Origin of the sequence: Paraburkholderia aromaticivorans, from assembly GCF_012689525.1 — a bacterium.
In the GTDB taxonomy this organism is placed as follows: domain Bacteria; phylum Pseudomonadota; class Gammaproteobacteria; order Burkholderiales; family Burkholderiaceae; genus Paraburkholderia; species Paraburkholderia aromaticivorans_A.
The window spans coordinates 1,210,352-1,267,273 of record NZ_CP051514.1 but is presented as its reverse complement, the minus strand read 5'-3'; the positions used below and the strand labels follow the sequence as shown (position 1 = coordinate 1,267,273).

The 56,922-nt window shown below is 60.3% G+C and carries 50 protein-coding genes and 9 pseudogenes; 40 read left to right on the top strand and 19 right to left on the bottom strand.

What is annotated here, in order from left to right; translation table 11 throughout:
• Positions 1 to 718 precede the first annotated feature (718 nt).
• The 3 genes from HF916_RS05920 to HF916_RS05910 form a co-directional block, all read right to left on the bottom strand.
• Positions 719 to 1,075 (bottom strand): STAS/SEC14 domain-containing protein, encoded by a 357-nt coding sequence (locus tag HF916_RS05920; RefSeq protein WP_168788144.1) that lies wholly within the window; start codon positions 1,073 to 1,075, stop codon positions 719 to 721.
• 423 nt (positions 1,076 to 1,498) lie between these two features.
• Positions 1,499 to 2,083: a hemerythrin domain-containing protein gene (locus HF916_RS05915; RefSeq protein ID WP_168788143.1), complete on the bottom strand. Its 585-nt coding sequence runs from the start codon at positions 2,081 to 2,083 to the stop codon at positions 1,499 to 1,501.
• Positions 2,084 to 2,594: 511 nt separating this feature from the next.
• Entirely contained in the window at positions 2,595 to 2,858 is a 264-nt protein-coding gene (locus HF916_RS05910; protein ID WP_168788142.1) for a hypothetical protein, read from the bottom strand.
• A gap of 1 nt (position 2,859) precedes the next feature.
• Between HF916_RS05910 and HF916_RS05905 the strand changes: the two genes are divergently transcribed.
• The 7 genes from HF916_RS05905 (at position 2,860) to HF916_RS05875 (ending at position 7,121) form a co-directional block, all read left to right on the top strand.
• On the top strand, positions 2,860 to 3,171 hold the full coding sequence (locus HF916_RS05905) for a high-potential iron-sulfur protein (RefSeq protein ID WP_168788141.1): 312 nt from the start codon (positions 2,860 to 2,862) through the stop codon (positions 3,169 to 3,171).
• A gap of 301 nt (positions 3,172 to 3,472) precedes the next feature.
• Positions 3,473 to 4,681 carry a cytochrome C gene (locus tag HF916_RS05900; RefSeq protein WP_168789028.1) on the top strand — a complete coding sequence of 403 codons (1,209 nt, stop codon included), beginning with the start codon at positions 3,473 to 3,475 and terminating at the stop codon, positions 4,679 to 4,681.
• 77 nt (positions 4,682 to 4,758) lie between these two features.
• Positions 4,759 to 5,355, top strand: coding sequence for a c-type cytochrome (locus tag HF916_RS05895; protein WP_240975412.1), 597 nt, complete (start codon positions 4,759 to 4,761; stop codon positions 5,353 to 5,355).
• Between the two features lie 48 nt (positions 5,356 to 5,403).
• The gene (locus HF916_RS05890) at positions 5,404 to 5,571 is read left to right on the top strand and encodes a hypothetical protein (protein ID WP_168788139.1); all 168 of its coding nucleotides are present in this window, start codon (positions 5,404 to 5,406) and stop codon (positions 5,569 to 5,571) included.
• A gap of 1 nt (position 5,572) precedes the next feature.
• Positions 5,573 to 6,154, top strand: a complete 582-nt coding sequence (locus HF916_RS05885) for a hemerythrin domain-containing protein (protein WP_168788138.1) — start codon at positions 5,573 to 5,575, stop codon at positions 6,152 to 6,154.
• Between the two features lie 122 nt (positions 6,155 to 6,276).
• Positions 6,277 to 6,624 (top strand): hypothetical protein, encoded by a 348-nt coding sequence (locus HF916_RS05880; protein WP_168788137.1) that lies wholly within the window; start codon positions 6,277 to 6,279, stop codon positions 6,622 to 6,624.
• A gap of 236 nt (positions 6,625 to 6,860) precedes the next feature.
• Positions 6,861 to 7,121 (top strand): hypothetical protein, encoded by a 261-nt coding sequence (locus HF916_RS05875; protein WP_168788136.1) that lies wholly within the window; start codon positions 6,861 to 6,863, stop codon positions 7,119 to 7,121.
• A 60-nt stretch (positions 7,122 to 7,181) separates the two neighbouring features.
• Here the strand turns inward: HF916_RS05875 and HF916_RS51945 are convergent, their stop codons facing one another.
• Positions 7,182 to 7,484 (bottom strand): transposase, encoded by a 303-nt coding sequence (locus HF916_RS51945; protein ID WP_168788135.1) that lies wholly within the window; start codon positions 7,482 to 7,484, stop codon positions 7,182 to 7,184.
• 178 nt (positions 7,485 to 7,662) lie between these two features.
• On the opposite strand from HF916_RS51945, the gene HF916_RS05865 reads away from it, so the two are divergent.
• From HF916_RS05865 to HF916_RS05840, 6 genes and pseudogenes are all read left to right on the top strand, one after another.
• Entirely contained in the window at positions 7,663 to 8,238 is a 576-nt protein-coding gene (locus tag HF916_RS05865) for a hemerythrin domain-containing protein (protein WP_168788134.1), read from the top strand.
• A gap of 432 nt (positions 8,239 to 8,670) precedes the next feature.
• Positions 8,671 to 9,228: pseudogene (locus HF916_RS05860) on the top strand (IS21 family transposase); the annotation flags it as partial.
• Positions 9,229 to 9,378: 150 nt separating this feature from the next.
• On the top strand, positions 9,379 to 10,398 hold the full coding sequence (locus HF916_RS05855; protein ID WP_168787472.1) for an IS110 family transposase: 1,020 nt from the start codon (positions 9,379 to 9,381) through the stop codon (positions 10,396 to 10,398).
• Between the two features lie 296 nt (positions 10,399 to 10,694).
• Positions 10,695 to 11,648 (top strand): annotated as a pseudogene (locus HF916_RS05850) (Mu transposase domain-containing protein); the annotation flags it as partial.
• Entirely contained in the window at positions 11,645 to 12,475 is an 831-nt protein-coding gene (istB, locus tag HF916_RS05845; protein WP_168787766.1) for an IS21-like element helper ATPase IstB, read from the top strand. The pseudogene HF916_RS05850 and the gene istB, both read left to right, overlap by 4 nt.
• Positions 12,475 to 12,777: a hypothetical protein gene (locus HF916_RS05840; protein WP_168787765.1), complete on the top strand. Its 303-nt coding sequence runs from the start codon at positions 12,475 to 12,477 to the stop codon at positions 12,775 to 12,777. Before istB ends, HF916_RS05840 begins: the two co-directional genes overlap by 1 nt.
• A gap of 643 nt (positions 12,778 to 13,420) precedes the next feature.
• Here HF916_RS05840 and HF916_RS05835 read toward each other — a convergent pair.
• A protein-coding gene (locus HF916_RS05835; protein ID WP_168787406.1) for an IS3 family transposase occupies positions 13,421 to 14,982 on the bottom strand; the annotation gives its coding sequence in 2 pieces (ribosomal slippage) (positions 13,421 to 14,544 and positions 14,544 to 14,982; 1,563 coding nt in all).
• A 137-nt stretch (positions 14,983 to 15,119) separates the two neighbouring features.
• Between HF916_RS05835 and HF916_RS05830 the strand changes: the two genes are divergently transcribed.
• Positions 15,120 to 16,007: an IS5 family transposase gene (locus HF916_RS05830; RefSeq protein WP_206001694.1), complete on the top strand. Its 888-nt coding sequence runs from the start codon at positions 15,120 to 15,122 to the stop codon at positions 16,005 to 16,007.
• 189 nt (positions 16,008 to 16,196) lie between these two features.
• Positions 16,197 to 16,836: pseudogene (locus tag HF916_RS05825) on the top strand (ISKra4-like element ISBte1 family transposase); the annotation flags it as partial.
• A gap of 44 nt (positions 16,837 to 16,880) precedes the next feature.
• Here the strand turns inward: HF916_RS05825 and HF916_RS05820 are convergent.
• From HF916_RS05820 to HF916_RS05810, 3 genes are all read right to left on the bottom strand, one after another.
• Positions 16,881 to 17,198 carry a CcdB family protein gene (locus tag HF916_RS05820; RefSeq protein WP_168788083.1) on the bottom strand — a complete coding sequence of 106 codons (318 nt, stop codon included), beginning with the start codon at positions 17,196 to 17,198 and terminating at the stop codon, positions 16,881 to 16,883.
• Positions 17,198 to 17,437 carry a type II toxin-antitoxin system CcdA family antitoxin gene (locus HF916_RS05815; protein WP_168788131.1) on the bottom strand — a complete coding sequence of 80 codons (240 nt, stop codon included), beginning with the start codon at positions 17,435 to 17,437 and terminating at the stop codon, positions 17,198 to 17,200. Before HF916_RS05815 ends, HF916_RS05820 begins: the two co-directional genes overlap by 1 nt.
• Before the next feature lie 461 nt (positions 17,438 to 17,898).
• Entirely contained in the window at positions 17,899 to 19,245 is a 1,347-nt protein-coding gene (locus HF916_RS05810; protein WP_168788130.1) for a PQQ-dependent sugar dehydrogenase, read from the bottom strand.
• A 339-nt stretch (positions 19,246 to 19,584) separates the two neighbouring features.
• Between HF916_RS05810 and HF916_RS05805 the strand changes: the two genes are divergently transcribed.
• Together HF916_RS05805 and HF916_RS05800 are read left to right on the top strand one after the other, a co-directional pair.
• Complete coding sequence (locus tag HF916_RS05805; RefSeq protein WP_168788129.1) at positions 19,585 to 20,160, top strand: cytochrome b; 576 nt, start codon at positions 19,585 to 19,587, stop codon at positions 20,158 to 20,160.
• 9 nt (positions 20,161 to 20,169) lie between these two features.
• Positions 20,170 to 20,862: a VIT1/CCC1 transporter family protein gene (locus tag HF916_RS05800; protein ID WP_168788128.1), complete on the top strand. Its 693-nt coding sequence runs from the start codon at positions 20,170 to 20,172 to the stop codon at positions 20,860 to 20,862.
• A 313-nt stretch (positions 20,863 to 21,175) separates the two neighbouring features.
• Here HF916_RS05800 and HF916_RS05795 read toward each other — a convergent pair whose 3' ends face one another.
• Entirely contained in the window at positions 21,176 to 21,499 is a 324-nt protein-coding gene (locus HF916_RS05795) for a hypothetical protein (protein ID WP_168788127.1), read from the bottom strand.
• A gap of 269 nt (positions 21,500 to 21,768) precedes the next feature.
• The gene (locus tag HF916_RS05790; protein ID WP_168788126.1) at positions 21,769 to 22,896 is read right to left on the bottom strand and encodes a formylglycine-generating enzyme family protein; all 1,128 of its coding nucleotides are present in this window, start codon (positions 22,894 to 22,896) and stop codon (positions 21,769 to 21,771) included.
• Between the two features lie 994 nt (positions 22,897 to 23,890).
• Here HF916_RS05790 and HF916_RS05785 point away from each other — a divergent pair.
• From HF916_RS05785 to HF916_RS05770, 4 genes are all read left to right on the top strand, one after another.
• The gene (locus HF916_RS05785) at positions 23,891 to 24,664 is read left to right on the top strand and encodes an ABC transporter substrate-binding protein (protein WP_168788125.1); all 774 of its coding nucleotides are present in this window, start codon (positions 23,891 to 23,893) and stop codon (positions 24,662 to 24,664) included.
• 121 nt (positions 24,665 to 24,785) lie between these two features.
• Positions 24,786 to 25,475, top strand: a complete 690-nt coding sequence (locus HF916_RS05780) for an ABC transporter permease (RefSeq protein ID WP_168788124.1) — start codon at positions 24,786 to 24,788, stop codon at positions 25,473 to 25,475.
• Positions 25,472 to 26,185, top strand: a complete 714-nt coding sequence (locus HF916_RS05775; protein ID WP_168788123.1) for an ABC transporter permease — start codon at positions 25,472 to 25,474, stop codon at positions 26,183 to 26,185. Before HF916_RS05780 ends, HF916_RS05775 begins: the two co-directional genes overlap by 4 nt.
• 38 nt (positions 26,186 to 26,223) lie before the next feature.
• Positions 26,224 to 26,991 carry an ABC transporter ATP-binding protein gene (locus HF916_RS05770; protein ID WP_168788122.1) on the top strand — a complete coding sequence of 256 codons (768 nt, stop codon included), beginning with the start codon at positions 26,224 to 26,226 and terminating at the stop codon, positions 26,989 to 26,991.
• Between the two features lie 1,430 nt (positions 26,992 to 28,421).
• Here the strand turns inward: HF916_RS05770 and HF916_RS05760 are convergent.
• A pseudogene (locus HF916_RS05760) lies at positions 28,422 to 29,155 on the bottom strand (IS6 family transposase).
• A gap of 271 nt (positions 29,156 to 29,426) precedes the next feature.
• Between HF916_RS05760 and HF916_RS50515 the strand changes: the two are divergent.
• The 13 genes from HF916_RS50515 (at position 29,427) to HF916_RS05695 (ending at position 44,782) form a co-directional block, all read left to right on the top strand.
• Positions 29,427 to 29,666: a hypothetical protein gene (locus HF916_RS50515; protein ID WP_240975389.1), complete on the top strand. Its 240-nt coding sequence runs from the start codon at positions 29,427 to 29,429 to the stop codon at positions 29,664 to 29,666.
• 433 nt (positions 29,667 to 30,099) lie between these two features.
• Positions 30,100 to 31,947, top strand: coding sequence for a thiamine pyrophosphate-requiring protein (locus tag HF916_RS05750; RefSeq protein WP_168788121.1), 1,848 nt, complete (start codon positions 30,100 to 30,102; stop codon positions 31,945 to 31,947).
• Positions 31,948 to 31,951: 4 nt separating this feature from the next.
• Positions 31,952 to 33,058: an enolase C-terminal domain-like protein gene (locus HF916_RS05745; protein WP_168788120.1), complete on the top strand. Its 1,107-nt coding sequence runs from the start codon at positions 31,952 to 31,954 to the stop codon at positions 33,056 to 33,058.
• Between the two features lie 22 nt (positions 33,059 to 33,080).
• Positions 33,081 to 34,031 (top strand): hypothetical protein, encoded by a 951-nt coding sequence (locus HF916_RS05740; protein ID WP_240975388.1) that lies wholly within the window; start codon positions 33,081 to 33,083, stop codon positions 34,029 to 34,031.
• A complete protein-coding gene (locus HF916_RS05735; RefSeq protein WP_168788118.1) occupies positions 34,024 to 34,689 on the top strand; it encodes a gluconate 2-dehydrogenase subunit 3 family protein in 666 nt (221 codons plus the stop codon). Before HF916_RS05740 ends, HF916_RS05735 begins: the two co-directional genes overlap by 8 nt.
• Positions 34,679 to 36,337 (top strand): GMC family oxidoreductase, encoded by a 1,659-nt coding sequence (locus tag HF916_RS05730; RefSeq protein WP_168788117.1) that lies wholly within the window; start codon positions 34,679 to 34,681, stop codon positions 36,335 to 36,337. Before HF916_RS05735 ends, HF916_RS05730 begins: the two co-directional genes overlap by 11 nt.
• Positions 36,322 to 37,347: a cytochrome c oxidase subunit II gene (coxB, locus tag HF916_RS05725; RefSeq protein WP_431311382.1), complete on the top strand. Its 1,026-nt coding sequence runs from the start codon at positions 36,322 to 36,324 to the stop codon at positions 37,345 to 37,347. The genes HF916_RS05730 and coxB overlap by 16 nt, the downstream gene beginning before the upstream one ends.
• Before the next feature lie 26 nt (positions 37,348 to 37,373).
• The gene (ctaD, locus tag HF916_RS05720; protein ID WP_168788116.1) at positions 37,374 to 39,365 is read left to right on the top strand and encodes a cytochrome c oxidase subunit I; all 1,992 of its coding nucleotides are present in this window, start codon (positions 37,374 to 37,376) and stop codon (positions 39,363 to 39,365) included.
• Entirely contained in the window at positions 39,358 to 39,957 is a 600-nt protein-coding gene (locus HF916_RS05715) for a cytochrome c oxidase subunit 3 (protein ID WP_206001795.1), read from the top strand. Before ctaD ends, HF916_RS05715 begins: the two co-directional genes overlap by 8 nt.
• Before the next feature lie 10 nt (positions 39,958 to 39,967).
• Positions 39,968 to 40,468 (top strand): hypothetical protein, encoded by a 501-nt coding sequence (locus tag HF916_RS05710; RefSeq protein WP_206001794.1) that lies wholly within the window; start codon positions 39,968 to 39,970, stop codon positions 40,466 to 40,468.
• Positions 40,465 to 41,811: a c-type cytochrome gene (locus tag HF916_RS05705; RefSeq protein ID WP_240975387.1), complete on the top strand. Its 1,347-nt coding sequence runs from the start codon at positions 40,465 to 40,467 to the stop codon at positions 41,809 to 41,811. The genes HF916_RS05710 and HF916_RS05705 overlap by 4 nt, the downstream gene beginning before the upstream one ends.
• A 57-nt stretch (positions 41,812 to 41,868) precedes the next feature.
• Positions 41,869 to 42,867, top strand: coding sequence for an SDR family oxidoreductase (locus tag HF916_RS05700; RefSeq protein WP_168788114.1), 999 nt, complete (start codon positions 41,869 to 41,871; stop codon positions 42,865 to 42,867).
• A gap of 97 nt (positions 42,868 to 42,964) precedes the next feature.
• Positions 42,965 to 44,782 (top strand): glycoside hydrolase family 15 protein, encoded by a 1,818-nt coding sequence (locus HF916_RS05695; protein WP_168788113.1) that lies wholly within the window; start codon positions 42,965 to 42,967, stop codon positions 44,780 to 44,782.
• Positions 44,783 to 44,827: 45 nt separating this feature from the next.
• Here HF916_RS05695 and HF916_RS05690 read toward each other — a convergent pair whose 3' ends face one another.
• Positions 44,828 to 45,010 carry a DUF2934 domain-containing protein gene (locus tag HF916_RS05690; RefSeq protein WP_168788112.1) on the bottom strand — a complete coding sequence of 61 codons (183 nt, stop codon included), beginning with the start codon at positions 45,008 to 45,010 and terminating at the stop codon, positions 44,828 to 44,830.
• Positions 45,011 to 45,367: 357 nt separating this feature from the next.
• On the opposite strand from HF916_RS05690, the gene HF916_RS05685 reads away from it, so the two are divergent.
• The gene (locus HF916_RS05685) at positions 45,368 to 45,685 is read left to right on the top strand and encodes a DUF1840 domain-containing protein (protein ID WP_168788111.1); all 318 of its coding nucleotides are present in this window, start codon (positions 45,368 to 45,370) and stop codon (positions 45,683 to 45,685) included.
• Positions 45,686 to 46,317: 632 nt separating this feature from the next.
• On the opposite strand, the gene HF916_RS05680 is transcribed toward HF916_RS05685, so the two are convergent.
• Entirely contained in the window at positions 46,318 to 46,503 is a 186-nt protein-coding gene (locus tag HF916_RS05680) for a hypothetical protein (RefSeq protein WP_168788110.1), read from the bottom strand.
• 529 nt (positions 46,504 to 47,032) lie between these two features.
• Between HF916_RS05680 and HF916_RS05675 the strand changes: the two genes are divergently transcribed.
• From HF916_RS05675 to HF916_RS05660, 4 genes and pseudogenes are all read left to right on the top strand, one after another.
• The gene (locus tag HF916_RS05675) at positions 47,033 to 47,533 is read left to right on the top strand and encodes a universal stress protein (protein WP_168788109.1); all 501 of its coding nucleotides are present in this window, start codon (positions 47,033 to 47,035) and stop codon (positions 47,531 to 47,533) included.
• A gap of 705 nt (positions 47,534 to 48,238) precedes the next feature.
• A pseudogene (locus HF916_RS05670) lies at positions 48,239 to 48,796 on the top strand (pyridoxal-phosphate dependent enzyme); the annotation flags it as partial.
• A 59-nt stretch (positions 48,797 to 48,855) separates the two neighbouring features.
• A pseudogene (locus HF916_RS05665) lies at positions 48,856 to 48,996 on the top strand (IS6 family transposase); the annotation flags it as partial.
• Between the two features lie 124 nt (positions 48,997 to 49,120).
• Positions 49,121 to 50,140 (top strand): IS110 family transposase, encoded by a 1,020-nt coding sequence (locus HF916_RS05660; RefSeq protein WP_168788343.1) that lies wholly within the window; start codon positions 49,121 to 49,123, stop codon positions 50,138 to 50,140.
• A gap of 477 nt (positions 50,141 to 50,617) precedes the next feature.
• On the opposite strand, the gene HF916_RS05655 is transcribed toward HF916_RS05660, so the two are convergent.
• A complete protein-coding gene (locus tag HF916_RS05655) occupies positions 50,618 to 51,631 on the bottom strand; it encodes an IS110 family transposase (RefSeq protein WP_206001709.1) in 1,014 nt (337 codons plus the stop codon).
• A gap of 286 nt (positions 51,632 to 51,917) precedes the next feature.
• Between HF916_RS05655 and HF916_RS05650 the strand changes: the two are divergent.
• Positions 51,918 to 52,496, top strand: a pseudogene (locus tag HF916_RS05650) (IS6 family transposase); the annotation flags it as partial.
• Between the two features lie 320 nt (positions 52,497 to 52,816).
• On the opposite strand, the gene HF916_RS05645 reads toward HF916_RS05650, so the two are convergent.
• From HF916_RS05645 to HF916_RS05625, 5 genes and pseudogenes are all read right to left on the bottom strand, one after another.
• Positions 52,817 to 52,999 carry a DUF2934 domain-containing protein gene (locus HF916_RS05645; protein ID WP_168788108.1) on the bottom strand — a complete coding sequence of 61 codons (183 nt, stop codon included), beginning with the start codon at positions 52,997 to 52,999 and terminating at the stop codon, positions 52,817 to 52,819.
• A gap of 162 nt (positions 53,000 to 53,161) precedes the next feature.
• Positions 53,162 to 53,550, bottom strand: a pseudogene (locus HF916_RS05640) (tyrosine-type recombinase/integrase); the annotation flags it as partial.
• Positions 53,537 to 53,734: pseudogene (locus HF916_RS05635) on the bottom strand (transposase); the annotation flags it as partial. The pseudogenes HF916_RS05640 and HF916_RS05635, both read right to left, overlap by 14 nt.
• Before the next feature lie 62 nt (positions 53,735 to 53,796).
• Positions 53,797 to 56,109 (bottom strand): NADP-dependent malic enzyme, encoded by a 2,313-nt coding sequence (locus HF916_RS05630; RefSeq protein WP_168788107.1) that lies wholly within the window; start codon positions 56,107 to 56,109, stop codon positions 53,797 to 53,799.
• Positions 56,110 to 56,534: 425 nt separating this feature from the next.
• Positions 56,535 to 56,882 carry a hypothetical protein gene (locus tag HF916_RS05625; protein WP_168788106.1) on the bottom strand — a complete coding sequence of 116 codons (348 nt, stop codon included), beginning with the start codon at positions 56,880 to 56,882 and terminating at the stop codon, positions 56,535 to 56,537.
• Positions 56,883 to 56,922 lie beyond the last annotated feature (40 nt).

Sequence of the window (56,922 nt, the reverse complement as noted above, 5' to 3'; positions counted from 1 at the left end):
CAAGATATAGAAGGGTTTTGCTGCCTCGATTTCCCTCGTTCTCGTTTCTTTTTTTTTACTTCTGCTTCCTTCTTGCGCGCGTCGGTGAATTGCTGAACGCTAATAGCAACTCCAGCCACAACGCTGACCACTTGGACCGTAGTGGCAAGCAATTCCAACTTCGACTTTGCGTCTGACATGGCCGTCTCTGATAAGTCTGCAACCGCTGCTTTGTTGATACCAGATCCAAGTCAACTCGTATGTGCGATAGGTCGCGTTGCGGCTAGAGCGCATCCCGGCTGTGCCCGTCGCGGTTCCAGGTACGGAGCGCACATACGGAGAGTCCACCCTTGAAAGGGCGTGGTGTTCCGCGCAACGGGTCACGAATTTTGCTGGAGTTGGCAACCTTCGGGTGTCGCGGGGATCCGCATCAGACAGGTGTCGGCCATGAAGCGTCGTTCGCGAGCAACTTCGCTCAGACATTCTGGCGTCGGCTCCACTTGGGAACCGGCCATTCAATTCGCAATGTTGAAGCGTTGCTTGTCGGCCAGTCCGGTCATTCGAGCCTTTCAGTATTTGGCCAATTATGAATGACCGGTGTCAGAAAAATCGAACAGGGGCTAACGCCCATTTTGCCGCCAGTGCAAGCAAGAGCGCGAATGCCAATGGCATCTTGATTGCGCAGGTCAAACGCGCTCCGACGTGCAGCCGGACTGCTACGAAATTCGCCAGGCGGCGCTCAGGTGTTGATCCAGACGCGCGCCTGCTCCATCTCGTTGACGTGGAACGCCTTGACTTCGGCCTTCGTAAAGAACCGCGCCAGATGCGTCGAGGCACGGATCCAGCCCGCATCGGCCACCACGGCGGCGCGCGTGACCTTCCGGGCCACGGAAACGCCGAGCGTTATATCGGTCCACAGCGCCTTCGGCTCGATGCCGGTGAAATGCCCGATGCGTTCGAGCACGCGGGTCTTGCCGTTCAGTTCGAGATCACCACGCATGCGCTCAATGGCTTCGCGCAGATCGTGGTCGGTGATTTTGCCTTCGACGGAAATTTCGATGACAGGGGAATCGGGTTCGGTGTGATACAGGATCATGGTAAGACCGCCTGACTAGGGAGACGTTACACGCTCAGGCGCAGCGCGGATGAGCCTGCTAGCGTTCGATAATTTCTTCACGATACCGCTTTTCACACGGCTCGGTTAGCCAGGTTTAACGCCGTTTGGAGTACGCTGACGGCCCCGCCCCGTTACCATCTTCCCGCCCGTGCGACACGTGTCGCTGCATAGCCTACCGTTCGGTTGGAGTAAGAGCAGGGACGTGCGGCGCCTCGCGGCCAGCTCGGGTCGTTCACCCAAACCCGCTTGCGGACATTCGAGCGTCGTTACGCCCTGACAGCGGACCTGGTACTCTCTTCCAAGTAAGTCGACGGCCTGCGCCAAAACATTATTCCACGGATGGGTGAGCCCGGTGCTGTTGCATCGCTGATGCGTGTGAACAGTACCCTTAGCCGGCGTCAATCAATGGGTGTCTGCTGGTTGGCTCAAGTCCTTTGACACCTGCGCGTCTAAAGCGATCTGCCTGCGAAGCGCCTCGAAGCGCTCCAGTACATTGTCTCCGAAAAGCGGATCGGGGCTAGCCGGTACGGCCGCATCGACTGCAGCCCAGTCGTGTTCTGTCAGCACCTGCGCAGCACGAGGCATCACGTCTCGCTCCTCAGTGGAAAGGTGGTGACGATAGTACACAAGATACGTCGCCGTGGCCGCCTCCAGAGCCGCGCGCGGGATTACAACATCTCCCGCGGCTTCATTGATGCGAATCAGGAGTTCATCGCCGGCCGTGGCGATCACGCGATGCTCCTGCAGAAGGCGGTTCACCACAATTTGAGTCCCGGGATCCTCTTCTGCAAGCCGCGCGTACGCAACATCTTCCCGCGGATGATGAACACGATCGGAAAAATTCCGCATGTAGTAAAGGATATCGCCCATGAGAGCGTAATTTGGGCTCTCACCCCGGCGGAGCTCAGCTACCTGTTCTTCCAGAATGTCGAGTAGTCGGGCGAAATTAATGTGCTCGGTGTGCCATACGGCAAGCGGGTCGGCCATGGCGTGCTCCATTGAAATGGATCAGGTACACAATAGACCGTCTGGACCAAAGCGCACATGCATTCCTTATGGCGCGGTCGACAGCACCCAGCACGATCAGTGCAATTGAAATACTACTGGTTGCAACCCGGGAAGGACTGACACAGATCAATCCACTGCGGCATCGGTGCGCGGAGATCCTGCTGGACCAGACGGCTGGGGCCTGACTTGTGCGCCACACGCACTTCGGCCGGGTACAAGGCAGCCGACATGACAGCACGGATGGCGGCTGTCCCATGGCAGCGGTCGTCGTGTTGGCGCAGTCGCGTATGGCCGGAGAGGGTCGTCTTCTGTCCGACGTAACCTATCCTACGCCGCAACATTCCGCAGCGGTTACATCGGGCCGTGTTCGCCGGCCATGAAGGGGCAGTCGGCGACGCCGCTTCGAATTACCATACCTCCGTCTATTTCGGACGTTCGGCGACCCACGCGGCCGCAACCATCGGATGGCCTCTGATCTGGAATATCGTTATCAGAAACGTTGATCGTCAACGATCCCCTGTCGCACCGCTGGATGTTCCTGACTCTCTGGCTCGCGCATGCCGAGCCAAAGTAAAAGATCTGTCCATTGACGGTTCAGGCCCGACCCCGTTTCTTCTACAGATTTTTGACGGAAATCAAATGAGCCTGATCTGCGATGGCGATAATGGTCAAAGCAGTTACGCGGTGAGCGTCCGCGTTTTTCTCTGCGGGCTGGCACCTTGTATCCGCATTTTCCCTGTGGAATGGAGTTCATGATGCAAACCTCCCGTCGTCATTTCATCATTCTCGCCGCATCGCTTGCATCAACGGTACTCCTCCAATCTGAGTCACGCGCAGCCGCCCCCGAACTCTCCGAGAGCGATCCAACGGCCCAAACGCTCGGCTACAAATCCGACGCGGCACACATAGATACTGCGAAGTACCCGAAGTATTTGGCAGGGCAAGCCTGCGCGAATTGTCAGCTCTACCAGGGCAAGCCAGGAGATGCGTTGGGGCCGTGTGCGGTATTCGCCGGTAAACAGGTCAGCGCGAAGGGCTGGTGCAGCGCTTACGTGAAGAAGGCCTGAGCGGAGGTTTTGGTGTTGATCTGTTGACCGACAAAAAAAACACGTCGTTCTTCAGTTCAAAATACAAGCTAATCCGTAGATATACTAATGACAAAGTTTACGGAAAGCGCCTTCACTCTGTATGAGTAAATGCTGACCGGCACACAAACAAAACGACGAAGGGGACGGTATGGCAATCCGTACGCGAAGCGTTATCGTTTCCTTGCTGGCGCTATTTTCTGGAACTTTGCTGTTTTGTTCTGAGGCTCGTGCGGTGCCCGCATTCGCCCGGCAAACCGGGCTTGCCTGTGTCGCGTGTCACGTGAGTTTTCCCGAACTGACGCCGTTCGGCCGCTTCTTCAAGATGACGGGCTATACGCTGGCGAACAACCCTACTATTCCGCTAGCGGCGATGGTGCAGCTTTCGCAAACCAACACCCGCTCGGTCAACAATACCTACTACGACTTCGCGCGCAATCAGGATATAGCGCTGCAACAGGCAAGCATTTTTTATGGCGGACGTATAGCAGGCCCAATCGGCGCCTTCGCGCAATGGACCTACGACGGCATTGCCCATCATAGCGGGATCGACAACACCGACATCCGGGCTGCCGGACATTTCACACAGAACGATGTCGACTTCATCTACGGCGTGACCGTCAATAACAATCCGACCGTTTCAGACGTGTGGAACAGCACGCCGGCCTTCGGATTTCCCTACGCGTCAAGCAGTGTATCGCTCACCCCTATCGCGCACACGCTCATCGATGGAAGCCTGGCCCAACAAGTGGCTGGCGTAACCGGATACGCCTTCTGGCAACGCAGTATTTATGCTGAGTTGGGGTTTTACCGCACAGCCGACCAGATGTTTTCGTTGTTCCGTACCGGGCAGGACATCAACACGCCTGGCGGTGTGGCGCGCCTGGATGGCACCAATCCTTACTGGCGGGTCGCGTACAACGCTGAATGGGGCCCGCATTCGCTGATGCTGGGAACGTATGGCCTGATAGCCAACAAATTCCCTGACAACACCATACCGGTCTCACCAACGGACAAATTCACTGATTACGCGCTGGACGCGCAATATCAGTTCATCACACTGTCACACGCGATCACGGCTCAAACCACCTGGATTCACGAGAAGCAGAACTGGAGCGCCAGTTACCCGAGCGGCGGTATCGGCGCAGGACCTACACCGGCTAACCCGACCGATCACCTTGACACCTTCAAGATCAAGACGTCCTACATTTACCAGCGCAAGTATGGCGGTACGCTGGCGTACTTTCAGATCACCGGGAATCCGGATCCTGGCCTGTATGGGGCGGTGCCCGTCACGGGTAGCGCCAATGGTCTTCCAGACACGCGGGGTGTGATCTTCGAACTCGACTACCTGCCGCTGCCACAGGTGAAGTTATCGTTGCAGTACACCTGGTTCCTTAAGTTCAACGGCGCGCGTTTCAACTATGACGGCACCGGACGGAATGCCAGTGACAACAACACGTTGTATATGCTCGGATGGTTCGTATTCTGACGCACTGAGCCATAGCCGGAATGTCATCCCCCCACAGTCTGACGAGAACGCCCATGAAGATGTTGCTTACCTCACGGATGCCGTTGGTTACGTTGCTGGCGGTATCTGGGCTGATCTTAATGCCATCCTCGACGTGGGCCGAGGATGGCGCTCGCCTCGCCGCACAGCTTTGTTCGGCGTGCCACGGCGTGCATGGCCACAGCGAGTCGCCAATGTTCCCGCGGTTGAATGCCCAGACGCCGGAATACCTTGTGGCTCAACTCAAGGGGTTCCGCGAGCACGCGCGTGCCGAGACAGACGCCCGTTCATACATGTGGGCCATTGCGTCCCAACTGGATGACGCCACGGTCCAGTCACTGGCTGACTACTTCTCACGTCAGGAAGCGATACCAGGCGCAGCGGGTGATGCCGCCTTACTGGCCAGTGGGCACGAAATCTTCGAACATGGTGTGCCGGACAAGGGGGTGCCAGCCTGCGCTTCATGCCACGGCGCGCAGGCGCAGGGAGCCGGCACCTTCCCGCGCCTCGCCGGGCAGCATCAGGAGTATCTGCTGCGCCAGATCGAGGTCTTCAAAAACGGTACTCGCGGCAACGCACCCGTGATGACCGCAATCGCACATACATTGAGTCCCGAACAGGCCGAGGCCGTTGCCGCCTATCTGCAATCCAGATAAGCGGTTACCAATTCCTGCGATCGACGGGCGCTGACTCCATGGACCACCATGTCCGCACCGCTGTTGATCTCCATCAAAGCGGTGGCGCTAACGCGCTTTGATGTCGAGCGGCGGATGACTAGCATTAAGGTATCGGCGCAGCGTCTTGCTCATGCCGTTGGTGTGAAGCAGAAAATCGATTCGCCAATGCTTTTCATATTCTGCTGCGGAGTTTGATATGCAGTCTTTGGGACCGCGTAGTGCCATAGCCGTCATCCTTCATGAACACCAGCAGATGTCGACCGTGGTAGAGGGCATGCGGCGCTTCATGGGTCTGCTGGCAGCAGGTACGCCCGCTCCGGGCCTCATGGTGTTACGGGCGATGCTTTATTACATCCGCGAGTACCCTCAGCAGGTGCACCATCCTAAAGAGGATCGTTACCGGTTCACGCCGCTGCGCGATCGGACGGATGAATTTGATCACGTCCTCACGGAACTGGAGTCCCAGCATGCACAAGGTGAAGTGCGGTTGAGGAATATCGAGCACGCGCTGACCCGGTATGAATTGAAGGGGGCGCCCGCACTTCGGGAACTGCGAGCCATGGCGGATGCGTATGCCGAATTCTATGCAGACCATCGGTGTATGGAAGAGACCTTGATTTTGCCAGCCGCCAGACGTCTGCTGACAGAGGAAAACTGGGTGGAAATCGACGCCGCTTTTGGAGCAAATCGCGATCCGTTCGATGGGGTAAAACTTGAAGACGATCTTGGAAAATTATTCTCGATGATCGTCAAAACGATCCCTGAGACGGAAAGTTAGCAGTTCCGCTGTGCGTTGCGATGGGCGGCCGGTCACGTGATGCAACTGCGGATCGGCGGGATCGTAGCCACGTAGTTGAGCAAAGCGTTTTTTGAGCACCAAACGCCAAAGCGGGAGGGGATATGCAAGCTGCTCGTCACTTTCACCTGGAACTGCGGCACGCAAGCGTGCCGACTTATGTTGCCAGTTACCTCTTCCCGATCCTGTTGCTGGCGTATGAGATGCATAGGGTGGGCAGGTGGATATTCGATTACGGCTTGAACTTCGCGAACTTCAGGTTCATGGGTTACGAGTTTCTGCTGATGCTTGTGTTCGTTGCGCTCCAGGTCGTGTTTGAAGGCATTTTTCTGATTGAAGCGTGGATGAGCCGGGATCACGATTTCGGACATCGGGTCGCGAATCTCCTCGCGGGTCTCGGCTGTTCGCTAGTCGTCATCGGTTTCGACCTGGCTTTGCAGTACGCGCTGTAGCGTGTGGTTTGCAGAGCCGAACCGTTAGGCTTGTCTGGCACCCGCCTGGCGCCGTAGTCGACTCGCGGTTTCGCATAACGGCCGATGCGAAAGGACCTATGCTTCAGCGTCGCGGGAACGCTGAGGTCGTATTCTGGAGGTCCGCTTCCTGACGGTGCCAGGACACATTTTCGGTTTCGAAGAGTTTTAGTAAATCGCTCATACTTAGGTTTCCGCTTTAGGCGAAGGAGGGGATCATGTCCGACTACGTCCGTGTGTATCGGGGGTTCAAGATCAGCGTTTCGTGCGTGGAACTCTCGCGGGAAAGATATGCGATTGAGTGGGCCGTTACTCCGGATACCGATGAGACACGCGACCAGATGAAGTATGAGCGAATTCACATTGACACACGCGAGGAACGGAGCGGTCGCCAGGAGGAAGTACTTGGCCACGCGTTTGGATTGGCTGAGAGATTTATCGACGGCGCAATTTCTCGCGGCCATGATGGCAACCGATGACGGCGTGTCGTATTCAAAAACATGTCCCAAGGTTCTCGCGCCAAATGGCCAATGCCGGGATCACGATTTCGAACATCGGGTTGCGAATCTCCCCGCAGGACTCGGCTGTTCGCCGGTCGTCACCAGTCGACTGGTTCCCCATGCGCCATTCGTGCTGCGAGCCATTGGCCTCAGTGCGATCAGCGCCGCCTTCGAACGGATTGTCCCTGACCCGCGCACCTTCTCATAGCGCGCGTCGACGATCAGGTGCGGATACGACTCCTCCAGCGGCCGGTGCGCGAACTTCGCCAGCGTTACGTCCAGTCCCTCGTTAATTGCGGAACTCGCCGAGGCCGAGAAGCTGTTAACGTACAGTTCCTGCATGATCGCCTTCCGCCGCGTTCGCCAATGCTTTCGTAGTGGCTGAGTGGGCTGCGCTCCTGATCGGCACTGCCTTTGATGCAGATCATAGGGTTACTCGTCGCGCCCTCTATATTTTGTTCCATGGGACTGAGGCGATCGCAGATTGAAGATGCCGCATCCACGAGTAAGAGAGGGTGATATGCAAACGCTGGCTCCGCAAAGTGCCATAAAGGTAATCCTCAGGGAACACCAGCAGCTATCAATGGTCATCACGGGCATGCAACGCTTTGTCAGGCTGCTCGGTGTCGGCGTAGAGGCGCCTAGGCCGATGATGCTTCGGTCCATGCTGTTTTACATTAGCGAATATCCTGAGCAGCTACATAATCCCAAGGAAGAGCGCTATCTGTTCGCGCGCTTGCGGCACCGTGCTAACGATCTCGACAAAACCATCGACGAGCTAGAGAAACAGCACGCTCAAGGCAAAGCACGAGTGCAAGACATCGCACATGCGTTGACCCGATACGAGCTGGCGGGCGAGTCCGCTCTCCCGGTATTGCGCGAGATGGTCGATGAATACGCCGCGTTTTCCGCAAATCACAAGCGTCTGGAGGAAGATGTAATTCTGCCTTCCGCGCGTCAATGGCTGACGGAGGTGGACTGGAACGAACTGAATGAGGCGTTTGGAACAAACCGCGATCCGTTCGCCGGGGTCAAGGCCGAGGCAGATCTCGGCCGCCTCTTTGCAATGATCGTCAGGGCGACCCTGGAACCTTAAGTGTCCACGCCGACTGAATTTTGACCTCGCTCACCACCGCTGTCGGAGCCCGCGAACATAAAATTGCGCCTTCAATGCAAATATGTGCATTGTCGGCGTTATGCGTAGCCGGGAATTATGCAAAGTTGCATCGAGTCAAACGCAACAGGGATCGGTTCTACGGACCTCCATGAGGTTTGTGTGCCGCAGCAAACTGCATATAAAAAAGGTGGTCTCCTAGATGGGTAGTTATCCATTTCATGCTGCGCGACATTCAGGATGAGAACAGCGCGTCAATCAGGATGAGAAGAGTGGCGTGGCGGCAGCGGGAACGGGCGTAGCCCGGAACCGCTGCCGCCACGCCGCGCCGGGAGGCTCCCGTCAGTGGAGAGCTTTGTCGGTGGTCGCGGTGGATCGGGTATGAACGAGCCTTCCATGCCAGGGGAGGCCGCGGTGCCCGGACGACACGTCAACGACCACCAGATGAGGCTTTATATGAAGCACAGACTCAAGGAAGGGCCGCCCAAGGCGGCTGCGCGCGCCGGGTTTAGCGTCGCCACTGCCTACCGCATTGAAGAGGATCCACAATTACCATCGCAGAAGAAGGCGCCGCGCGAGCGCCGACGCGCGGATCCGCTTGCCGAGATATTTGACACGGAGATAGTTCCATTGCTGACGTCCGCTCCGGGCATCCGGCCGGTTGCGGTACTGGAAGAGATGCTTCGGCGCCATCCGCATCTGTCGCGCGGCGTGCGCCGGACGCTGGAGCGACGCATCCGCGTCTGGCGCGCACTCCATGGCGAGGAACGTGAGGTCATGTTCCGTCAGGTGCACGAACCCGGTCGCCTCGGGCTATCCGACTTTACCGAGATGCAAGCCCTGGGCGTCACCGTGGCCGGTATTGCGCTGGACCATCGCCTGTATCACTTTCGCCTGGCCTGCTCGGGCTTTGAGCACGCTCATGTCATTCTCGGCGGCGAGAGCTATGTCGCGCTCGCCGAAGGGCTTCAGAAATGGTATGGACGCCGCCCACCAGGCGGATAGCCGGGAGGTCGCCGGAATGAGCAGAGACAAGGAAGGTGGACCCGCACAGACCGGCGGGCGAAAAAATCCAGGTTGGAGGATCATCCACACGTTCCTACGTAAACCGGAGGGCCGATCATGAAACTTACGCCAGTTGGTATCGACATCGCGAAAAACGTCCTTCAGGTACACCACGTGGACGAAGAGACCGGAGAAATCGTCAACAAGCCGATCAAACGGGCGAAGTTTCTCGCCTACTTTGCGAATCGCGCACCATGCCTGATCGGCATGGAAGCGTCTGGCGGTGCGCAGCACTGGGCAAGGCAGCTCATCAAGATGGGGCATCAAGTCAAGCTGATGCCAGGGCAATACGTGAAGGCCTTCAACATACGCAACAAGAGCGATCCCGCCGACGCCCGGGCGATCTGGCTCGCGGTACAGCAACCGGGCAAGCCGGTCGCGGTCAAGACCGAGATGCAGCAAGCGATGCTGGCGCTGCACCGGATGCGTGAGCAGCTGGTCAAATTCCGCACGATGCAGATCAACTCACTACGCGGACTGCTCACCGAATACGGCGAAGTCATGGGCAAGGGGCGGCTCGCCCTGGACAGGGCAATACCGGACGTGCTGGCCCGGGTCGCCGACCGCCTGCCGGCCGTGCTAATCGACACGCTGCGTGAGCAGTGGAACGGGCTAAGCGTACTGGACGGGCAGATCGCCGCGATCGAGCGACGGATGCGCGAATGGAAAAAGGAAGACAAGGACGTCAAGGCCATCGCCGAGATTCCTGGCGTCGGCCTGCTGACCGCGACAGCCGCCGTCGCGACGATCGGCGACCCTAAGATGTTCCGCTCCGGGCGCGAGTTTGCTGCCTGCATCGGACTGGTGCCTAAGCAGGTGGGATCCGGCGGGAAGCTTATGTTGCTGGGCATCAGCAAGCGGGGCGATACCTATCTTCGCACGCTCCTTATTCACGGCGCCCGCAGTGTTATCAGCAGTCCAAAACAGCATGATCCATGGATCGAGCAGATGAAGAAGCGGCGACCACTGAATGTCGTGATCGTCGCACTCGCGAACAAGATGGCCCGCACCATCTGGGCCGTCCTGGCCCACAGCCGCTCCTATCAGGGGGGATACGTGAGCGCCAAGCCGGCATAAATGAGCACGAGCAAATTCCAAACGTAGGTGAAGTCAACTTTGTAGTCGGAGGATGGAACGTCAAAAGGTTGCGCAGGTACTTGAGAGTGATGGCAAAACAGGTCGGACCGGGACTCGCCAAACCTGGAGAGCGCGAAGAGCCTTGAGCTCGGTGCAGAAATGAGGCGCGAGTCAGCTGAATCCATAGGGGCCCGCAGCGAAAACACCCGCTGCAACAAGGCCGGATATAAACCCGCAGCCGTTCCTGTCACGTCAGACCCCTCGAAGTCCCTTTGCAAACGGGCGGCGTCCATATAAACGCGCTCTGGGCGCTCGGCGGAGCACCGCTCGAGCATCGCAGCGATAGCCTGTCGGCCGCGTTTCGCAATCTGGATCGCGATGCGCGTGACGATCTGACCACGCGTTACGAAGCGCTATGTGCTCACTACGGTATGCAGCCCACGCGCAACAACCGCGGAATCGCCCACGAGAACGGCGCCATCGAAAGTCCACACGGCCACCTCAAGAGCGCAATCCGTGACGCGTTGCTGCTACGCGGTAGCGCGGAGTTTGCCGACCTCGCGGCCTATCGCTGCTTCATCGACGAGATCGTCAGCCGCATCAACGCGCGCAATGGCAAACGTATCCAGGCCGAAGGTGTCTTCCTTCAGTTTCTGCCCGATACCCGCACCAGCGACTACGAGGAAACGCGTGTGTACGTCACCTCCACGGGCGGCTTCGTATTGCGCAAGGTCTTCTATACCGTCCCGTCGCGGCTGATCGGTCACCGGATACGGGTACGGCTGTATGACGATCGGCTGGAACTGTTCCTGGGCGGCACGGCCCTGATGACACTGCGGCGCGGCCGCCCGGGCGCTAACGGCAAGCACGGCCATGTTATCGACTACCGGCACGTCATCCACGCGCTGCGCCGCAAGCCAATGGCGCTGCTGAACCTCGTGTACCGCGACCAGCTCTTCCCGCGTGAGGCCTATCGGTTGATCTTCGATCGCCTATGCGAGCAACTGTCTCCGCGCGCGGCGTGCAAGACCATGGTCGAACTGCTGAGCCTCGCCCACGAGCGCACCTGCGAGGCGCAACTGGCCCGCGCGCTAGGGCAGTATCTGACAGATGGGCAACTGCCCGATCTGGACGAACTGCGTTCACGTTTCGCGCCGGATCCAGCGACTGTGCCGCAAGTGCACGTGCGACTGGCTTCGTTGCGCGACTACGAGGCCCTGCTTGACCGCGACATGGAGACGACAGCATGAGCAACGATTTCGACGCCACGCGCCTGTCGCTACTGCTCAACGATTTGCGGCTACCCGCCGTCAAGCAGATCTGGCCGGGCTTCGCCGAGCGCTCCGACAAGGAAGGCTGGCCCGCGGCGCGTCTGCTCATGGCGCTGGCCGAACACGAGATTGCCGAACGCGATAGACGTCGTATCGAACGCCATCTCAAGGAAGCCAGGCTATTACCGGGCAAAACGCTGGAGAACTTCGATTTCGACGCCGTGCCCATGGTGTCGAGAGCACAGGTCTCTGCGCTGTGCGCCGGCGACGGATGGCTGCGCAACGGCGCCAATCTGATCCTCATGGGACCGCCAGGCGGCGGCAAGTCGCACTTATCGTCGGCCATCGGCCTGAGTCTGCTGGAGAAGGGCTGGAAGGTCCTGTTCAGCCGCACTACCGATCTCGTGCAACGATTACAGGTCGCGCGCCGCGAACTGGCTCTCGAATCTGCTATCAACCGGCTGGATCGCTTCGATCTGGTCATCCTGGACGATTTTGCATACGTCAGCAAGGATCAGGCGGAGACATCAGTGTTGTTCGAGCTGATCAGCGCCAGGTATGAGCACCGTTCGCTTCTCCTGACCGCAAACCAGCCCTTTGGCGAGTGGAACAAGGTCTTCCCCGACCCGGCCATGACGGTGGCCGCCGTCGACCGGCTGGTCCATCACTCGACCATCTTCGAACTCAACGTCGAAAGCTACCGACGGCGCACCGCTCTGCAGCGCAAGCAGCAAGGACCAGGACGCCCGGCCAGCTTCGCCACACCGAAGAATGTCGACGTGGCGCCGCACCAGGAGGATCAGTGATGACCAGCGACCCGCAATTCAAGACCGACACGCGTGACGATGAGGAACCCGCGACGCCCATCCAACGTAGCGCCGCCCAACGACAACGCGCGTACCGTCTGCGGCGCAAGCGTACTGTTATTGATGCCATCGGCGAGGAAGCCTCGGCGTCACGCGTGACGCTGTTGACTCTGCTCGGCTACGAGTTGGCGGCATTGGACGACGGCACCACTCCGGCAACCCTGATCGAGGCCAGACGTAACTCGCTCAAACGCATCCTGGCCACCATCGTCACGCGTTACGGCATCGACTTGACCGACTGACGCGCAACGCTTGCCAGCGTCAATCAACCGCGTCATCATCAACCTCGCCGCGACATTCTCATCTTGTTTGTCGCGCGTCTCTCATCCAGATCGTCGCGCCACAATTTCAGGAGAATCATCATGATCGGCTTGACTCCTCTACGACCGCAACCTCAGGCGTGGTTGTGGCGCAGCGTCCTTTCCCCGTTTTCAGAGCGGTACTGTGAGTATCTTCTGGAGCAGGGCTATGCGCCAAGTACCGTCAACCGCTACGTCAGATGCGTTGCACACTTTGCCCACTGGATCGCGAAGCGCCGGATATCAGCGGCGGGTGTCGACTATCGGTTGATCAACTGCTTTGTAGCCAACCATCTCCCACACTGTTCGTGCCCGGATCCCATTCCGAGAAACGTGGTGGGTGTTAGGGCGGCTCTTCAGCATCTTCTGGTACTACTAGGCGTGGATGCAGTCCCTTGGTTTCTGCGGAACGAATCTGACGCGATACGTGAGGGCTTTGTTCGGAAGGGGTGTTGTGGGTGCGTTGCGGCTGCGATATAAGCAAGGCTTCAGAGAAGAATTGGATTCAAGCGGATGCCATACAAAGCCAGACTCCAGGAAGGCGCGGAGCGCAAACCGGCGCGTGTCAAGGTACTTGTCGCCTCAGTCATGCAGCCAAAGGCTGTTTAAGTGTGGCGTGCGAGGCCATCGTGACGACTGACTCGCGCTCCGGATTGAGGGTGACGGCGCCGATTGGCGTCCAGTCGCGCGTGCAGCGTGACCAGCGTGCCGGGTTGCGTTCCCGTGCCTGGACATACACCTCGTGACGAGCCGCCAGGATCACGTGATCGTTGCCGTCATGGCGCTGCGCCGGGCTGACGTAGCGGATGCTGCTGTGACGGTGGTCGAAGTTGTACCAATGCACGAAGTCGCTTGCCCAGTCGCGTGCAGCATTGAGATCGGCGAAGCCCGTGTTGGGGAACTCCGGGCGGTACTTGGCCGTGCGGAACAGCGCCTCGGCAAAGGCGTTGTCGTCGCTGACGCGTGGGCGCGAGTACGAAGGCTTCACGCCAAGCCAGTGAAGCATGGCCAGCACGGTCGTGGCCTTGAGCGTGGAGCCGTTGTCTCCGTGCAGCACCGGCTTGTCCGCCAGAGTGGCGATGCCCTCGGCCAGCGCTGTGCGCCGCACCAGATGGGCCGCATGGCTGGCATCGTCGCGCTCGTGCACCTCCCATCCGACGATCTTGCGGCTGTACAGATCGAGGATCAGGTACAGGTAAAACCATTGACCGACGACCTCAGCGGGTAAATAGGTCATATCCCAGCACCAGACTTGCCGTGCTGCGCCAGCGATGTGCGTGGTCGGCGGTCGACCCGCCCTGGGTGCTTTGGCCCGGCCGCGATGTGTGGTTTGCCCGTGCTCGCGCAGCACACGGGCGAAGGTGGATTCGCTGGCGACGTACACGCCCTCATCAGCGAGCATGGGCACGATGCGCGCAGGAGGCATATCGGCGAAGCGCGGCTCGTTGGCCACGCGCAGCACCTCGGCACGCTCGGCGGCGCTCAGCGCATGCGCCGGTTGCGGGCGTACCGCATGGGGCCTGCCATCGCCCGATACGAGGCCCACGCCGGCATTCCAGCGCTGCAGCGTGCGCACGTCGATGCCGGCCGTCTCGCAGGCCAGGCGCAGCCGTGCGCCGGCCTTGTGTGCGATGTGGATATCATGAGCCAGCGACTGGCGATCTTCGAGGCCGATCATTCGTCCTCGCCCGTGCTGAAGATCGCCGCGACTTTTTTTGACAGGACCAGCAGCGCGGCCGTCTCAGCCAACGCACGGTCCTTGCGCCGCAACTCGCGCTCGAGTTCCTTGATGCGACGCCGGTCCTGCTGGGTCTGCTGCGGGCTGGCACGCGCCTCCTCAGACTCGGCCAGCGCCTGCGTGGCGCTTTGCCGCCAGGAAGCCAGCTCGTGCGGGTACACACCGTTGGCGCGGCACCATGCGCTCCTGGCAGCCTCATCCATCGCAGCGGTCGTCAGCACGGCGTCGAATCGGGCCGCCGCTGTCCAGGCCCGCTCGCGAGCGGGTCTGGACAGCGCATCACTGCGCCAGCGCTCCAGCGTCCCCACGCCCACGCCAACCTCACGTGCAACGTCTTCCAACGCCGCGCTCTCCGGCGGCAGCAACCGCGCAACCGCTCTGTCCTTGAATGCTTGTCCGTATTTTGCCAATTCGTTTTCTCATCATCGCCCCCGGTTCATCGATTCTATCGGGACGACAAGTATTCTGACGCGGGGGGAAACGCAAGAAGCCGACCTATCGGGTGACGAACAGCCATGAATACAATCAGAGCCTGAAAAAGCGCGGCATGATCAGTTTGTATTTCCCTGGCGGCGATCTGAAAGCGCAGTTCATCAATGCGAGGCCTTACCCCCAAGGGATCCCGGGACGCGAGCCGACTTATACGGCCGGTTATATCGAGCTGATCTACACGTTCTACCGGTTGTTCGGCTGGGGCATGCGGCAGATCACCGGCTACATGGCAGACTATTGGGCTACCCGAGGGCTGGACATTGCGGTGCCCAGCTTTGGCCACCTGTGCGACCGGTTTGCCGCGCTGGAGGTGAGCGTCAAGCAGCACTGCGGGCAACTGGCGAGACGGCTAGCTGACGGCGAAGCTGTGAGCGTGATTGTCGACAGCACGGGACTGAGCTTCGGTCGCGCCAGTGAGTGGTACGAACAGAAGTACGGCCAAAGAGCCACGCGTACGCCGTGGCGCAAGATGCACCTGGCGATCGGTGCGGACATGAACATTCACGCAATCAGCATCACGACCACGGAAGTGTCGGACAGCGAAGGCATGGATGCTGTGCTGCCGGCTGATGTACCGGTGGACCGGGTGATTGCCGACGGCGCGTACTACAGCATCGAGCGCACGGAGGCTTTCTCACTCGCAGGAGTGACGCCCGTCATTCCACCTCCGGCTCATGCCGTGGCGCACGGCATGGAGGATACGCGCTGGCATGACCAGATCGTCGGATTCATTCAGGACAAGGGCATTTATGCGTTCCACAAGAAATACGGCTATGGCCTGCGCTCGCTGGTCGAAGCGCAGATCTCGCGCATCAAGCGATGCATTGGCGCCACCCTGCTGACGCAGAAAATTGCGTCACAGCACAGCGAAGGCGTCATCATCGCCAACCTTGTGAACCTGTGGAATTCATTTGGTAGACCTGTTTGCCTCAAAAATGCATAGTTGCGCCCGCAGCAAGGAAACTCTGTCTCTTCCGAACAAAGCCACGCAGCAGGAGGACTTCACGACACAGTATCAACTTCCGCCCCATCCCTATCTGCCAAGCGCACCGACGCAGCCTCCGCTGCCATATGTGAAATGCCGCTGTCAACCTGACGCCGCCAGATTTACGCGGATTTAGACCGCCATCGACAGGCTGCCGATCGGATGCTGGCGTTTCTTGCGCAGAAAGGCGTCGGCGCGGACCAGCCGGTAACTTTCCTGTCTGACGGCGGCGACACGGTTCGCCGTGCACAACTCGACTTTAACGATAGGGTACTCGACTGGTTTCACGTCGCCATGCGAGTACAGAATCTCGAACAGATGATCAAGGGGCTGCCGGACCGCGACGAACGGCCACGTGCTGACGTGCTGATCGATGGGCTGCGCCGTGCAAAGTGGCGCCTCTGGCACGGCTGGCCCTATCCGGCGCTGCAGCGGCTCGAACGCCTGGGCTGGGAACTCGCCACGGACGGCAGTCTCGAGGAGGCCAGGCTGCTGGCCAGACTCGAGGAGTTCATCGGTTACCTTAAGAACAACCAGCCCTTAATCGTGAAATACGGCGACCGCTACCGCCATGGTGAGCCGATCACGTCGAGCTTCGTCGAGTCGGCCGTGAACCGCGTGGTCAGCAAGCGTTTTGTGAAGCGGCAGCGGATGGCATGGCGACCGATTCATGCAAGGCCTTCTGCAGGTGAGGACGGCCGTCCTGAATGAGCAGTTGCGATCGTGCTTCGAGCGATGGTATCCCGCACTCGCGGTCAACGAGCACGCTCACGATATCGCGGCATAGAGCCCCCGCTTTGGTGCGGTCTCCCCGCAGCAGTGGTTGATCGATCAGAAGCCACCCAAAAGACGGTCAAGCGCTGCCGTGATCTTGTCCCGATGCTCCTGCAATGAACAGATCGAGGGACCAAGCTCGTTTAACGGAACAGATGCAATGAATGCCGGGTGCATCAGGCATTTGACGCCAGCGATGTCGAAGGACGGCGTGAAATCTGCCGGCAGTTTGCCGGGAGGGAAAGAGTCAGCACGAATCAGCGGGACAACGACCCGAATAGTTAGGCCATCAAGAAAGTCGCTCTGCACGTCGACAAGGTACGGCGTATTTGCCTTGCTTTTGCCGGGGTTGGCATAAACTTCAAATCGCGCCATCAAAACATCCGGTATTCGAGTGGAACGCCATTCTTTTCGACCCAGTCGTTGGTGTTTTTAATGAACTCTGCGTTCTCCTGCGCCCAGCGACGACCTTCCTCGGCCTTGATTGCGTCGCGTAAAGCTTGCTCGCACGCACGTGAGAAGTTGATGCCCAGTTCCTTCGCTCGCTCATAAACGTCGACAGGCAGCGTGACATTGGTTGCCTTACGTGAGACGGCGGCAGTTGGATGTGCCATGTGAACCTCCATGTGGATGGATATGCGCATATCTATCCACATTCTACACGTTATCAATCCCTTCGGCAGCGCAGTTCTATACGCTAGAAGTTGACATAATTAAGGTGATCATTTTTTCAGTAACTGGTTAGCCCAATTTCGGAAGACCGAGGCGGGCAGGTGACGGCCAGGAAGAGACGGTCAATGAGTTGTTGCGAGGGGCCGATGATTGTTGAGTTAGCGGCCGTTCGATAATTCGGCGACGGAGCGGTCAACCGGCGCGGATGTTCCGATCAATTACCGCAAACTGCCGAATCACGACAATGCTGGCTCTACCCTGCGGAGCGTCACCGGGATCCAGTTGCGGGTCCCCGTCTTTTCAGGTGACGCCACGGGCGTGCTGCTTTGACTGATGAAGCGTTTCTAATCGGCACGATAACCTTGCGTCCGCCCGGCTTCGGAGCAAAGCGACTAGGGCCGTGTCATTTACCTGCCGGCGCGATGTCAGCCGATTTGTCGTTGTTACGCGGCGCTACTCGCCATACGGCGTTACCGACGTCGTCAGCCACGAGCAAGGCCCCATGCGCGTCCAGTGCGAGGCCAACGGGGCGACCCACGGCGTAGCCGTCTGCCGTCAGAAAGCCGCTCAGGAAATCCTCAGGTACGCCAGCAGGTTTTCCATCGACAAACGGCACGAACACCACCTTGTAGCCGGTACGCGGTTTGCGGTTCCATGATCCATGCTGGCCAACAAATGCGCCTCCACGATAATGAAGCGGGAAAAGCGTCCGGTCGTAAAAGACCAGACCTAGCGAAGCCGTATGATTGCCGAGCGCATAGTCCGGCACGATGGCCTTTGCAACCAGATCGGGGCGTTGCGGTTTGACGCGGGTGTCGATGTGCTGGCCGTGATAGCTGTAGGGAAAGCCATAGAAAGCGCCATCTTTCACGGCGGTCATGTAGTCGGGGACAAGATTGTTGCCGAGATCGTCCCGCTCATTGACTGCCGTCCACAACGCGCCGCTGTCCGGTTGCCAGGCAAGTCCGTTGGCGTTGCGCAATCCAGCCGCATAGGGCCGCACATGGCCCGTGTCGATGTCGAACACGAGGATGCGCGCTCGACCTTCTTCGGCGTCGACTCCATTTTCCCCTGCGTTGCTGTTCGATCCCACCGTGATGTACAGATGCTTGCCGGAGCGATCGGCCAGGATATTTTTGGTCCAGTGATGGTTGATCGGCCCGGCCGGCAAGTCGGCAATCTTGACGCCGGGGCTTACAATCTGGGTGGTGCCCGTCACATAGTCGAACCGCAGCAGAGCGTCTGTATCGGCAACGTAGAGTTGATTGCCAATGAGCGCCATCCCGAACGGCGAGCGGAGGCCGCGCAGAAATACGGTCTGAGTCCTCGCGACGCCGCTGCCGTCCACATCGCGTAACAGCACAATGCGATCGGGGCTCGGCACACCGGCGCCTGCGCGCTTCATGACCTGCTTTCTGACCCAGCCGAATAGGCCGCTGCCTTCATCGTGTTCTTTTGGCGCGTCGCTTTCCGCTACCAGTACGTCACCATTGGGCAGCGTGTAAAGCCAGCGCGGGTGCGCGAGGCCACCGGCAAACTCGGTGACGAGAAAGCCAGCGGGTGCAGTGGGCATGAAGCCGTCAGGGCGCGCCTGAACGGGCGCGATGTTGACCATCGGAACCAACGACGATTCCGGAGCCGACATGGCGGGCGACGCGCCGAAGCCCGCGTCGCTTGAACTTGATGGTCCGACCGCGCAGGAGGCCAGCGGCAAAACCATTGAAATAGCCAGACGGTTTAGCAGGCGCATGTGGGTTCCCAGCGAAGACCGTTAATTGATGATGCATGGGAGGAATAGCAAGAAGCCGGCCCGTGACGTTGCCTGCTAAGGCGCAAACTGTTCCCGTGATTCAAGCGGAAAACCTCGGCCTCCCGGCATCCCGGTCTTGCCGACGCTACGTTGGCGGCTGTGCGGAAACAGCAGCGGAGTCGAGCATCCGGATCGCCCCTGCCCAGCGTCAGGTTTCCTTAAGGTAAGGTCGCTAGCATCAGTGAGATTTGTGCAGTGCTTTTTTCGGGCTATCAGTTCAAAATCCGCAGGCTGCGCGCCTCATCAATTCATCAAGTCGTGACAACTTGAGGAGCAAGAATGGCTAAGGTCTACGAAATGCAGCGTCCGGCATATGACGCAGTCGCGCGCACGCTGCACTGGCTAACCGTCCTGTTGGTCGCAATGCAATTTGTGATCGGTTGGACGATGCCGGATGTCCACAAAGACACGCAGCCGGTGAATCTGATCGCCTGGCATCTTGGCGTGGGCGCGACGCTCGTCGCCGTGATGGCAATCCGGGTGATCTGGCGATTGACGCATTGGCCCACGCCGGATGAGCTGCCGCCGCTACTCAGCGTCGTCTCGCGCATAACGCATGTTCTCCTCTACGCCGCCCTGGTGCTGGTGCCGCTGCTCGGCTGGATCAACGCGTCCTCACGCGGCTGGACGGTCCGCATGCTGGGCGTGGTGTCCTATCCTGCGCTGAGCGAACCGGGCTCGGCCTTCGGCCACGAGATGGGGGATGTGCACGGCATCCTCGCATGGGTGCTCTTCGCATTGATTGGTCTGCATGTCGTCGCAGCGCTGTTCCACCGCTTTGTTCTGAAAGACCATGTGCTGCAACGGATGCTGCCCCACGCAGGGCCGTCGCGTGATCAGGGTCGAGACCGCTAGGGTCTGCCAATGCCCAAGGCTCACAAGGAACCGCATCGAATCAAGGCGATTGGCTGGCTACGCGCTGCGGTGCTTGGCGCAAACGACGGCATCATTTCGACGGCAAGTCTGATAATCGGCGTCGCGTCCGCGCACGCCGAACATGGCCATCTGGTGCTGACCGGCCTGGCTGGATTGGTAGCCGGCGCGATGTCGATGGCGACAGGCGAGTACGTATCGGTCTCGTCGCAGGCGGATACAGAAACTGCGGCGCTCGCCGAAGAGCAGGCGGAGCTCGATGCGGATGGCGCGCGCGAGCATCGAGAGTTGGCGGCGATTTACGTGCGGCGCGGCCTCGACATGGCGCTTGCCAAACAGGTTGCGCAGGCTTTAATGGATCACGACGCACTCGGCGCGCATGCCCGCGACGAATTGGGTATTTCGGAAACGACCGCGGCAAATCCATTGCAGGCCGCGCTGGCGTCGGCCTGCAGCTTTTCGGTCGGAGCCGCTTTGCCGCTCATCGTCACGGCGTTCGCCCCGCAGCGATGGGTGGCCCCGAGTATCGCGGTGACGGCGCTGGTTTCCCTGGCAATCCTTGGCGGACTTGCCGCGCGCGTCGGAGGAGCTAAAGTGGGTCCTGGCGTATTGCGGGTTACCTTCTGGAGCGCGCTGTCGATGGGCGTGGCATCCGCAGTCGGTGCTATATTCGGCGCGACTTGAGCCGTGACATCTTTCCGCAATACAGTCACTTGCTATTCCGCGAAGGTTGTCATCTGCTTGCTCGGCTCAAATCCTTTCGGAATGTCCAGTAGCCAAAGCCGCCGTTATTACCCTGCCCATTGCCGTTCTGATGGTCGTCCTGACCTCGGTCGAATTGGAACGAGTCGAAGAGATCACCGATGGCCCGCGCATTGACGGGTGCATACGTGTTACCTGAAAGCGGCAGCGGATTCCGCGGACTTTCGCGCTGCGTGATCAGAGGCAGCTATCGGTTGCGATCGATTAATTGCCGATCAACGCGTGATCCGAATATTCATGCACCGCCGACGCTGCGGGAATACGGTAATACCGCGATCAGCGAAATGCGCGGACTGTCGCCGAAGAAATTGACAGGCTGAATATCGCGCGAATTGCAGTAGTGATGCCTTCGTCGGCAATGGTCAGGATCGCCGTCGACGCCTATAACTGGGTCGGGCTGGACAGCATCGACCATGCTTGTGCACACGGTTGACAATGTCGTCAAAACGTCCAGCATTCGCGTGTGGTGCGTCGACTGCTGTGGATATCTACGGGAGTTCATCATCGGACCGATAGCCTCGACGATGAAGTTATCAAGGCATTCTGGAAGCACGGTCATCTGCTTTCGGTCTTCGCCTTCGACAAATCGTTGCAGGTACCCACCCTACCTGAATGCGTTGCTTTGGTTTAGCCGATCAGCATGTTTTCACCCAGGCTGGGTCGCTTTTCTGACATTCCCAGGTCGGCGAACGATTCGGTGATCTTTCGTAGACAAACGCCTGTTTCACCTTTAGATCTGCCACTCCCGCATGGCGTATCGGAAGTCCGCTGGAAGTCTTTGTACTTCGACGCCATCCGATGCGTCGTCGTCTTGAGCGAAGCGCCGCCTCAATGGCGGGATTCCCGCTCCCACTCGTCTTCGTCCATCGCCAGCCGAAAGCCAAGATGCGACATGCCATTCATCGGGTCCGTACCGCGCCGCGCGCTGGTTCGGTAGCTGATGCAGTAAGTTTCGCTGCACAGGAACGAACCGCCGCGTGTCACGCGTTCAGGGGCCGAGGCGGTTGGGCCGTTGTCGGGATCGTAGCTAGACGCGGGTCCTTGAGGATCGCTAATGACACGTCCGGATGCCGCCTCGACGCGGAACGCGTCCGCGCGATACCAGTCGGCGACCCATTGCCAGACGTTGCCGGCCATGTCGTAGAGACCATAGCCGTTCGGCGCGAAGCGGCCCACTGCCATGGTCCCAACCTGAACCTTCTCGTGGCTGCCGCGATCGTCGACGACGGGGAATGGACGCGCCGCGTCGTCCCACGTGTTAGCCATCTTCCTGCCACGGGGCGCGAATTCGTTGCCCCACGCATAGTCGGCCTGCTCGAGACCGCCGCGTGCCGCGTACTCCCATTCCGCTTCGGTCGGCAGCCGCCTGTGCGCCCAGTGCGCATAAGCGAGCGCATCTTCGTAGGACACTTGCACCACGGGATGATTCTCCTTGCTGGAGATGCTACTGTCCGGTCCGCTCGGATGCCGCCAGTTGGCGCCCGGTACGAATTTCCACCAGCGCGAGTAATCGTTCAGCGCAACAGGCGCGTCGGTGCCGGTAAAGACAAGTGCGCCGGGGATTAGCGTGGCGTCGTCAACGCGCGGCGTGCCGGGCGGCAGTTGCACTGCAAGGTCTTCCCAGCGCGGCTTGCGTTCGGCCGTCGTTACATAGCCGGTCGCGGCGACGAAACGGGCAAACTCGGCATTTGTGACGTCGTGCCGGTCGATCCAGTAGCCATGCAGCTTGACCTCGTGCGCGGGCCGTTCGTTAGGCAGCGCACGCGGATGCTGGCTGCCCATTACGAACTCGCCGTCCGGAATCCACACCATGTCCGACGGGCCGGTTATGCCGTCGCCCACGGTGAGCGGAGCGGGGCCTCTGAAATGCTCGTACGCGGCGATGGCGGTGCCGGTCATGAGGAGGGCGAGCACCACCGTGCCCGCTTTGTGCAAATACTTATTGGTCGACTTCATTGCTGTTCCCGATGCAAAAAGCGCCGGCGTCCGGTTCGACGTCGGCCCTTCAGCTCAGCTGGTTTGACCGTATTGTGGATAGGCATGCTGGGCGGCTACCTGAATCGCAAACATGACCGGCCACCCGGACCAACCGTTATATGGCGCGGGTTCCTCCTCCTGCACGAGATCACGAAGATGTATCAGCTCTTCAGGCAAAGCGGATAACATGGCCACTCAACTTGTGGGTAATCCTGAGCTCTATAACGCCTGAGGTTCACAAGCGGTGGACTTAATCAGCATTGCCCTAAGGCGGGATGTCGGCAACGGCTCTCTGACGAATTTCTCTCGGGGCGTACAGGAAAGGGCTTAAGGCAGCAGGGCCGGCGCAGGGCGGAGCGCTGCTTATCCTGGTGAGGGGAACGCTCACTGCGGACCAATATTCACTCCCTCGGACGGACGTTGACCCAAATGCAATCGCGCCTTAAGCGTTGAACACCCCAAGCAGGCGCAGGAGCGGACCGGGGAAGGCCTTCATTCTCTAAAGAACGCGATCTCCCCAGCCCTTGCACGCTCTCCTTCAGCGGGCGTGCTCTGAACAACAGACAGCGCAGACCGTGCAACCACGCCGTGAGCAGCGAGTCCTGACGAAATCGACCTCCCCAAGTTTTGCACGCTCTCGATCTCATCGTCATCTTGTATAGACATTAGCGCGCATACATCACTTTTAAGGTGTACATACCACGTCATGCTGCGATGCACGCTTGACGGTCAAATCTAGCCAGCAAGCGCTAAAAACGAGTCGAAACCTTACATTCAACCAGTCATGTACGAGAAAACCCCAGTTGTTTCGGAGAATATTGATCGGATATCTTGTATATACAAGTTGAGCAGAACAGCGCGTCATGTACCTTAATTCGATAAGTCTAGACAACATAGGCACATCGAATACCGGGCGCTGCGAGTGACTCGAATCCCAACACCCGGTGTCACGAATTACCTTTCTGGAGATGTCATGAAGAAGCTCGCCCTGTGTATCGCGCTCGCGGCCATCGCAACCGGCGCCTATGCAAAAGACTGGTCCACCATCCGCTTCGGGGTCGACGCGAGTTATCCGCCGTTCGAATCGAAGGGTACCGACGGCAAACTGACCGGCTTCGACATCGATCTCGGCAACCAGATCTGCGCACGTCTGAAGGCCAAGTGCGTGTGGGTCGAAAACGACTTCGACGGCATGATTCCCGCGCTGAAGGCTAAGAAGTTCGACGGCGTGCTGTCGTCGATGTCGATGACACCGCAACGCGCCGAACAGATCAACTTCTCCGCGAAGCTCTTCAACACACCGACGCGCCTCATTGCGAAGAAAGGCTCGACCCTGCTGCCGACGCCGGAATCGCTGGCGGGCAAGACGATCGGTGTCGAACAAGGCACGATTCAGGAAACTTATGCCAAGACCTATTGGGAGCCGAAGGGCGCCAAGGTCGTGCCGTACCAGAACCAGGACCAGGTCTACACCGACCTGCTCTCCGGCCGTCTGGACGGCGCCTTGCAGGACGCAGTGCAGGCTGACATCGGCTTCCTGAATACACCGCGCGGCGCGGGCTTCCAGTTCGCGGGCAAGGACATCGTCGACGCAAAGATCCTCGGCAACGGCGCCGGCATTGGCATGCGCAAGGACGATGTGGATTTGAAGGAGAAGATCGACAAGGCCATCGCCGACATCATCAAGGACGGCACCTACAAAACCATCGAAAAGAAGTATTTTGTGTTCGACGTATACGGCAGCTAGGCGGTAGCTGAGCGCCTTTCGCCGGTCTACCCGCCGTATGTCATGGTTCAGCGTCACCCGTTCCCCCGGCCCGAATCGCCGGCACCGAACGGGGACGCTGTGCAATCGAGGATAGGAATCCATGTTCTTTCACGGTTTTGGCCCGCTTCTCCTTGCGGGCACATGGGAAACGATCAAGCTGGCTGTGTTGTCGCTGGCTGCATCGTTCCTGCTGGGTCTCGGAGGCGCTGCGGCGAAGTTGTCGCCGAACCGCGTCCTCTCTCAAATCGGCGTACTCTATACAACGCTGATTCGTTCCGTGCCCGATCTCGTGTTGATGCTGTTGCTGTTCTACGGCATTCAGATCTTGCTCAACAATCTGACTGACGCCCTCGGGTTCGATCAGATCGACATCGACCCCTTCGTTGCCGGCGTCATTACACTTGGCTTCATCTACGGCGCGTACTTCACCGAGACGTTCCGGGGGGCCTTTCTCTCGGTTCCGCGCGGACAGCTCGAAGCCGGTTTCGCGTACGGCATGAGTTCGTGGCGCGTGTTCAGCCGCATCATGTTCCCGCAAATGATGCGTTTCGCTCTGCCTGGTATCGGCAACAACTGGCAGGTGCTGGTCAAAGCCACCGCGCTGGTCTCAATCATCGGTCTCGCCGACGTGGTCAAGGCGTCGCAGGACGCGGGCAAGAGCACGCTTGAATTTTTCTTTTTCACGCTGACGGCAGGCGCGATCTATCTGGTGATCACGACGGTGTCTAACCTGGTGTTGATCTGGCTGGAAAAACGCTACTCGACAGGTGTCCGGAGGGCTGTACTGTGATCGAACTCGTCAGGCAATACTGGCAAGCCTATCTGTACACCGACGGTTACCGGTACAGCGGCCTTGTGGTCACCTTATGGTTGCTGGTCGCGTCGATTGGACTGGGCTTCTGCCTCGCCGTCCCGCTAGCAGTGGCCCGGTCGTCGCGCAACCGCTTTATCTCCGGACCCGTCTGGCTTTACACGTATGTGTTCCGCGGCACACCGCTCTACGTGCAGTTGCTGCTTTGCTATACGGGGCTCTACAGCCTTCAGTTCGTCCACTCGCACGCCCTGCTCGACACGTTCTTCCGTAACGCGATGAACTGTACGCTGCTTGCTTTTGCGTTGAACGAATGTGCTTACGCCACGGAGATATTTGCCGGCGCGATCAAAGCGACCGCCTATGGCGAAATCGAGGCCGCGCAGGCCTACGGGATGTCCCGATTCAAGCTCTACACCCGGATCATCCTGCCGTCCGCGTTGCGGCGCGCGCTACCCAACTACAGCAACGAGGTCATCCTCATGCTGCACGCGACGACGCTCGCTTTCACGGCCACCGTCCCCGACATCCTGAAGGTGACGCGTGACGTGAACTCGGCAACCTACGCGTCCTTCCAGGCGTACGGCATTGCCGCCGTGCTGTACGCCTGCATCGTGTTTGCGCTGGTATGGACGTTCCGCAGAATGGAAACACGCATGCTGGCCTATTTGAAGCCGCAAGGGCATTGAACCTGGCTACCCACAGCCAAGATGGAGTGTATCGGGATATGTATAAGCTGATCGTCGACGACCTGCACAAGAAGTTCGGTGACAACGAGGTCCTGAAGGGCGTGTCGCTCAAGGCGAAAGCCGGCGATGTCATCAGCATCATCGGTTCTAGCGGCTCAGGAAAAAGCACGTTTCTGCGTTGCATCAATTTTCTTGAGCAGCCTTGCTCGGGGCGCATCACCCTCAACGCAGAAGAGATCCGGACCAAGCCGGATCGAAATGGCTCCTTGCGGGTTAGCGATCACAAGCAACTACAGAAGATGCGCACCAGGCTGTCGATGGTGTTTCAGCACTTCAACCTGTGGGCGCACATGACCGTGCTGGAAAACATCGTCGAAGCGCCCATCAGCGTGTTGGGGTTGAGCCGGGCTGAAGCGGAGACCCGGGCTCGCAAGTACCTGACCAAGGTCGGGCTCAACGCCAGCATGGAAAGCAAGTATCCGGCCCATCTTTCTGGCGGCCAGCAACAGCGGGTGGCCATTGCGCGCGCACTGGCAATGGAGCCCGAAGTCATGCTGTTTGACGAACCCACGTCGGCGCTCGACCCGGAACTGGTCGGTGAGGTCTTGAAAGTGATGCAAGCCCTGGCTGAAGAAGGCCGTACGATGATCGTGGTCACGCACGAGATGGGATTTGCCCGCAACGTGTCGAATCATGTGGTCTTTATACATAAGGGAAAAATCGAAGAAGAAGGCCATCCTCAAGACGTTCTGGTCAACCCGAAAAGCGAACGGTTAGGCCAGTTTCTTACCGGCAGCCTCAAATAACGTTGCGAGGCCGCCTGAATCCGTGCAAACCAGAACGCATCCGCTCATTTCCCCGGCGCTCGGCACCGAACGCCACCTGACCAGTTTTCACTATGGCGCGTCAACAATCCTTCTACTACCGGTGGCGGGGCGATTAACAACGGTGGCGACGAAAATTTTGTCAGGAAATCGCTCCAGATATTCGGTGCGGGTATCAACTACAGCTTTGGCGACGCCACGGCCGGCTTCACATACACCAGCACTTACGTGACCGAGCCGCTTGGCTCGGGGTATGTCGGTGCTATTACCCCGCCGGGCGGGGCGACACTTTCGTCGCTGCGATTCAACAATCGGCAGCTTGATTGTCTCAGCGATTCCACTTAAAAACTCGCGGATCCTGTCTGAACGAATGGGGCCACCTCTATCCGAACAGACAAGCATGGTTTCATCAGTCTGTATTCGCGAAGCCATCCAGGCATGGATTGTTGCAGTCTCAGCGCCGGGCAATCATTTCATGAAATCCCGCGCTGGCCGATTGCGGGCAATACGTATAAATTTATCTGAAGAATTGGGGCTATTACTGAGAGACGTCCCTGACCGTAATCCTTACAATTCGTAATTAAAGAGTTGTCAAATCGCCCGCTGCCCGCGCGTCAATTCTTTGCACGGAGGAAGTTGATGCAAAACGTTGAGGTAACCCATAAGACTTTCATCCTCACGCCTCTTGCGGCGTATGACGAGGGCATGTATGCGGCTCTCCTCATAGTACGGAAGCCTGACGGTACCCAGCGCGCAACGAAGGAGCTAGGGCGGTTCTATAGTGCTTTGGAGGCGTGCACGTTTGCGATTGCTCACGGGATGACTGAGATCGATGCTAGCCGATTGCCAGAGCCGGACTGGCAGCCCCGCGAAACATCGCAAGGCACGAGGCAGGGAGTTTAATGCCGTGTTGGTCATATCCGCCGCTGGCGAATGGTGTACCTGGATTCCAGCGTGATCGCTTCGATGCTGAGCGACCCAGGTATTCCGATACACCGAATGGCGAACTTACGCGCCCGGATATCAACGATATAAGGCTGACTGGTACGGTGCGGTTGTTCGCGCAGTGGGATTTCTCTTTCGAAGAACGGCGGACACGAAGAGCCTTATGAATCGAGAGATTCACGGACGGATCTGCTAGAGCCTGAGGGGGGCAGTTCCCTCGGGCCACTCGACTGCGGGCGGACTTCGTAGTTGACGTTGTCCACGGATAAGACCCGTAGAGGGCAAGTGCTCTGTCGGTGTTCGGTTGCAGGTCGTTCTGTACGCCGACCTGCGGCCGAAAGAACAGGCAGATTACATATTTCCGCAACGAAACGCGAACCCTCCGGAAACCGCAACGAGCTGCCACGTCGGCATTGTCAAGTTGACGGGTGCCACCAACAAACGCCCTTAAAACGTAGTTATCCTTATCAGATAGTGTTGGATACCGCGGTGGTGACTGTCCAGTCATACCATTTGGCGAAGCGTTCCTGCAGCATTCCGCGATGACATGCTGCGTTCATCAGATGTCTGGGCAACGCGAAGTGCTGCCGGATCGGTCCGAAGCATGAGAGAAACGCCTGCGTGCGACGCGCATCGCGAAAGCCACACATCTGCCGTTCGCGCCTGCGGGTCGGTTGGTGGGTGTTCTCTGCGCGGTTGTTCACCCGTGCAGCCGCCTTGACGAAAACGTGCTTCACATGAACAAGTTCGGGAATCTCTGCCTTTTGCCGCTGGATAGCTGCGTAGCTGGTCGGTGACGATCTTGCGCGGCACCGGGTTTGAACGTAGCACCCTCCGGAAAAAGCGCTTTGCCGCAGCCTTGTCGCGCCGCTTTTGCACCAGCACGTCGAGTTCAGCACCATGCTCGTCGACCGCTCGCCACAGCAGATACGGCTCGCCGCGCAGCGTCACGAACATTTCGTCCAGATGCCATGTGCTACCCGGCTTGCGCCGTCCGGCTTTGGCGCGCTGGGCGAAATCCAGCGCCAAACTTCTCGCACCAGCAACGGATCGTTTCGTAGCTGACCACGACACCGCGTTCGAGCAACAACTCCTCGATATCGCGCAGGCTCAGGTTGAACCGGAAATACCAGCGAACCGCGCAGCTGATGACGATGGCGGGGAAACGGCGACCGTGGTAAAGCGATTTCGTCTTCTTCATCACTTCATTCTACCGCCGCCTCCCCTCAACCTGACAAAGCCGCTCCGTCTGGCCGCACGACAACGGGCTGATTGCGCTGGGATTCAGGCGTTATGGTTTCACAGAAGAAGCGGGTTGCATCGCACGCGACGTGTATGGAGCTGGAGGCTTTTTCACGCTCAACCAGTTGCCCGAGCTTTACACGGGCCTGCATCGGGACGCTGCGAACTTTCCCGTTCAGTGCGTCGGCGCAAATGTAGCGCAGGCGTGGGCTGCAGGAGCGGTCTTCTCGTTGCTGCAGGCGATCCTGGGCCTGCAGCCGGATGCGCCGAACGCGATGCTCTACGTGGACCCTGTGCTGCCGCCGTGGATCAGCGATCTGACGCTTCGCGAGTTGCGTGTCGGCAAGCAGGCGTTCGATAACCGGTTCCGGTGCGCTGATGGGGCGACACAGTTCGACGTGTTAAGCGGGGACCCTGCGTCCGTCAGGCGCCGGGAGACGACCGTCTGGAGCGACCTGCTCAAAGCATGAGGTCGAAGTTGCGCCGGGCCCGTCGACGCGGTCGCCTGATGAGGTCCGATCTACACAACGTGAACCTTTTTACCTGCTGTCAGCTTGCGGTCCATCCACTTACATATCGCTTGTACGCCAGAGCGCAAGGCCTCCAGGCGGCGCAAACGTTGAACGATTCGAAAACGATGCCGTCGGCATATTTTTTGCGCATGTATCACGCTGTGACATTTTGCTGCCCGCGGGATCGGCCAAATGGCCGACCTGGCGATGCCTTAACGATCACAGTTTGAATCAGCGGCAGGCACGTTGGGGGACCCGGTTTGTTTGTCGGCACGACGACGCAGCCCAGGACATCCGAACCGGTTGTCGTCCATTCACTTAACGCGGTACGTGGTAAGGCAACCACGCACCCGCTTTTGAGCCGGCTCGAGCGCCGACCCAGGAGACCATCATGAGTCAGACGGTCAGCGATTTTCTTGTGGAACGTCTACACCAATGGGGCATCAAGCGCATCTACGGCTACCCCGGGGACGGCATTAACGGCATCCTGGGTGCGCTGAACCGAGCCGAGGGAAAGATTGAGTTCATTCAGGTCCGGCACGAAGAAATGGCCGCCTTCATGGCCTCGGCGCATGCGAAATTCACCGGGGAACTCGGCGTATGTCTTGCGACCTCGGGTCCCGGCGCCTCACACCTCGTCACCGGCCTGTATGACGCACGCATGGATCACATGCCGGTGCTTGCGATCGCCGGCCAGCAGGCGCGCGCGTCGCTCGGCGGCCATTACCAGCAGGAACTCGATCTGCCTTCGCTGTTCAAGGACGTGGCCGGCGCGTTCGTCCAACAGGCGAGCGTGCCGCCGCAGGTGCGGCATCTTGTCGACCGCGCCATCCGCACCGCGTTATCCGAGCGACGCGTGACTGCGATCGTGCTACCTAATGACCTTCAGGACGAGCCTTATCAGGATCCACCGCGCCAGCACGGCACGGTTCATTCGGGCATTGGGTACTCCGCGCCCAAGGTGGTGCCAAAGGATGACGACCTGCGTCGTGCGGCCGACGTGCTGAACGCGAGCGAAAAGATCGCGATTCTGGTCGGGGCAGGCGCCCTGCACGCCACGGACGAAGTGATCGCGCTGGCTGACAAACTCGGCGCAGGCGTCGCGAAGGCACTTCTCGGCAAGGGGGCGTTGCCTGACGAGTTGCCTTGGGTCACGGGCTCGATCGGCATGCTCGGCACCAAACCGAGCTGGGACATGATGACAGAGTGCGACACGCTACTGATGATCGGTTCCGGTTTTCCCTACTCGGAATTCCTGCCGGAAGAAGGGCAGGCGCGTGGCGTGCAGATCGACCTCAAGGCGGACATGCTTAGCCTGCGCTATCCGATGGAGGTCAATCTGGTCGGCGACAGCGTCGATACGTTAAAGGCGCTCCTGCCGCTGCTGCAGGAAAAAACCGACCGTGCGTGGCGTAAGAAAATTGAAGGCTGGGTGAGCGAGTGGTGGAAGACGCTCGAAGCGCGGGCGATGGAAAAAGCCGAAACCAACGTGAACCCGCAGCGCGTGATGTGGGAGCTTTCCCCGCGGCTGCCTGAACGCGCAATCATCACGAGCGACTCGGGTTCGTGCGCCAACTGGTATGCACGCGATCTCAAGATCCGCCGAGGCATGATGTGTTCGCTATCCGGCGGCCTCGCGTCGATGGGTGCGGCGGTGCCGTATGCAATCGCTGCAAAATTCGCCTATCCGGACAGGCCGGTGATCGCGCTTGTCGGCGACGGCGCCATGCAGATGAACAACATGGCCGAGCTGATCACGGTTTCGAAGTACTGGAAACAATGGTCGAATCCGCACTGGATCTGCATGGTTCTGAACAATGAGGATCTGAATCAGGTGACCTGGGAACAGCGCGTGATAGAGGGCGACCCGAAGTTCAATGCATCGCAGCAGATTCCCAACGTGCCGTATCACAAGTTCGCGGAACTGATCGGATTGAAGGGCATCTACGTCGACGATCCCGAACGCCTTGGCGCGGCCTGGGAAGAGGCGCTCGCAGCGGATCGCCCCGTGGTCCTGGAAGTGAAGTCGGACCCCAACGTCCCGCCACTGCCGCCACACATCACGCTGAAGGAAGCCAGGGCCTTTGCGGAAACGCTCATCAAGGGCGACCCGCAGGAAAGCGGCATGCTGATGGGCGCGATGAAGCAGGTGCTGAGCGCGGTGCTGCCGCACGGCCACAAGGATCACGACGAAGTCAACGGGAAGCCCGAAGGGACGCCGGACGGGAAGAAGGGCTGAGGCGATGCGTGCTTACCCAACTGAGGCGCCGATTGGTCGGATGCGGGCGCAGGCTTACATCATTCCGACCGACAAGCCTGAGGCAGACGGCACCATCGCGTGGAACTCGACGACGCTGGTCGTCGTCGAGATCGAAGCCGGCGGCAAGACAGGGCTCGGATATACGTATGCGAGTGCGTCCGTGGTGCCACTCGTCGAGCAGATACTGGCGCAAGCCATCCAGCACCGCGACGCGTTCGATATACCCGGTGCTTGGCTGGCGATGCAGCGCAGCGTGCGCAATCTCGGACGGGAAGGACTCGCCGCGACCGCCATCTCCGCGATCGACTGCGCGCTGTGGGACCTGAAGGCGAAGCTGCTCGACCTGCCGCTGGTACGGTTGCTCGGCCGGCTGCGCGATGCTGTGCCCATCTACGGCAGTGGCGGATTTACGACCTATACGGACGACGATCTGCGCGAGCAGTTCTCGTATTGGATTGCCGACGGCGGCTGTCGCTGGGTAAAAATGAAGATCGGCTCCGATCCCGAGGGTGATCCGCATCGCGTGGAAGTCGCACGCGCCGCGATCGGCGAACATGGCCTGTTCGTCGATGCGAATGGCGCCCTCGACGTAAAACAGGCGGCAGGATTGGCGGCTGTATTTGGCGAGCAACAGGTCAGCTGGTTCGAAGAACCGGTGTCCTCAGATGATCTCGAAGGGCTGCGCCGACTGCGTGATCTGCTACCGCACGACATGGAAGTGGCAGCCGGCGAATACGGATACACCACCGACTATTTCCGCCGCATGCTCGAAGCCGGTGCGGTGGACGTGTTGCAGGCCGACGCAAGCCGGTGCGGTGGCATCACAGGCTTCATGCAGGCAGCACATCTGGCGGACGCCCATCACATCGCGCTCTCCGCCCACTGCGCGCCGGCGTTGCACCTGCACGTGGCCTGCGCGGTGCCGCGCCTTCGGCATCAGGAATGGTTTCATGACCACGTCCGCATCGAACGCATGCTGTTTGACGGCGCACCGACGCCGCACGGTGGTGTGATCACGCCCGACCTCTCACGACCGGGCTGTGGCCTCGAATTCAAATACGCGGATGCGCAGCGTTATCGTGCGCATTGAAGCGCCCATTGAAGGAGTAGCGATGCAGAAGGCGGAAATGATCGGGCTGGGAATCGTGAGCGCAGCCGCCGCGCTCGCTGCAACCGTCGCGCTGACGCGTACCGGTGCAGCGCCGCGCCATTCAGGGCGCTTGTGCGTGACGCGCGGCGACGTCCCGGCGCATCTGGACGCTGCCAGGAAGCTCAACCGCAGCTCCGCGCTGCTGGCGCTATCGGTACTTGCCGACAGCGGGATGGAACACTATCGCGGCTCATTCGAGAATCGCGCAATGTATACGCCGCTTGTCGTGTCGCTGCTGTCGTTTGGCGCCGGCGTGCATGGTGGCATGGACAGCAATCCGGCCGCTCATCATGTGCGTGACGCAATCTATCTGACGGCCGCCGCCACCGGCATGATCGGCAACGGTTTTCATCTGTACAACATAGTGAAACGACCGGGTGGGCTTGGCTGGGACAACCTGTTTTACGCGGCGCCGATTGGCGCTCCGATCGCGATGCTGCTCTCGGGTGCACTCGGCGCGGCTGCCGAGCGGCTGCGCGATGAGCCGGCGCGCAATCCGCGCCTGTACGGCATGCCGGCTGGCCGTGCGTTGGCCCTGCTCGCAAGTGTCGCGCTGATCGGTACGGTCGGCGAAGCTGCGCTGCTGCATTTCAGGGGCGCATTCCACAACCCGGCCATGTACGCGCCGGTTGCGATTCCGCCAATGGCCGCCGCGCTGCTCGCCCATGCCGCGCTCGCCGCGCCGCAGCCGGAGCGCTGGTTCACCCGCTTCTGGCTTCGCTGTACCGCGCTGCTCGGCTTTGCGGGCGTCGGGTTTCACACGTTCGGGGTCGCGCGCAACATGGGCGGCTGGCGCAACTGGTCACAGAACATCTTCAGCGGACCACCGCTCCCGGCGCCGCCGAGCTTCACGGCGCTCGCGCTGGCGGGTCTCGCGGCGCTTGGTCTGAGGGAAGGGGAAGCGGATGACTGATCAAAAGAAAATCCCGCGCGCTCCGCGCTATCCCGGCTACGACGTGCTGCGCAAACGCCACACGCCGTCCTGGAACGAACCGACCCGGCGGGTTGTCGACGAGCGGCTGGCCATCCGGCGCGAGCCAACGTTTCTCGATGACGCCGCGTGGCGCACGCTGGACGCGCTGTGCGCGCGCGTCGTCCCCCAGCCTCCTGGCCGGCCGCCCGTGCCGGTCGCGGCGCTCGTCGATGCGCGGTTGCAGCGCGACCAGGGCGACGGCTATCGCGATGCGCGGCTGCCACCCACTCGCGCCGCGTGGCAGCGCGGCCTTGCGGCACTCGATGCCGAAGCCCAGGGCCGTTTCAACGTGCTGTTTCATCAGCTCGACGGCGGCGAGCAGGACGCCCTGATTGTGAAAATGCAGAAGGGCGAGCTGACCGATGCCGCCTGGCACGATATGCCGCCGCAACTGTTTTTCGCGGATCGGGTGCTGCACGATATCTGCGGCGCGTATTACTCGCATCCTTCGTCGTGGAGTGAGATCGGTTTCGGCGGTCCTGCTAGTCCGCGCGGCTATGTGCGGCTGGTTGCGAACAGACGCGATCCCTGGGAAGCGGTCGAAGCCACGCCGGGTGGCGAGGACGGAGCACGCAAGGAGAACGAACGTGTTCGATGATGCGTTGCACACGCCTCGCGGCAAGGATGGGCGCGCACCCGATGTGCATCGGGTCGGTGGGTGGCTGCCGATGCGTGAGTATCCGCAGAACGAGGCTGTCGACTTCGTCATCGTCGGCACGGGTGCGGGCGGCGGCACGCTGGCATGCCGCCTCGCACAAAAGGGCTTCTCGGTCGTCGCCTTCGACGCCGGCGCCTGGTGGCGGCCACTTGAAGAGTTTGCCTCGGACGAAACGCATCAGGAGAAGCTCTACTGGACCGACGAGCGCATCGTCGATGGAGAAACGCCGCTGCGGCTTGGCAACAATAATAGCGGCAAGGCGGTCGGCGGGAGCACCGTCCACTTTGCGATGGTGTCGCTGCGCTTTCGGCCCGAATGGTTCAAGGCGCGTACGAAACTCGGCTACGGCGCGGACTGGCCGCTGGACTGGCGCGAGATGTGGCGCTACTACCCGCAGGTCGAAGATGCGTTGAAAATCTCCGGCCCCGTGAATTATCCATGGGGCCCGCCGCGTCCCCGTTATCCGTATCGTGCCCACGAACTGAACGCCGCGGCGCTGGTGCTGGCGCGCGGCGCCGAGGCGCTGGGCATTGACTGGACACCGACGCCGCTCGCCACGGTGTCGGCGCCGCGCGGCGAATCGCATCAGTGCGTCTATCGCGGGTTTTGCGTGACGGGCTGTTCAACGAATGCGAAGCAGAGCGCGCTGGTGACCTGGGTTCCGTGGGCGGTGCAGGCAGGCGCGGAGGTCCGCGATCTGGCCATGGTGGGTCGCATCGAAACGGACGACGCTGGCCACGCAACCGGCGTGCACTATCTGCGCGAAGGCGCGTGGCAGTTTCAGCGGGCGCGCAACGTGGTGGTTGCCGGCTATGCGATCGAGACGCCGCGCCTGCTCCTGATGTCCGCCAACGCCGCGTTCCCCGACGGGCTCGCGAACAGTTCGGGACTGGTCGGCAAGAACCTGATGGTGCAGACCAATCAGGCGGCATGGGGCGTGATGGACGAAGAGATCCGCTGGTACAAAGGGCCGCCATCGCTTGCCATGACCGAGCACTGGAACTACACCGACACAGGCAAGGATTTCTTCGGCGGATATTGTTACATGAGCCAGGGGGCGCTCCCGGGCGCGTGGGCGTCGACGCAGAATGGTCGCGGGTTATGGGGCGACGCGCTGCTTCGTGAAATGGAAAAATACAATCATCAGGCGGGGCTGAAGATCGTAGGCGAGACGCTGCCTCAGGAGCGAAACCGCGTCACCCTCGCTGACGAGAAAGATCAGTACGGCCTGCCGATCGCCCGCGTCACCTATTCGCTGTGCGACAACGACACGCGCCTCGTCAGACACGCGCTCGACTTCATGGGCCAGCACCTGCAGGCCGCGGGCGCACGTGAAATCTGGAACCAGGACTACGATACCTGCCATCTGAACGGCACCGCGCGCATGGGCGATGATCCGCGCACAAGTGTCGTGAATAGCGATTGCCGCAGTTGGGATATACCCAATCTGTGGATCTGCGATGGTTCGGTGTTTCCAACCGTGGGCGGTGTCAATCCGTCGCTGACGATTCAGGCGATCGCCTGCCGGACCGCGGATCGTATTGAAGCGCTCGCCGCGCGTGGAGAACTGTCGTGCGCCCCGCGCTGATCCGGAAGGGGCGTTTGCTCGCAGCGCTGACGGTGCCTTTCGTGTCGCCGCTGGCACACGCCGACGCACCACTCGAATATCTCCTGCACTCCGCCGGCCCCGCGGCGACGCCCACGATGCATCTTGGCTGGGGTCTGACGGCACTGTGCGTCGCGGTTGTCGCCATCATTGCGGTCCTGCTCGTGGCCGCGCTTGTGCGGCGTCGTCCCGCGGCCCCGCCGCGCGCGCTGGGCAAGGAAGAGGGTGGAATGGGGTGGATCTACATCGGCGTCGGCGTGTCGACGCTGGCGCTGCTGGTGTCGCTCTTTTACACACTCGTCACCTTGCAGGCGGTCGCACAACCTTCGCTATCGCCGGGCCTGAGTATTACCGTCACCGCGTACGACTGGTGGTGGAAGATCGACTATGGCGACGACTCCGATCCGGCGGGCCATTTCGTCACAGCGAACGAGATTCACATCCCCGTAGGTGTGCCGGTCAGGATCGGACTCAGGAGCGCGGACGTGATTCACGCGTTCTGGGTGCCGCGCCTTGCCGGCAAGACCCAGGCGATCCCCGGCCAGGTCAACACGCAATGGATTCAGGCCGACGCCCCAGGCGTCTATCACGGTCAGTGCACGCAGTTCTGTGGCGCCCAGCATGCGCACATGGCGTTCGACGTCGTTGCGCAGCCGCAGGCGGATTTTGACGCGTGGCGCGGCGCGCAGCTCCGTCGGGCAGCGTTTCCCGCTGATGGTCAGGTGCAAACCGGACAGAAGATTTTCATGGATCGCTGTGCTGGCTGCCATGCGGTACGGGGCAGCGACGCTGCCGGCGTCCAGGCGCCGGACCTCACGCATGTGGGCTCGCGCGGGCAGCTCGCAGCGGGCACGTTGACGAATACCTCAGAGCACCTGCTCGACTGGGTGCAGCACGCACAACAGATCAAACCGGATTCGCTGATGCCCAGTATCACGCTGACCGTGCAGGAGGCCGCTGCGCTCTCCGCCTATCTCGCGACGCTCCACTAGCGCATCGCCACCCGACAAGGAAGAACATGGCCGACCTCGCACCCAATCCGCCCGATCTACGGCTCGCACGCCGGCCGGAAGTTGGCCGCGTGCCGCAAGGTTCGGAGCGCGAGCAGCGTCTGCGTGAACTGTGGGAAAGCGAACCGGGCTGGCGCGGGTGGCTCTCCACGGTGGACCATAAGCAGATCGGCATGCGCTACATCGTGACCGCGTTCATCTTTCTGATCGCGGGCGGCGTCGAGGCGCTCGTGATGCGTGTGCAGCTTGCGCGGCCAGATTCTCATCTGCTGTCGCCGGAGCAGTACAACCAGCTCTTCACGATGCACGGCATCACGATGATTTTCCTGTACGCGTTGCCGGTTCTGTCGGGATTCTCGAACTATCTGTGGCCGCTCGTGCTCGGTGCGCGCGACATGGCATTTCCGCGTCTCAACGCATTGTCATACTGGGTCTTCCTCTTCGCAGGGCTCTTTCTCTATGCCAGTTTTCCGCTCGGTCAGGCACCCGACGCCGGCTGGTTCAATTATGTGCCGCTCTCGAGTCTCGAATACAACACCGGGCCGAACGTCGATGTCTACGCGCTCGGCATGGTGCTGCTCGGTGTCTCGACGACAGTGGGCTCCGTCAATTTCGTCATCACGCTGCTGCGCATGCGCGCGCCCGGCATGTCGATCGACCGGTTGCCGATCCTGGTGTGGGGCACGCTGACTGCGTCGGCGGCCAATCTGGTGGCAGTCCCATCGGTGAGTCTTGCATTCCTCATGTTGTGGCTCGACCGGCAGGTCGGCACACACTTCTTCGATGTCGCCAATGGCGGCCGCCCGATGTTGTGGCAGCACATGTTCTGGATTTTTGCTCATCCCTGGGTGTACGTCGTCGTGCTGCCGGCGATGGGCATCGTGTCCGATGCGCTGCCAACCTTCTGCCGCCGGCCGCTCGTGGGCTATACGCCCGTCGCGATCTCCACTGTGGCAACGATGATGATCGGCTTCGTGGTCTGGATTCATCACATGTTCGCGACTGGGATTGCGCCGCTCGCGCTGGCTTTCTTCGGCGCCGCCAGTACGCTCATCTCGATCCCGAGCGCGGTGGCCACCTTCGCGTGGATTGCAACGATCTGGCTCGGACGTCCGGTCTACCGCGTCCCATTCCTGTTTTTCGCGGGCTTCGTGCTGATGTTCGTGATCGGCGGCGTTTCGGGTGTCATGACAGCCGCGGTGCCATTTGACTGGCAACTCACCGATACCTATTTTGTCGTTGCGCATCTGCATTACGTGCTGCTGGGCATTAACGTATTTCCCGTGCTGGGCGGCATCTATTACTGGTTTCCCAAGTTCACCGGGCGGATGACCAGTGAGAGGCTCGGCAAGCTCTCGTTCTGGGTCACTTTTATCGGCTTCAACGTGGGCTTTTTCCCGATGCACGTTTCAGGCCTCCTGGGCATGCCGCGCCGGATCTATACATACCCGGCGAACATGGGATGGGACACGACCAACATGATCACGACGATCGGCTCGTTCGTGTTCGCCATCGGCATTCTGATCTTTCTGATCGATGTGGCTGTGAGCCTGCGGCGCGGTCAGCCAGCGGGCGACAATCCGTGGGACGGCGCGTCGCTCGAATGGTCGGTGCCGTCGCCGCCGCCGCCCTACAATTTCGCCGTCGTGCCGGTCGTGGCGAGCCGCAATCCGCTGTGGGAAGACCGGATCGGGGAGGGCGCCCAATCACAGCTCGATGAAGGGTTCGTGCTTGATCATGGCCGTGAGGCCCTAGGCACGACATCGCTCGACGCGAGACCCGACATCATCCTGAAGATGCCGTCCGACTCCTATGCGCCGTTCCTGCTCGGCTTGTTCAGTGCGCTGCTGTTCGTCGCCATGCTGCTGCACGCGTGGATCTTCGCGGGATTCACGGTGGTGGCATGCGGCGCCGCGATCCTGCTATGGCTTTGGCCCGAGCGCTTGCTGATACAGCGGGAACCCGAGACCGTGCGGGATGTGGGAGCCGGCCATGAGTGAGCTGACCGATAGCGAACTGGTCCTTCCGGTCGGTAGCGCAGGCAAGTTATCGAGCGGCTGGTGGGGCATGATGGCGACGGTCGCCACCGAAGCGTCGCTATTCGGCTATCTGATTTTTTCGTATCTGTACCTTGGCTCGCAGACCGAACTGCACTGGCCCCCCGAAGGACTGCCGAAGATCGGCATCGGGGCGCTCAATACCTGTGTTCTGCTCTCGAGCAGCGTGTTCGTGTGGCTGTGCGAGCGCCTGGTGCGCCGGCGCAGGATCCGCTGGGCGGTCGCTTCGATGGCGCTGGCGATTGTGCTGGGGATCGTTTTCGTCGGCATCCAGATGAAGGAGTGGCATGACCATCCCTACGGCATCGCCACGCATCTGTACGGGTCGCTGTACTTCACGATCACCGGTTTTCACGTGATTCACGTGCTCGTCGGACTCGTCGTGCTGGCAGCACTCATGACCTGGACTGCCTTGGGTTACTTCGACGAAAAGCGTTGTGCCGCGCTGAGAATCGGTGGCCTGTACTGGCATTTTGTGGATGTCGTGTGGCTCTTTATTTTCACGACGCTGTACATCACGCCTTTTCTTTTCTAGGAGAGCGACGATGCCAGCCGCGGTCAGTTATCAGAAAGCGCCTGACGAGCCGTCGCCGGCGGCGGCGCATGCGGCCTCCGGCAACAACCCCGGACGCCGGGGTCCGTATCGACGGCGGGGCGGGACGCCGATGATGCTGTTCGGCCTGTTGGGTGCGGCCGCAGCATGGGTCCTGCAGACGGAAATCGGCGAGACGCTCGCGGCACAGGCGTGTTTCCCGCATCGGGCTGCGCTGGCAGCGCCCCAATGGTCGTGGCTGATGCCGGCGCTAAACGTGATGAGTATCGTCGCGCTGCTGATCGGCACCGCGGGCGTATGGGTTGCATGGCGAGGCTGGCGCATGACGCGCGCCGCACGCCTGGATCCTGCTTCGCCTGTGTCCAATGCAGGCGAGGGACGAACACGCTTTCTCGCAATGGCAGGGCTCATACTCAGCCTGCTCTTTCTTGTCGGCCTGATCGCAACCGGATTGGCCGTCCTGCTGGTCTCACCGTGCAGCGTGTGGCGATGACGCACTTGAAACGGATTTTGCCGCGCGCCGCTTGCGCCCTCTTCACCGCAACGATCACGATGATCGTGCTGGGCCTGTCTGCGCACACCTTCGCGCAGGGTGGTTCCCCTGATGCCGGCACTGCCGCTGCGCTGACGGCCCCGGCGCTGATTGCGCGCGGCGAATATCTCGCGAAGATCGGCGACTGCGCCGGCTGCCATACCCTGCCGAAGCAGGGGGCGCCATTTGCCGGCGGCCTCGCGATGGGCTCGCCCTTCGGCACGATCTATTCGACCAACATCACACCGGACCCGCAAACCGGCATAGGCCGCTACAGCTACGCGGACTTCGAGGATGTGCTGCGCGACGGCGTGGCACCAGGCGGCAAGCGGCTCTACCCGGCCATGCCGTATGCGTCGTTCACGAAGATCAGCGACGCGGATATGCGTGCGCTGTACGCGTACTTCATGCATGGCGTGCAGCCGGTCAGCAACCGGCCGCCTGAGACGAAGCTGCCGTTCCCGTTCAGCCAGCGTTGGGGCCTGTTCTTCTGGGATTTCGCATTCGTACGGCACGCTCGCTTCACTCCGGACGAGAGGCATGACGTGCAGTGGAACCGGGGCGCCTATATCGTGCAGTCGCTCGGCCACTGCGGAGCCTGCCACACGCCTCGCGGCCCCGGTTTCGAAGAACGCGGCTATGACGAATCGTCAAGACTGTACCTGACGGGCGGCACCAACGACCACTGGTTCGCGCCAAACCTCACCGGCGATCCGGGTTCGGGGCTGGGTCGGCTGTCGCCGCGCGACATCGCTTCGTTTCTCAAGTCCGGTCACGGCGTCGATGTGCATGTGGTGACGTTTGGCAGCATGGTGCAGGTGGTCGAGGACAGCGCGCAATATTTCAACGACGATGATCTGGATGCGATCGCCCGTTATCTGAAGAGCCTCCCGCCGCGCGAAGCGTCGGGTGCTTTCACCCCGAACTCCCAGAAGGCACGGGAGACGGCGGTATCGTTGAAGACGGGCGATGTCGAACGTCCCGGCGCCGGGCTCTATCTGTCGTTCTGCGCGAAGTGTCATCAGGCTGACGGACATGGCGAATCACAAAAATTCCCGGCGCTGGCGGGCAATCCCGCGGTACTGGCGCCCGACACGTCGTCACTCATCCGGCTCGTGCTGGAGGGCGGCGCCAGTCCGCAGACCCTGAATGGACCAACGCATCGCAAGATGCCCGCGTTCGCGAATCAGTTCACCGACACCGAAATCGCCAGTGTGCTGAGCTTCGTGCGCACGACCTGGGGTAACGAGGCAAAGCCGGTTGCGACGCGCGACGTCTCGGTGGCGCGCGGGAAGCTCAAGTAGTGAATTCAGGTTGACATTTGTGGCAGTCGAAAAGCTTTCCGCACAGGCGAGGCAGAAATGAAAGCGAACAGAAATGGCATGACCGTCGTCATAACCGGGGCGAGCGCCGGAGTGGGGCGTGCGAGCGCCCACGAATTCGCGCGGCAGGGCGCAAAAATCGCCCTGATCGGTCGCGATGAAACGGCGCTTGATGACGTGTGCCGCGAGGTGGAGGAACTCGGCGGGAAGGCGATAGCAATTCCACTGGACGTCTCGGACGCGGCCGCGGTCGAGGCTGCCGCGACGCGCACGGAAGCCGAACTGGGTGAGATAGACGTCTGGGTGAACGATGCGATGACGACGGTGTTTGCGCCGCTGCATGACATTTCGCCGGACGAATATCGGCGCGCGACGGAAGTCACCTATCTCGGCTACGTCTGGGGCACGATGTCAGCGTTACGCCGGATGCGGCCGCGGAATCGAGGCACGATCGTTCAGGTCGGCTCGGCGCTTGCCTACCGCTCGATTCCGCTGCAATCGCCCTATTGCGGCGCGAAGTACGCGATCCGCGGTTTTACGGATTCGGTGCGTAGTGAACTGATGCATGACCATAGCCGTGTCCATCTGACGATGGTCCAGATGCCGGCGCTGAACACGCCGCAGTTCGAGTGGGCAGAATGCCGGCTGCCGCACCCGCCGCAACCCGTGCCACCGATCTATCAGCCAGAAGTCGCTGCACGTGCCGTCGTATGGGCCGCGACCCACCGACGCCGCGAACTCTACGTCGGTTCGTCCACGGTCAAGGCGATCTGGGCGAACAAATTCATCGCGGGCCTGCTTGACCGTTACCTTGCGCATGCCGGTTATAGCGCGCAGATGCAGGAGCGCACAGTCGCCAGCGATCGCCCTTCGAATCTCTGGACCCCGGTGCCCGGTTTGCACGCGACTCACGGACCGTTCAGCGATCGCGCGATCCCATCGAGTACCGCGTTGTGGCTCGACCAGAATCGCAACTGGTTGCTGGCGGGCGCGGCGACCGGGCTTATCGCGACGCTGCTGGCCATTCGCCGCAGATAGGCTGGCAAGTCTTCCGCCCGTCGCGCGCGCGGCGGACGTAGCGCATTGCGCGCGAGCGCGTTCCGTCGTTCACACACCCACCACGCAGGACATATCTATGGCATCGAACATCGAGGACTATGCACTGCTCGGCGACGGTCAGGCCGCGGCACTGGTGGCGCGCAACGGTTCGATCGACTGGCTGTGCTGGCCGCGCTTTGATTCCGACACCTGCTTTGCCGCGCTGCTAGGTCATGCGGGGAACGGTCGATGGCAGATCGCGCCAGTAGAGGCGCCGATAGAAGTCACGCGCTGCTATCGTGGTCCCACGCTGATTCTCGAGACCCGTTTCAGGACGGCCACTGGTACCGCCGCACTGGTTGACTTCATGCCAATGCGCGGTGAATGCCCGCAACTGATTCGTATGGTCTTCGGGGAGGCCGGCAGCGTCGAATTTGATCTGCAGTTCGCGGCGCGCTTTGACTACGGGCGCGCGATTCCCGCGATCCGCCGGCTCGATGATGAGGCAGGCCTTTCGATCGCGTGCGGATCGAACAGGCTGACGCTGCACTCTTCTGCAGCGTTGCGCGACGAAGCCGGTGGCGTCCAGGGTCGCTTTGAGGTGGCCGCGGGCGAGTGCGTGTCGTTCGTGCTGAACTACAGCGATACCCGCGACATGCCACCCGTGTGCAACGACGCACAGCATCAGTTGTCGATCACGACAGCGTTCTGGGAAGCATGGTCGGCCCAGGCGGACACACACGGCCCCTACGAAGACGCCCTCAACCGCTCACTGATCACCCTCAAGGTGCTGATCCATGAGCCGGGCGGCGGGATCGTCGCGGCGCCGACTGCCGGGCTGCCGGAACATCTGGGTGGTTCGCGCAACTGGGATTACCGCTTTTGCTGGTTGCGCGACGCGAGTCTGACATTGCTTGCGCTGCTGCGAGGCGGCTACCCTGATGAGGCGCGACGCTGGCGCGACTGGCTCGTGCGGTCGGTCGCCGGCGCGCCGTCACAGTTGCAGATCCTCTACACCATCGACGGAGCAAGGCATGTGACCGAGTGGGAGTGTCCGTGGCTCGACGGCTACCAGGGCGCAAAACCCGTACGGTTCGGCAATGGCGCTGTCGGCCAGTTACAGCTCGATGTCTTCGGTGAAGTGATGAACGCGCTTTACCTGTCGCGTCAGGGCGGTCTCGGCCCGGACGGCGCCGCGTGGACCCTGGAGGGTGAGCTGGTGGAGCACCTCGCACAGGTCTGGCAGCAACCCGATCAGGGCATCTGGGAGAGTCGCGGCAAGCCGCAGCACTATACCGTTTCGAAGGTGATGGCCTGGGTTGCGGTGGACCGCGCCATCAGGTCGGCGGCGCAATTCCGTCAGGAAGCGCCGGTGCGCGAGTGGGAACAGTTGCGGGACCGGATTCACGCTGACGTCTGTTCTCACGCCTTTAGCACCGATCTCAACTTTTTCACCCAGGTGTATGACGGCCGCGAACTTGATGCGAGTCTGTTGCTGCTGCCGCTGGTGGGCTTCATATCGCCGGGCGACCCACGCATGCAGGGCACAGTGACCGCGATCGAACAGCATCTGATGACCGACGGCCTCGTGTTCCGTTATCGTCCCGGGCACGCTGACGACGGCCTGGGCGAAGGCGAGGGCGCCTTTCTCGCCTGCAGCTTCTGGCTTGCCGACAACCTGTTCCTGCAAGGCAGGCGCGACCAGGCACAGGCGCTCTTCGAGCGATTGCTGGCCTTGAGGAACGACGTCGGCCTGCTATCCGAAGAATATGACGTCCATTCGCGTCGACTCGTTGGAAACTTCCCGCAGGCCTTTTCTCATGTCGGGCTAGTGAATACTGGGCTGACGCTCACACGCGGACATGCCCGGGCAGGCGCGAGCGGTAACATCACCAATGCAAACGGTGATGAGTAGGCAGCGGACGCGACGGCATCGGCGTCGCGTCCATCCCACGATCGCCTAGCCCGGAGGCGGGAGGTCCGGGTCACTCGCGGGAGCCGGGTCCGGGCTAGCCATCTCCTTCTCGACGAGCGCGCGGGCCATGCGCCAATGTTCGTCCGCGCATCCTTCGAGACCGCCGTCCTTTTGCCAGAGCTCGAAAGCGCGCGCGCGGATTTTTTCTTCCAGGGTGATTTCGCTCATCTCAGAAACTCCAGGGAGTTGGCGCGCGCGGAACCGGTCCGCACGATCGCCACGAGACGCGCAGACGTAGCGAATTACAGGCCGACGATTGCGCGAAAAGTTTGCGACCGCCGTCCGGCGCGGCGGGCATCGGGCGGAGACAACGGAGCCTCGCCGGTAAACAGGCACACGTGAGACCTGCGGCGGAAGACCCGACGAGATAGGTACAATCTGCGTTTCTAGTTTATCACAACATGATATAAAATAACATTTAACGGATTGAGGCGCGCACCACAAACAGTCGATTACTCGCGGTGTAATAGGCGCACAAGTCCGATCGGTGAAACGGCTGTCACATGTCCTTCCAAAGGAGCCATCATGCTAATTACATTTCAATCGAGGGCATCGCCGGATGTGGTCATGCTTCGGGATCTCGCTCAATATTTACTGGGTTTGATTGGAAAGCGGCTCGACGACCGGGGTGTCATCATGCACGATGATCTGCCGGGTGCAATCGGCCGGCTGGAAGCCGCGATCTCGGCTGACGCAAAAGCGGAGGAGACGGTCGAACCCCTGCACTGTTCCGCCGACAATCATCGTGAATCGCGCAACCGACTTTCGCAACGTGCCTGGCCGTTTCTGGACATGATGCGCGAAGCGCGCAAGAGCGATGCGGACATCATCTGGGGCCTTTAACCGTTCGGTCCGGCCAGGACAACGTCTGGCCATTCGATGAAGGGTCGAGCCGTAAAACGAAAACTGTCGAAAACGCCGGATGGTTATACCCGCGACTGCGGTCAAAGCGCGGGTATAGCGACCGGATGAACGAGCAATGCGCACCATTTATTACAATGCGTCAGACATATGGCCGGCCATCCAGCTGAGCCGCGCGTTGCCGACGCCGTGACGACGGTCGTCCGTGCATACGGCGTGACCAGGCTGAATATGCTATCGGCTGGATCGTTGATCCTTGTGAGCTGGCCGGAAGCTACTAATCAGCGAACCAGAATATGAGGAGGGGGCCAGGAAGGGGCGCAGAACATGCCTTCCAATTTCGGGAAAACTGATGCCCATATCTTCTCTGGTCGACGCCTGGCTAACGTGCCGCAGGCCGACGGTCGAGTTGTCGTCCTCACGTAGTGGGGCGGTCTCATTAAGCCCGTCAGCGTCGATTGCGCGGTCGGTTCCACCGGTCGCGACGCACTCCCGCCCGAAGAATCCGCTCGCGGAGGTCTGCACGGCGTTCGTGGGTAACGACGAGAAGAACCATCATTGCAATTATCGCGCCAACGACTGCCAGTTGCACCAGAATATCCATTGTGACCGGCTCAGGTGAACAGCGGTACAGCTTCAATCAAGGCGAAGCCCAGAAGCGCGCCGAGCGTAGCGCCGATCAATTGCGGATGCAGCTTCTGGAGTTGCAACGTATCGAGCAGGCTGCCGATCAGAATGATGCCGAGCAGTGCAAACGCCACCACCAGGTAGCTGATTTCAAAATCGTTATTGATGACCATTTGATCCTCCTCTGCGAATCGCATGCCCGCCAGTTTCCAAAGACGAACACCTGATGGCCATTATATATCACAGTGTGATCTAAATAGCAGATCGATTCTGGCGACGTCCGTTGCCGGAAAATGGCAGCGGCCAGAAAATCTTCGCCTCCCGGTCCGATCGTCAGGAAGCATGACGCATGCGAATGTGCAGAAGGATGGTTTTGCCAAGGCACCCGGCTCCGGCCAATCGCTTCGACACTGCAGAATCTGATACGCCACACTGGGCACATGCCAGATTGCCAGACCGCATGCTGGCGATCCCCATCGGCCCGGTCGTTCGCGAATAAAGCGCAAAGCAGCGGGACGGAGTGAATCTTCTCCGCGTCTGGCAGTGCAGGCTACGGCGCGCCATATATATCATGAAATGATATATAATAATCGTGTAATGAGTCTTGTCTGAAACTACGCAACCGTGGTCGCACATGATGCATCGGCGCGATTGTGCGACAGATTAGTTCAGCGCCGCGGAAACCACGTCGGAGGAACTCACATGCCGGCCTTCAGATGTATCCTTCTTTGCTACGACGGGACGCGCGAGGGACAGCACGCGTTGAAGGACGGCGCTGCTTTGGCCCAGGATCTCAAGGCCGAAGTCCACGTGCTTTCGGTCGTCAACAATGCCGTCTGGGCGTACGCGGCTGACATTACCTCCGCTACTGCGGCTGAGGTCGTCACCGAGTCGGCAAGGAGTCTGCTCGAAGAAGGGTTGAAGAAGCTGGCTTCGCGCGGACTTCGGGCTACGGGGCACTTTGCCCTGGGCGATCCGCTGGATCAGATTCCGTTCTTTGCGGACGACCTGAAGGCCGATCTTATCGTCGTTGGCCATCGTCATACCAGTCGCCTTGCGCGCTGGTGGGGCGGCAGGAACGATGGCCTGTTACTGGACCGTGTCAGTTGCAGCGTGCTTGTGACGATGGGGCCGGAAACGGGTACGGGTGAAGCAGGCGTCGAAACAGTCAGCGCTGACGTTACGGTACGTCCGGTCGTATAGCGCCGCTGCCCGGACAGCGGCAGCGATGCGGATTCGGCGTTCTTGCTCACGGGTCCGGTGCAGCCGGACGGTCGGCTTCAAGTGGCGCTGCGCGCGGGATCGCGTCTCCTGCGCGGGGCATCAGCGCCTGAACCTTGCGTATATATGTATGCGCGATCGAACGGATAGTCACCTTGATCGACGTCCGGACGGTCAATGAATCGTTCGCACCGGTCGGTCGCGTCAGCGGGACGCAACGCCAGAATCTGGAGCAGGGAGGTCCACCCCTGCTCGAATCCCATCGCGGAGCCTGCTTTATCGGGTTGCGATTGCGTGGTGATACCAGCCTGACGGCTTTGCAGTCACGTGTCTGGCGCTTGCCATATCGGACGCAGTCATTTGTTCGCTACCTCGTTAAACAGGGGTGGCTGCGCTCGCGACACACGCAGTGGTATTGGATCTTTCGACTACGTCGCCAATGCGTGCCCTACGATTGATTCCCGGTAAGAAAACCAGGATCGCTTACAGAGCATGCAGGAGACACGTTCCGTTCGTTCAGGTATCGATTTTCCCATGAGGTGATCTGCTATATCACAAGATGATATATAGTTTCCTGCTGAACGTGCCAGTGGGGGTGCTGCGGTCACGATGAGCTATGCATCGACTCCCCAGATTGCCCCGCTGTTCGCAAGCGCGGTCATTGAAGATTTCACCTCTCATCCGCATATGACTTACAGAACCATCGACGCCACGATCGGCAACACTCCACTAATTGAGCTTGTCCGCTTGCCGGACGAGGGCATTCGTGGTCGCAACAATGTCATTCTCGGCAAACTCGAAGGCTCCAATCCGGCGGATTCGGTCAAGGATCGGGCCGCGTTGGCGATGATCGGTGGTGCAGAGCGTCGAGGTCAGATAAGACCCGGCGATGTGTTGATTGAGGCAACAAGCGGTAACACCGGAATCGCGCTCGCCATGGTGGCCGCGCTCAGGGGCTACCGGATGGCGCTGGTGATGCCGGAGGACGTGTCGACTGAACGCCGCCGGAGCATGACCGCGTACGGCGCCGAGCTCATCCTGACGCCAGCCCGGGGAGGAATGGAGTGCGCGCGTGACGTTGCTGCGCAAATGCAGCGTGAGGGTCGCGGCACCATCCTCGACCAGTTTGCGAATCCGGATAACCCGCTGGCGCACTACCAGGGAACCGGCCCGGAAATATGACCCGAAACCCAGGGACGGGTGACACATTTCGTTTCTGCCATGGGTACAACCGGGACGGTTGTGTCGCGCTAAGGGTGCAGGAGTAAAATCCAGGCGGACATTTTCCTGAAGTGAAGCGAGATATGAAGAAGGCGACTACGAGAAAAGCCCTGCCTGCCGGCGTATCGAAGGTACTGAAGCGCCTGCACTATCCGCTGGACGTGATCCTGCTGTGTGTGCGGTGGTATGTGGCCTACCCGCTGAGCCTACGCCACCTGGAGGAATGAAATGAACGCGTCCCACCCCGTGGCCGAGTGAGCAAAGCAAGGTGGATCCTCACGGGCCAACGGCATCGATGTGCCCACGTGGAAAATAGAGATTTTTCCAAGGCAACCGGAGGATCCAGTGGTGAATCGTACAGCAGTCGGTATAGACATCGCGAAAAACGTGTTCCAAGTGCATTACATCGATCAGGAAACCGGCGAGATTGTGAACAAGCCGGTCAAGCGGGCAAAGTTCCTTGAGCACTTCGCGAACCGTGCGCCGTGCCTGATCGGGATGGAAGCTTGCGGTGGTGCGCACCACTGGGCCAGGCAACTGACGAAGATGGGCCACGAGGTGAAGCTGATGCCTGGGGAGTTCGTGAAGGCGTTCAACATCCGTAACAAGAACGATGCGGCGGACGCCCGGGCGATCTGGCTGGCGGTGCAGCAGCCAGGCAAGCCGGTCGCGGTAAAAACCGAGATGCAGCAGGCGATGCTTGGGCTGCACCGGATGAGGCAGCAACTGATCAAGTTCCGAACGATGCAGATCAATAACCTGCGAGGACTGCTGACGGAATACGGCGAAGTGATGAGCAAGGGCCGGAGCAAGCTGGACAATGAGATACCGGTGGTGCTCGAACGGATCGCCGAGCATCTGCCTGCTGTGATCATTGACACGTTTCGCGAGCAGTGGAACGGACTGGCGAAGCTGGACGACCAGATAGCACAGATTGAGCGCCGCATGAGCGAGTGGAAGAAGGAAGACAAATCGGTAAAGGCAATCGGCGAGATCCCCGGCGTCGGACTGCTGACGGCAACAGCGGCGGTCGCGATGATGGGCGACCCGAAAGCGTTCAGTTCGGGGCGGGAGTTTGCCGCGTGGGTTGGGATCGTACCGAGGCAGACGGGTTCGGGCGGCAAAGTGAATCTGCACGGGATCAGCAAGAGGGGGGACACGTATCTGCGCACACTGCTGATCCACGGTGCACGTAGCGTCCTTGAGCACGCAAAGGAGCCAGGTGAGTGGCTCGAGCAGATGAAGAAGCGGCGGCCAAAGAATGTCGTGATAGTCGCACTGGCCAACAAGATGGCGCGGACGATCTGGGCCGTACTGGCCCATGACCGGCCATACCGGAAGGACTATGTGAGCGTAAAACCGGCCTGAATGACTCACGCGATGTAGAAGATCAACGTTTGACACAGGGTGAACGTCGAAAGGTTGCGCAGCAATCGAGTGTGATGACACCCATTAGCGGGTTCGTGTCAAGCGAGCAAGCAAAACCCACGGCTGTCAGCAGCCGGGTTCGATGCCTGATTGCAGTAGCTGAGCGCGCCCGTTTCTTCAATTCCTGGCTTGCGACGGATCGCGCCAGACACCCATCAGGATCAAGCGATCGGCGTACTGCGGTTGCCTGTCGCCCTGGTGGCTGCGCCACCCCAGAAGAACTTTGGTACCGCAATGCGTCCATGGGGTTCGCACAAGTGCAAGGGCTGCCGGGTTGTCGGCGCCAATCCACAGCTGGCTCGCATTGCGGGCGATCCGCTTTTACTGCATATCGGGGACGGCGGCACAGCATCCTATTCAAACCAAAGTGGTTGAATACCAGTCATCACATGAGGCTTGCGGCCGCCGTCGTTAGCTCTACGTAAAGCAGCGCGTTATATCGAATGGCTTGTGCTCCTTCAGCATGTGGAAGCATGCGCGGGCGAGCTTGTGCGCCAAAGCTTTGCGCGCCAGGATGGTATTGGTCTTGACCTTCTTTCGCTCGTAGAATCGTTTGGCCTCAGCGCAATAGCGCAGCGCGAAGTTGGCCGCTTCGATGAACGCCCAGGACAGATACGGGTTGCCATTCTTTGTATTGCCTTCGCCTTTCTTCTTGCCGTTGCTCATGTGCTGGCTGTCGACGCAGCGCGCATAGGAAGCAAAGGTGCCGGCGCTGGCGAACCGCTCAATAGTGCCCACCTCCAGCAGAATGACGGTTGCAAGAGTCTGACCTATGCCCGGCACCGTCGTCAGCAACGTGTAGTCAGGGTTCGGTGCGACTTTTTCGTGAAGACGTTTTTCCAGGAGGTCGATCTGCGTGCAAAGCGTTGTTATGACCGCGACGTTGGCCTGAACCGCGAGTGCGATGTCGTCTGGCAGGTGCATTTGTTTGATGGTTTCTCCGTCCAGTCGCTTGACCTGGTTGCTCGTGATTCGCTTGCCGAACTGGCGTGCCGTAATGTTCTCGACCGCGAGGATGTGGCTGGTGCGACTTCGTACGAGTTGCATCCGTTTCCTTGCAAGATCACGAACGGCACGCTGTTGTGGCGGCAGGATGGTCCCTGTCGGAAGTATCCCCAGCCGCAGCAGGTGAGCCAGGTAACGCGCATCGGTCTCATCGCCGCTGTGTTTGAGTCCATCGTATTTCTTGATAGCCGTCGTATTGGCGAGATGCACTTTGAAGCCCGCTTCCTGCAACCCGTCGACAAGCCAGTACCAGTTGAAGGTGGATTCGACCACGACGCCGGCCAGCTCCGCTCGCCATGGTGAAAGAAACGCAAGGATTTTTGGCAAGTCGTTAGGCATGCGCTTTTCCGCGACCACCCGGTCCGCCTCATCGGTCACAGTCACGACGCTGTTATTCGAATGCAGGTCAATTCCGCTATATTTCATCACAGCCTCCCTTCGGTTAAAGCAGTTGGCAAACTCACTTTAACCCCGCCGCCTCCATGACGACGGTGGGAGGCCCGCTAGATGATTTTCAAGCCAGGTAGGACCGGGGCCCGCCAAGCCTGAATCATCTCCAGAGCTTCGAGCTCGTTGGAAGAATGAGGCGCGGGCCAGCGGATTTCATAGGGGGCCGCAGCCTGTTGGGCTGCAATAAGCCCGGATATAGAGCAGCAGCCGATCCTGTCTGTCACAACAAGCGAGAACTAGCGCAAAGGGACGCGTTCATATAGAGATGATGGCCGAACGGGGTTTCGAGGTTGATCATTCGAGCGTGCATCGCTGGGTGATCAAACTTGTGCCGTTGTTCGAGAAGGCCTTTCGCAGACGCAAACGCCCACTCGGCAAGAGCTGGAGAATGGATGAAACCTACGTCAAGGTGCGTGGCCAGTGGAAGTACTTGTATCGCGCAGTGGACAAGGCCGGCAATACGGTGGACTTCCTGTTGCGGGCGCATCGCGACAAGGCTGCCGCGCGCCGCTATTTCGAGAAGGCCATCAATCAGAACGGTGCGCCTGAGACCGTGACCATGGATAAAAGCGGGGCCAATCTGGCCGCCCTTCAGGCTATCAACGCTGAACGGGAAATGCCCATCAAGGTCCGGCAGGTCAAGTATTTGAACAGCATCGTCGAACAGGATCATCGGGCCATCAAACGCCGAATCAGGCCAATGATGGGCTTCAAGGATTTCCGATGTGCTCGCATCATCCTGTCAGGCATTGAGACCATGCATATGATCAGGAAAGGCCAGATGAAGGACAACGGCGTTACCCGAACCGCAGCCGATCAATTCTATTCGTTGATGGCATAAGGACTCCTTCTCATCGCGGAAATTTATTGCCTTGCCGATCTTATCGCGACACAACCTTTCCAGAGACCCTCGTGCGGTCGAAAATGCCCTCGGCCAGGGCGTCTTCGTAGGTGATGTCCTGCGGCTACTTGACGCGCACGCCGATGACCTCGAGCGTGATGCACGACGCCTACCGCGGCATGTGGGTTGGCGGGCGTCGGCCCCGCGTTGGCGCGGTCTCATCGCGCCGTTGAACCCCGTAGATGCCTCGTTTGCGTTGCCGGACCGCTTTGGAGCGCGGTAGCGGCAGGCAAACTGCACCAAAGCTCTGGAAATCTCGGTCAGTCCGGCGCCGGGGCGTCCGCATCACCGGTTTCAGCCGCGTCTGGAACCGCCATCTCCTTCTCGACGAGCGCAGGTGCCATGTGCCAATACTCGTCGGCGCACCCTTCAAGGCAACCGTCCCGTTGCCAGAGTTCGTACGCGCGCGCACGGATTTTTTCTTCTATTGTCGGGTCGCTCATTGCAATAGTCTCCGTTAGTCGCAGGGAGGGGAGTAGACATGGCGAAGGCCGCACCCGCGCCGCGGCCAGCATCGAAGCAGTTACCGGTACTGTCCATCAGCCCAGCATATCCCCGTTGCATGCTGTTGAAAAGCGGAAGCAGCCCCATCTGCTATGTCCACACTATTCGCAGCAGTATCCTGCGCACTGAGGCCAATTGCGGTACCACTTCATGCAATGCTTTTGCTCGGTCTCGCGATGGCGGTGGTCGTCGTCGACGTGCAGGCACTGGCTGGTGGTGGCCAGCGATGCGTGCCCGAGGTTGTCGTGCACCAGGCGCAGGTCGACCTGCTGGTCGGCCATATGTGAGCCGGCGCTTTGGCGCAGCCAGTGGGCCGCGCCTCTAAAAATCCCTTTCACGATCTGCTGCAGCGCGGCGCGAGTCAGCGGCTTGCGTGGCCGGCCGATGGGCAGGAGCAGCGCGGGGTGTCTTCGGCAGGCGAGGGCACGACCGGCAGACCATGCTCGCGGCGATAGCGCCCAAGCTCGGCCATCATTGAGGAACGTGGTGGCGTCCGGCACAGCTTCGCAGCTACAAACCGACGCAGGCTGGCGTTGTTGTACGTCGCCTCTTCGCACGCCAGGTCCGCCAGATTGAGCCAGTGCTGGATGAAGTGGATCCGCACATGCGCTCCAGACAAATCGCTGGGGGTTATTGTCGCGCTTCGGGTAATACAGCTCGACCACCACACACAGTCGGCGCACGGCATGATTGCAAGCTAGCCAGCCCCGCCAACCTGCTGCTGACGGGTGAAGTGTCACTCGTCCCGCGACGGCCGGTCTGCGGCGCCCGCATCGGCCACGACCAGTGCCGCCATGTTGACGATCCCACGCACCGTGGCCGATGCCGTCAGCACATGCACCGGCTTCGCAGCGCCGAGCAGCATCGGTCCGATCGCGATATTGTTACCCGCCGCCGTTTTCAGCAGGTTATATGAGATGTTCGCGGCGTCGATGTTCGGCAGCACGAGCAGATTCGCATCGCCTTCAGGCGTCGATTCGGGCAGCACTTCACGGCGTAGATTGGCCTCGAGGGCGACGTCGCCCTGCATTTCACCGTCCACCTGCAGGCCCGGCGCACGTTCCTTGAGGATATCGAGTACATCGCGCATCTTCTGCGCGGACGGCGCGTTGCTGGTGCCGAAGTTTGAATGCGACACCAGCGCGATCTTTGGCTCGATACCGAAGCGGCGCACTTCCTCCGCGGCCATGATCGTGATCTCGGCGAGCTGCTCCGGTGTCGGATCAACGTTCACGTGCGTGTCCACGAGGAAAATCTGCCGGTCCGGCAGCACCAGCCCCGTCATTGCCGCGTAGACGCTGCTGCCTTCACGCTTGCCGATCACCTGATCGATGAAGTGCAGATGGCGATGCGTCGTGCTGATCGTGCCGCAGATCATGCCATCGGCTTCGCCTTTATGCATCAGCATCGAGCCGATCAGCGTCGTGCGACGGCGCATTTCAAGCTTGGCCATCTGCTCGCTGATGCCCTTTCGCGCCATCATCTTGTGATATGTCTGCCAGAAGTCGCGATAGCGCTCATCGTGGTCGGTGTTGACCACCGTGTAGTCCTGACCGGCGACCAGACGCAGGCCATAGCGCGCGATGCGCTGCTCGATCACCGCCGGCCGGCCGATCAGGATCGGCTTCGCGAGATTTTCGTCGACGACGATCTGGATCGCGCGTAGCACGCGTTCGTCTTCCCCTTCCGCGAACACGATGCGCTTCTTTTCCGGGTCGACGCTGCGCGCCAGCTGGAAGATTGGCTGCATCGTTGCGCCGCTGCGATAGACGAACTGCTGCAGATGCTGCTCGTACGCGGTCATGTCCTCGATCGGACGGGTCGCCACGCCCGACTCCATCGCCGCCTTCGCCACCGCCGGCGCGATCTTGACGATCAGGCGCGGGTCGAACGGCTTCGAAATCAGGTATTCCGGACCGAACGACAAGTCCTGAATGCCATAAGCCGTCGCAACGATGTCGCTCTGCTCCTGGCGCGCCAGTTCCGCGATTGCGTTCACCGCCGCGATTTCCATTTCGCGCGTGACCGTCGTCGCGCCCACATCCAGCGCGCCGCGGAAGATGAAAGGGAACACCAGAACGTTATTCACCTGGTTCGGATAATCGGCACGTCCAGTAGCCAATATGGCATCAGGCCGAATTCCTCGCGCCAAATCCGGCTCAATTTCGGGCGTCGGATTTGCAAGCGCGAAGATCAAAGGTGTCTTGCCCATCTGCGCAACCATGTCGGTCTTGAGGACGCCACCGGCCGACAGGCCGAGGAAAATGTCTGCACCGCCAATCGCCTCAGCCAGCGTGTGGGCGTCGGTTTCGCGTGCGAAGCGTTCCTTGTCCGGGTCCATCAGCTCCGTGCGTCCCTTGTAGACCACACCCGCGAGGTCCGTCACGAGGATATTCTCGAGCGGCAGGCCAAGGTCGACGAGCATGCCAAGACACGCGAGCGATGCAGCACCCGCGCCGGAGGCGACCAGCTTCACGTGCTTGATGTCCTTGCCGACTACCTTCAAACCGTTGGTGATGGCCGCCGCGACGACGATGGCCGTACCGTGCTGGTCGTCGTGGAAAACCGGAATCTTCATGCGCTTGCGGCATTCGCGTTCGACGATGAAGCAGTCCGGCGCCTTGATGTCTTCGAGATTGATACCGCCGAAGGTGGGCTCCAGCGCCGCGATCACCTCGACCAGCTTGTGCGGATCGGACTCGTTCAGCTCGATATCGAACACGTCGATACCGGCGAACTTCTTGAACAGGACGGCCTTGCCTTCCATGACCGGCTTCGAGGCAAGCGGCCCGATGTTGCCGAGACCCAGCACCGCGGTGCCGTTCGTCACGACGCCGACGAGATTGCTGCGCGCGGTGAAGCGGGCGGCATTCAGCGGGTTCTCGACGATCTCCTCGCACGCGAATGCGACGCCTGGCGAGTACGCCAGGGAGAGATCGCGCTGGTTGATCATCAGTTTGGTTGGCGCGATGGCAATTTTGCCTGGCGTCGGGAATTCGTGGTAGTCGAGAGCAGCTTCGCGGAATTTGCTTTGGGCTGTAGTGGGCATAACGTCCCTCGCTAGCGGCATTTGCAGATAATGATAATGGTATGTCACGTCAGCGGCATACTGAGAGCTGTGGCAAGGGCAAAGCTGGAAGTACTGCGTGGGCTCTGTCGTGCCCAGACAAAGTGTGGCAACGCATAGCGACGGAATTAGGGAGGGTTCGGATTGAATTCAACCTCAGGTGACGACCACTGCGGCGAGTGCGCCTGCACCACGATCCCATCAGAACGTCGGACGACGAAGCGTCAGCGTCTCGCGACATCGTTCTGCGCGCGTCGCACCACGGCAAGACGAGTGTGTTGATCCAACCGGAAGAGCGTTTCCGCGACCACCATGCGACAGGTCCGGAGCATCAAGTGCGCACAAGTCTGCGTTCTGGGGATCGTAATCCCGGGACCGCCAACATAGGCGATCCCGCTGAACTCGCTCTACAGGGCGTACTGCAAAGCCAAATCGAAGCAGATGATGACCAGGGAACAGCAGAGACCGGCCAGGACATTTGCGACCCGATGTTCGAAATCGTGATCCCGGCTCATCCATGCCCCAATGAGGAAAACGCCTTCGAACACGACCTGAAGCGCGACGAACACAAGCATCAGCAGGAACTCGTAGCCCATGAACCTGAAGTTCGCGAAGTGCATCCCGTAATCGAAGATCCACCTGCCCACCCTATGTACCTCATACACCAGCAACAGGATCGGAAACAGGTAACTGGCAACATAGGTCGGCACGCTTGCGTGCCACAGTTCCAGATGAAAGTGACGAGTGGTTTCCATACCCCTCCCGCGTCGGCATCAGGTGCCAAAAAACTCTTTG

What these genes read in the sequence shown, in the direction of transcription:
- HF916_RS05780 (WP_168788124.1), top strand. Translation starts at nt 24,786, where the DNA reads ATGTTCTTTCACGGTTTTGGCCCGCTTCTCCTTGCGGGCACATGGGAA.
- istB (WP_168787766.1), top strand. Translation starts at nt 11,645, where the DNA reads ATGAGCAACGATTTCGACGCCACGCGCCTGTCGCTACTGCTCAACGAT.
- HF916_RS05735 (WP_168788118.1), top strand. Translation starts at nt 34,024, where the DNA reads ATGACTGATCAAAAGAAAATCCCGCGCGCTCCGCGCTATCCCGGCTAC.
- HF916_RS05855 (WP_168787472.1), top strand. Translation starts at nt 9,379, where the DNA reads ATGAAACTTACGCCAGTTGGTATCGACATCGCGAAAAACGTCCTTCAG.
- HF916_RS05785 (WP_168788125.1), top strand. Translation starts at nt 23,891, where the DNA reads ATGAAGAAGCTCGCCCTGTGTATCGCGCTCGCGGCCATCGCAACCGGC.
- HF916_RS05770 (WP_168788122.1), top strand. Translation starts at nt 26,224, where the DNA reads ATGTATAAGCTGATCGTCGACGACCTGCACAAGAAGTTCGGTGACAAC.
- HF916_RS05750 (WP_168788121.1), top strand. Translation starts at nt 30,100, where the DNA reads ATGAGTCAGACGGTCAGCGATTTTCTTGTGGAACGTCTACACCAATGG.
- HF916_RS05905 (WP_168788141.1), top strand. Translation starts at nt 2,860, where the DNA reads ATGCAAACCTCCCGTCGTCATTTCATCATTCTCGCCGCATCGCTTGCA.
- HF916_RS05705 (WP_240975387.1), top strand. Translation starts at nt 40,465, where the DNA reads ATGACGCACTTGAAACGGATTTTGCCGCGCGCCGCTTGCGCCCTCTTC.
- HF916_RS05680 (WP_168788110.1), bottom strand. Translation starts at nt 46,503, where the DNA reads ATGGTCATCAATAACGATTTTGAAATCAGCTACCTGGTGGTGGCGTTT.
- HF916_RS05880 (WP_168788137.1), top strand. Translation starts at nt 6,277, where the DNA reads ATGCAAGCTGCTCGTCACTTTCACCTGGAACTGCGGCACGCAAGCGTG.
- HF916_RS05745 (WP_168788120.1), top strand. Translation starts at nt 31,952, where the DNA reads ATGCGTGCTTACCCAACTGAGGCGCCGATTGGTCGGATGCGGGCGCAG.
- HF916_RS05630 (WP_168788107.1), bottom strand. Translation starts at nt 56,109, where the DNA reads ATGCCCACTACAGCCCAAAGCAAATTCCGCGAAGCTGCTCTCGACTAC.
- HF916_RS05910 (WP_168788142.1), bottom strand. Translation starts at nt 2,858, where the DNA reads ATGAACTCCATTCCACAGGGAAAATGCGGATACAAGGTGCCAGCCCGC.
- HF916_RS05685 (WP_168788111.1), top strand. Translation starts at nt 45,368, where the DNA reads ATGCTAATTACATTTCAATCGAGGGCATCGCCGGATGTGGTCATGCTT.
- HF916_RS05865 (WP_168788134.1), top strand. Translation starts at nt 7,663, where the DNA reads ATGCAAACGCTGGCTCCGCAAAGTGCCATAAAGGTAATCCTCAGGGAA.
- HF916_RS05795 (WP_168788127.1), bottom strand. Translation starts at nt 21,499, where the DNA reads ATGACCGTGCTTCCAGAATGCCTTGATAACTTCATCGTCGAGGCTATC.
- HF916_RS05700 (WP_168788114.1), top strand. Translation starts at nt 41,869, where the DNA reads ATGAAAGCGAACAGAAATGGCATGACCGTCGTCATAACCGGGGCGAGC.
- HF916_RS05715 (WP_206001795.1), top strand. Translation starts at nt 39,358, where the DNA reads ATGAGTGAGCTGACCGATAGCGAACTGGTCCTTCCGGTCGGTAGCGCA.
- HF916_RS05810 (WP_168788130.1), bottom strand. Translation starts at nt 19,245, where the DNA reads ATGCGCCTGCTAAACCGTCTGGCTATTTCAATGGTTTTGCCGCTGGCC.
- HF916_RS05830 (WP_206001694.1), top strand. Translation starts at nt 15,120, where the DNA reads ATGATCAGTTTGTATTTCCCTGGCGGCGATCTGAAAGCGCAGTTCATC.
- HF916_RS05805 (WP_168788129.1), top strand. Translation starts at nt 19,585, where the DNA reads ATGGCTAAGGTCTACGAAATGCAGCGTCCGGCATATGACGCAGTCGCG.
- HF916_RS05695 (WP_168788113.1), top strand. Translation starts at nt 42,965, where the DNA reads ATGGCATCGAACATCGAGGACTATGCACTGCTCGGCGACGGTCAGGCC.
- HF916_RS05920 (WP_168788144.1), bottom strand. Translation starts at nt 1,075, where the DNA reads ATGATCCTGTATCACACCGAACCCGATTCCCCTGTCATCGAAATTTCC.
- ctaD (WP_168788116.1), top strand. Translation starts at nt 37,374, where the DNA reads ATGGCCGACCTCGCACCCAATCCGCCCGATCTACGGCTCGCACGCCGG.
- HF916_RS05740 (WP_240975388.1), top strand. Translation starts at nt 33,081, where the DNA reads ATGCAGAAGGCGGAAATGATCGGGCTGGGAATCGTGAGCGCAGCCGCC.
- HF916_RS05890 (WP_168788139.1), top strand. Translation starts at nt 5,404, where the DNA reads ATGTCCGCACCGCTGTTGATCTCCATCAAAGCGGTGGCGCTAACGCGC.
- HF916_RS05815 (WP_168788131.1), bottom strand. Translation starts at nt 17,437, where the DNA reads ATGGCACATCCAACTGCCGCCGTCTCACGTAAGGCAACCAATGTCACG.
- HF916_RS05710 (WP_206001794.1), top strand. Translation starts at nt 39,968, where the DNA reads ATGCCAGCCGCGGTCAGTTATCAGAAAGCGCCTGACGAGCCGTCGCCG.
- HF916_RS51945 (WP_168788135.1), bottom strand. Translation starts at nt 7,484, where the DNA reads ATGCAGGAACTGTACGTTAACAGCTTCTCGGCCTCGGCGAGTTCCGCA.
- HF916_RS05675 (WP_168788109.1), top strand. Translation starts at nt 47,033, where the DNA reads ATGCCGGCCTTCAGATGTATCCTTCTTTGCTACGACGGGACGCGCGAG.
- HF916_RS05915 (WP_168788143.1), bottom strand. Translation starts at nt 2,083, where the DNA reads ATGGCCGACCCGCTTGCCGTATGGCACACCGAGCACATTAATTTCGCC.
- HF916_RS05655 (WP_206001709.1), bottom strand. Translation starts at nt 51,631, where the DNA reads ATGAAATATAGCGGAATTGACCTGCATTCGAATAACAGCGTCGTGACT.
- HF916_RS05820 (WP_168788083.1), bottom strand. Translation starts at nt 17,198, where the DNA reads ATGGCGCGATTTGAAGTTTATGCCAACCCCGGCAAAAGCAAGGCAAAT.
- HF916_RS05690 (WP_168788112.1), bottom strand. Translation starts at nt 45,010, where the DNA reads ATGAGCGAAATCACCCTGGAAGAAAAAATCCGCGCGCGCGCTTTCGAG.
- HF916_RS05625 (WP_168788106.1), bottom strand. Translation starts at nt 56,882, where the DNA reads ATGGAAACCACTCGTCACTTTCATCTGGAACTGTGGCACGCAAGCGTG.
- HF916_RS05800 (WP_168788128.1), top strand. Translation starts at nt 20,170, where the DNA reads ATGCCCAAGGCTCACAAGGAACCGCATCGAATCAAGGCGATTGGCTGG.
- HF916_RS05790 (WP_168788126.1), bottom strand. Translation starts at nt 22,896, where the DNA reads ATGAAGTCGACCAATAAGTATTTGCACAAAGCGGGCACGGTGGTGCTC.
- HF916_RS05875 (WP_168788136.1), top strand. Translation starts at nt 6,861, where the DNA reads ATGTCCGACTACGTCCGTGTGTATCGGGGGTTCAAGATCAGCGTTTCG.
- HF916_RS05885 (WP_168788138.1), top strand. Translation starts at nt 5,573, where the DNA reads ATGCAGTCTTTGGGACCGCGTAGTGCCATAGCCGTCATCCTTCATGAA.
- HF916_RS05895 (WP_240975412.1), top strand. Translation starts at nt 4,759, where the DNA reads ATGCCGTTGGTTACGTTGCTGGCGGTATCTGGGCTGATCTTAATGCCA.
- HF916_RS05645 (WP_168788108.1), bottom strand. Translation starts at nt 52,999, where the DNA reads ATGAGCGACCCGACAATAGAAGAAAAAATCCGTGCGCGCGCGTACGAA.
- HF916_RS05840 (WP_168787765.1), top strand. Translation starts at nt 12,475, where the DNA reads ATGACCAGCGACCCGCAATTCAAGACCGACACGCGTGACGATGAGGAA.